Below are 46,296 nucleotides of genomic sequence, written 5' to 3'. Positions count from 1 at the left end.
AGGGATGCAGGCTCATGCCCGACCCGATAGCCTGAAGGAATAAGCTGAGGACAAAATTGCCGGGAGCAATTTTGGACAGCGCCTGCGCTGGCCCTGAAAGGGTGAGCCCCAGGGATGGGGCGAGCAATCCGCGAAGCGGCGATTTACAGCCGGGAGCCCGGGTTGCCGGGGCGGTGGCGATTGAGCCGCCCTGGCACGTTCACAGGCCATGTCGTTACAGAGTAGCAAGAAACATAAAGTGAACGGAATGACCACCAGAGCCATATATTTCCCCTCACCCCAGCCCTCTCCCTCAAGGGAGAGGGTGTCATCAGTGCAGGCATTATTTTATGGGGATCTCTCAACCCCAATGGGGCGAGGAGATGGTTCAATGCTCGCCTCCCTCATCCCGCCCGAGGGAAAGGCTACGCGCCAGGCTCGAGCATCCCGCTCGCGCTGCGTTTCTGGCTGAACTGCCACCACAGGGCAAGGAGCGTCATAAAGCCCACCGCGCCGAGCATCATCCACGGGAGTTCGGGCTGGCTTAACGCTTTTCCGGCATCAAACAACCAGCCGCCACCGGCGTAACCTAATGCGCCGCCAAGCGCCAGCCCCAGCCGGCTGAAACCCATATAGCTGCCGCGCGCACGCGCATCCGCAAGCGAGGCGCTCAGCGTTTCACGGGCAGGCTCGGCGATGATTGAGCCAATATAGAACGTGCAAATCAGCGTAAACAGCTGCTGGAGAGAGTTCACCAGACCGATCGGCATCATGCTCAGCGTCATCAGGAGCAGCCCGGCCATCAGGCGATGCTCCAGACGAAAATGCCGTTCGCTCCAGCGGGCAATCGGATAAAGCAGCGTTAACGACAGGCAGGCTTCGATGGCGTACATCCATTTAACGGCTGCAGGCGTGCCCGCAATGTCGTTAACCATGATCGGCAGCATCAGCATGACCTGCACAGCCAGCATGTAATAGCCCGTCAGGGTCAACACATAGGTGACAAAACGTTTGTCGCGCAGGACGCGGCCAAGCCCTTCCCGGACCGGCGCTTTGACCGTCGACAGTTTCCAGGCGGGCAGGAACAGGCCATTGAACAGCGCGCACAGAATAAAGAGCACCGCCCCAGCCGCGCAGACCAGTCGGAAATCATACTGCAGCAGCCAGCTTCCCAGCAGGGCGCCGATAACCGCCCCAGCACTGTCCTGCATCATCAGAATCGAGAAGAAACGGCCGCGGTGCTGGGGGCGAATAAGCTTTACCACCAGCGCGGTGCGCGGCGGATCGAACAGCGTGCCGCCGATACCGGAGAGGAAACAGGAGAACCAGAGCAGCCAGGGCTCCTGGGCGACGGCCATCGTGGCAAAACCTGCCGCGCGCAGCAGCATACCGGTAACGATCATCGGTTTAGCGCCAAAGCGGTCGGCAATGGCCCCGCCAAAGACGCCCAGGCCCTGCTGGACAAACTGGCGTAACCCCAGGGCAATGCCAACCATTAATGCCGCCCAGCCCATCTGATCGACAAAGCGGATCGATATCAATGGAAAAACGACAAAAAAGCCAAGCACGACCAGCATGTTATCGACGAGCAGGAAATATTTACCCAAGCTCCTGGCCTGTGATACGCGGGACATTTTCCCTCCAGGGAAAATAAGAAGGTGAGCACGCTAACATTCTGCGGTGTCGCCGCGTTTTTTCCCACCCCCAGGGGTGACAATATTTTTTTATCAAAAGGGTGCTTTGATAGAGAGTTCTCATCGAAAATAATGAAAAGAGGGCAAAATGGTATGTCACTGTTTTCACAGACGGCGCAGGCGCAGGTATAGTAAAGCTAATGGGTCAGCAGAAGTGACGGGAAGGAGTGGTATCGATGTTTGGCTATCGCAGTAATGTGCCAAAAGTGCGTCTGACAACGGACAAGCTGGTCGTTCGTCTGGTGCATGAGCGTGATGCCTGGCGTCTGGCGGATTATTACGCCGAGAATCGCCAGTTTTTAAAACCCTGGGAACCCGTTCGGGATGAGAGCCATTGTTACCCTTCCGGCTGGCAGGCGCGCCTCAGCATGATTACGGAATTTCACAAGCAGGGCAGCGCGTTCTATTTCGCGCTGCTGGATCCTGAAGAGAAAGAGATTATCGGGATCGCCAATTTTTCAAACGTGGTGCGCGGGTCGTTTCACGCCTGCTACCTTGGCTACTCCATCGGCCAGAAATGGCAGGGGCAGGGGCTGATGTACGAGGCGTTAACGGTGGCGATCCGCTATATGCAACGCACGCAGCATATCCATCGCATCATGGCGAACTATATGCCGCATAATCAGCGCAGCGGCAATTTGCTGGCGCGCTTAGGGTTCGAGAAAGAGGGTTACGCCAAAGACTATCTGCTGATAGACGGAGAGTGGCGCGACCACGTTCTGACGGCGTTAACCACCCGGGACTGGACCGCAGGTCGTTAAGGAGAAAAGATGAAGTATCAGCTAAACGGTACAGAAGCGCGCGTGATTGGGTGCTTACTCGAAAAACAGGTCACCACGCCGGAGCAGTATCCGCTCTCCGTCAACGCCGTGACCATGGCCTGCAACCAGAAAACCAACCGCGAGCCGGTGATGAACCTCAGCGAGCATGAGGTTCAGGACGTGCTGGATGCGCTGGTAAAACGCCACTATTTGCGCACCGTCAGCGGCTTCGGCAACCGCGTGACCAAATACGAACAGCGCTTCTGTAACTCCGAATTTGGCGACCTGAAGCTGAGCAGTGCGGAAGTGGCGGTCATCACCACGCTGTTGCTGCGCGGAGCGCAGACGCCGGGGGAACTGCGCACGCGCGCTTCCCGCATGCATGAGTTTAGCGATATGCAGGAAGTTGAGCAGACCCTGGAAGGGCTGGCTTCTCGCGAAGACGGCCCATACGTGGTGCGTCTGGCGCGCGAGCCGGGTAAACGTGAAAGCCGCTATATGCACCTGTTCAGCGGCGACGTCGATGTCGCTACCGTTACCGCGGAGAGCGACGCGGGATCCTCAGCAAGCAATGACACTCTTGCCGCGCGCGTAGAGGCGCTGGAAGACGAGGTCGCCGGGCTGAAACAGCGCCTGGATGCATTGCTGGCACATCTGGGAGACTGACGGTGAAAAAATTACGCGTTGGTGTGGTGGGGCTCGGCGGCATCGCGCAAAAAGCCTGGCTGCCTGTATTAGGTGCGGCGACGGACTGGACTCTGCAAGGGGCATGGTCACCCACCCGAGAAAAGGCAGAACGTATCTGCGAAACCTGGCGCATTCCGTATGCCGCCTCCCTGCAGGATCTGGCCCGCGAGTGTGATGCGGTCTTTGTGCATACCTCAACGGCAACCCACTATCAGGTGGTGAGCGAGCTGCTCAATTTGGGGGTTCACGTCTGCGTGGATAAGCCGTTGGCGGAAAATGTTCAGGATGCCGAACGGCTGATTGAGCTGGCCGCGCGCAAAAAACTGACGCTGATGGTGGGCTTCAACCGCCGCTTCGCGCCGCTTTACCAGCAGCTGAAGGCGCAGTCGGACACGCTCGCCTCGCTGCGGATGGATAAACACCGCACCGACAGCATTGGGCCAAACGATCTGCGCTTCACCCTTCTGGATGATTATCTGCACGTGGTGGATACGGCGCTGTGGTTGAGCAACGGCGAAGCGCTGCTGAAAAGCGGCACCCTGGTGACAAACGATCAGGGGCAGATGGTCTATGCGGAGCACCACTTCGGCGTTGAGCATCTTCAGATTACCACCAGCATGCACCGTCGTGCGGGAAGCCAGCGTGAATCCGTGCAGGCGGTGACCGAGGGCGCGCTGTACGACATTACGGACATGCGCGAATGGCGGGAAGAGAAGGGCAACGGCGTGGTGACGCTCCCGGCGCCAGGCTGGCAGAGCACCCTCGAGCAGCGCGGTTTCGCAGGATGCGCCCGCCACTTTATCACCTGCGTGCAAAATCAGACGGTTCCTGAAACGTCCGGCGAGCAGGCCATTCTGGCGCAGCGCATTGTGGAAAGGCTCTGGCGCGATGCCATGAGCGAATAACTCGCTGTAACATCTGCGGATAGTAATTCGTTGAAATCCGGTTAGACTAAGCGCCGCTTGTTGGCTTTGCCGGGTGGCGCTTACGCTAATCCGGCCTACAAATCCGTATGGTTCTGGAAATTCACGTTAATGAACTTATTAAAATCGCTGGCGGCCGTCAGCTCGATGACCATGTTTTCCCGCGTGCTGGGTTTTGCGCGCGACGCCATTGTGGCAAGGGTATTTGGTGCAGGGATGGCCACGGACGCCTTTTTCGTCGCGTTCAAATTGCCAAACCTGCTGCGTCGTATTTTTGCTGAAGGGGCGTTTTCCCAGGCATTCGTGCCTATTCTGGCGGAATATAAAAGCAAGCAGGGCGAAGACGCGACGCGCGTCTTTGTCTCTTATGTCTCCGGGCTGCTGACGCTGGCTTTGGCGGTGGTGACCGTACTCGGGATGCTGGCCGCGCCGTGGGTGATTATGGTGACCGCGCCCGGTTTTGCCGATACGGCCGACAAATTTGCGCTGACCTCGCAGCTGCTGCGCATTACTTTCCCCTATATTCTGCTCATCTCGCTGGCCTCGCTGGTGGGGGCGATCCTGAACACCTGGAACCGCTTCTCTGTCCCGGCGTTTGCGCCGACGTTTCTCAACGTCAGCATGATCGGTTTTGCCCTGTTCGCCGCGCCGCACTTCAACCCGCCGGTGTTGGCGCTGGCCTGGGCGGTTACCGTCGGCGGCGTGCTGCAGCTGGCGTACCAGCTGCCGCATCTGAAAAAAATCGGCATGCTGGTGCTGCCGCGCATCAATCTCAAAGATGCCGGGGCGATGCGCGTGATCAAGCAGATGGGGCCCGCTATTCTCGGCGTCTCCGTCAGCCAGATCTCGCTTATCATCAACACCATTTTTGCCTCTTTCCTCGTGTCCGGCTCGGTTTCCTGGATGTACTACGCCGACCGTCTGATGGAATTCCCGTCCGGGGTGCTGGGCGTGGCGCTGGGGACCATCCTGCTGCCGTCGCTGTCGAAAAGCTTTGCCAGCGGCAATCATGATGAATATTGCCGCCTGATGGACTGGGGTTTACGTCTCTGCTTCCTGCTGGCCCTGCCGAGCGCGGTGGCGCTGGGTATTCTGGCCAAACCGCTGACGGTGTCGCTCTTCCAGTACGGGAAATTCACCGCCTTTGATGCCGCCATGACCCAGCGCGCGCTGATTGCCTACTCGGTCGGCTTGATGGGGCTGATCGTCGTCAAGGTGCTGGCGCCCGGGTTCTATTCGCGTCAGGACATCAAAACGCCGGTGAAAATTGCCATCGTGACGCTGATTATGACCCAGCTGATGAACCTGGCGTTTATTGGTCCGCTGAAGCATGCTGGCCTGTCGCTGTCTATTGGTCTGGCGGCCTGTCTGAATGCCGGGCTGTTGTACTGGCAGTTGCGCAAGCAGGATATCTTTACGCCGCAGCCGGGGTGGGGAAGTTTCCTGGTACGTCTGATCGTTGCGGTACTGGTGATGTCGGCGGCGCTTCTCGGCATGATGTACGTGATGCCGGAGTGGTCCCTCGGCACTATGCCTTATCGTCTGATGCGGCTGATGGCCGTGGTAGGCGTCGGGGTCGTGGCTTACTTTGCCACGCTCGCGGTGCTGGGGTTCAAAGTGAAAGAGTTTGCCCGCCGTACGGCATAAACGCCAAAAGGGGAGTTCACCTTATGGTGCTCCCCGCTGCATGATTTGTCGCCCAGGCGTCAAATCGAAATCTTTTTAACTCCCGCAATACGCGCAGTCGCTGTTTGACCATCCGCACCGTACAGTCCGGTTTCTTTATGCGGTTTCAATACCTCAAGCGCCTGCTGATTACGCTCAATCTGACCTTCCAGTAGCCAGCCGTTGTGCTGGTTAAGGTCGCGCAGGTACTGGGTTTTTTCGGTAATGGTTTGCCAGCGCTCAATAATATCGTCATTGGCGCTACGCTTAGGATCCTGCTCAGCGCGGCGCTGTTGCTCCAGATAATCCAGCGTCGCCAGTAGCGAACTCTTATCTTCAGTAATACGCTGCAGCGCGCTGCCGTTGATGTGACCGGAAGAGAGATGCTGCTGTTCAGCGTCCATTACCGTTTTCAGGTCGTTAAGAACAACCGTCATTTGATCCAGTATTTCTGACAGTCGACTCATACGGTTAGTTACTCTGTAAGAAACTCTGTGCTTCCTGAATCAGGGCATCAGCAATCTTGCTGGTGTCCATTTTCAGCTCACCGTTACGAATAGCCGTTTTCAGCGCTTCAACACGTTCCATATTGATATCGTTGCTGCCTGGCTGCATCAGTTTTGCCTGCGCGTCGCTCAGGGTAACGCTGGTGCTGTTGGACGTTGACGGTTTTTCCAGACGCGTTTTCTGCGCAGGAGCGTCATTCGTTTCGCGAGGTTGTACAGCGCTTACCGGCTTCAGGGCTGATGTACGATCAATGCTCATAGTGTTGTCCTCATCGAGGGTTCGCGGCGTTTGCGCCTGACATCATCATTAGTGGAATATTTATCGGCACGCGCCGCGAAATCTTTAAAAAGATTATAGGTTAATCAGAATATTCCCATCAGAATCGACGGTTCCGCTCACCACCTGGCCTGAGGACATTCTGACGCGGGCGTTTTGCGCCACCGCGGCATTGTTTAACGCTTTCCCTTCACTGTTGATGCTAAAGCCATCTCCGTTGGCCACCACCATCACCTGTTGACCCGCTTTTACCCGCCATGACTGACGCAGCATTGAGAGCTGTATCGGCTGGCCGGGGGCGACATCGCGCAGGCTGACGGCGTCCTGTGCCTGGTTCATTTCCAGCATGGTACGTGGAGGCAGCTGATCCAGACGGCCGCGCTTTAACGTCACGCTGTTCGTCTGCAGCACGCTGCCGCGCGCAATGGGTACGGCGGCGACAACATAATTGCCCGTCGCCTGAACTGCAACCTGTAAATAGCGTTTTTCGTTCGCGCAGCGTGCCAGCACGTTCACATTTCCCCACAGCCGGGTGGTTCCCGTCACGCTGAATGACGGTTGGTCACAGGTCGGGTACAGATTCGGTGGGGTGCGCACGGTAACGTTAACCTCATCGCTAAAGCCCGCCAGCTTTTCAGCAAAAAAAGCCGTCAGCCGATCCTGTAAGCCTTCAGCCTGCACCAGAGGGCTAAACAGCAAGAAAGTTGCCACCAGGCCACGTTTTAACGTTTGCATCGCAAGTTCCACCGTTTCCAGAGTTGAATGAATTCTACCTGCAGTGGTTTTGCATCAACGCAATAAATAGCGACGCATTTTGCGCTTATTCCGTCGATAGGGGAGACCGGGTGAGATTTAAGCTGTGAACTGAAATTTTGCCATCAGCGGAGGAGACATGCTCGATAAACTCGACGCCGCGTTACGTTTTCAGCAGGAAGCGCTCAATTTACGCGCCCAGCGGCAGGAGATTTTAGCCGCCAACATCGCTAACGCCGATACCCCAGGGTTTCAGGCGCGCGATATTGATTTTTCCAGTGAACTCAAAAAGGTGATGGAGCGTGGACGTGCCGAAGGAACGGGTGTTGCACTTGCCATGACATCCTCTCGCCATATTCCTGCTCAGGCGATGACCGCGCCAGCGACCGATTTACTTTATCGCATTCCCGATCAGCCCTCACTCGACGGTAACACCGTGGATATGGACCGGGAGCGTACGCAGTTTGCCGATAACAGCCTGAAATACCAGACGGGCCTGACCGTACTCGGCGGACAAATCAAAGGCATGATGAACGTCCTGCAGGGGGGGAACTGATAGATGGCCTTGTTGAATATTTTTGATATTGCCGGTTCGGCGTTAACCGCGCAGTCCAAACGCCTGAACGTGGCTGCCAGTAACCTGGCGAACGCCGACAGCGTAACCGGACCAGACGGCCAGCCTTATCGTGCCAAACAGGTTGTCTTTCAGGTCGATGCTGCGCCGGGCGCGGCGACGGGCGGCGTGAAGGTGTCTGATGTGGTAGAGAGCCAGGCGCCGGACAGGCTGGTGTATGAGCCGGGTAACCCGCTCGCGGATGCCAGCGGATACGTGAAAATGCCAAACGTGGATGTGGTAGGTGAGATGGTGAACTCCATGTCGGCTTCTCGCAGCTACCAGGCCAACGTTGAAGTGCTGAATACCGTGAAGAGCATGATGCTCAAAACGCTCACTCTCGGCCAGTAAAGGAGACATGCATGTCCATCGCCGTAAATGTGAATGATCCTACGAACTCGGGTGTTAATAACACGAAGAATACGACGGGTTCTAACTCCCTCACCGGGAGCAATGCCGCCGATCTTCAGGGCAGCTTTCTGACGCTGCTGGTGGCGCAGCTTAAGAACCAGGATCCCACCAACCCAATGCAGAACAACGAACTGACCACGCAGCTTGCGCAGATCAGCACCGTTAGCGGCATTGAGAAACTCAACACCACCCTCGGCTCCGTCTCCGGGCAGATTAACAGCGCCCAGTCTCTGCAGGCGGCAAGCCTGATTGGCCACGGGGTGATGATCCCGGGAACCACGATTCTGGCGGGCACCAGCACCACCGAAGGCAACACCACCACGACCACCACGCCGTTTGGCGTTGAGTTGCAGCAGGCGGCGGAGAAAGTTACCGCCACCATTACCGACAGCAACGGCACGGTCGTGCGCACTATTGATATCGGCGAGCTGAAGGCGGGCGTTCACACCTTTACGTGGGATGGCAGCCTGACCGACGGCACTAAAGCACCAAACGGTTCTTACAAAGTAGCGATCAGCGCCAGCAACGGGACGACCCAGCTGGTGGCGCAGCCGCTGCAGTTCGCGCTGGTCCAGGGCGTGATTAAAGGAAGCGACGGCAACAAACTGGATTTGGGAACCTCTGGTTCCACCACACTCGACGAAGTTCGGCAGATTATCTAAGCCTTAACACTTATCAGGAGTAAGTCATGGCCTTTTCTCAAGCGGTCAGCGGCCTGAATGCTGCGGCCACCAACCTGGACGTCATTGGCAACAACATCGCCAACTCCGCGACCTATGGTTTTAAATCCGGTTCTGCTTCATTTGCAGACATGTTTGCCGGTTCCAAAGTCGGCCTGGGCGTGAAAGTTGCGGGCATCACTCAGGACTTTACCGACGGCACCACCACCAACACCGGTCGTGGTCTGGACGTTGCTATCAGCCAGAACGGCTTCTTCCGTATGGTCGATTCCAACGGTTCAGTGTTCTACAGCCGTAACGGCCAGTTCAAGCTGGACGAAAACCGTACGCTGGTTAACATGCAGGGCATGCAGCTGACGGGCTACCCGGCAGCCGGAACGCCTCCAACCGTTCAGACTGGTGCGAACCCTCAGGCGATTACTATCCCGAACACCCTGATGGCGGCGAAATCAACCACCACCGCGACGCAGCAGATCAACCTGAACTCAACCGATCCTGTTCAAACTGCCCCGTTCGATGCGACCAACCCGGACACCTATAACAAAAAAGGGACCGTGACCGTATTCGACAGCCAGGGTAACGCCCACAACATGTACGTCTACTACGTGAAGACGGCCAACAATAAATGGGATCTTTACACTCAGGACGGCAGCGTTGCGGGTTCAACAGCGGCAAAAGCGGCGCAGATGAACTTTGATGCGAACGGTAACCTGGCGGGTGTCTACAACTACGACGCTGCTGGTGTACTGAGCGCAACGCCAAACGCCACGCCGGCCATTAACATCACCACGGGTTCTGTCAGCGGTGCGACGGCGGCGACCTTCTCCCTGAGCTTCCAGAACTCCATGCAGCAGAACACCGGTGCAAACAGCGTTGTGGCAACCAATCAGAACGGCTACAAGCCTGGCGACCTGGTGAGCTACCAGATCAACGACGATGGCACCGTGGTGGGAAGCTACTCTAACGAACAGTCTCAGGTTCTGGGGCAGATCGTGCTGGCAAACTTCGCCAACAACGAAGGCCTGAAATCGGAAGGCGACAACGTCTGGTCTGCCACACAGTCCTCCGGCGTGGCGCTGCTGGGTACCGCAGGCACCGGTAACTTCGGCAAGCTGACCAACGGCGCGCTGGAAGCCTCCAACGTGGATATGAGTAAAGAACTGGTGAATATGATCGTCGCACAGCGTAACTATCAGTCGAACGCGCAGACCATCAAAACCCAGGACCAGATCCTCAATACGCTGGTTAACCTGCGTTAAGCGGCTAACAGGAAAGCGCAATGGATCACGCAATATATACCGCGATGGGCGCGGCAAGTCAGACGCTCAATCAGCAGGCCGTTACCGCCAGCAACCTGGCAAACGCCTCTACGCCGGGCTTTCGCGCGCAGCTTAACGCGCTGCGCGCGGTGCCGGTTGAAGGGCTGTCCCTGCCGACCCGTACGCTGGTGACGGCATCAACCCCTGGCGCAGATATGACGCCAGGGCAGATGGACTACACCTCGCGCCCGCTGGACGTTGCCCTGCAGCAGGACGGCTGGCTGGCGGTGCAAACGGCCGACGGCAGCGAAGGCTATACCCGTAACGGCAATATCCAGGTGAGCGCGACGGGCCAGCTGACGATTCAGGGTCATCCGGTGATGGGGGAAGCGGGTCCGCTGACCGTTCCGGAAGGCTCTGAGCTGACTATCGCCGCGGACGGCACCATTTCGGCGCTGAACCCGGGCGATCCGGCCAACACCGTTGCACCCGTCGGACGTCTGAAGCTGGTTAAAGCGGAAGGCAAAGAGGTGCAGCGCGGCGACGACGGCATGTTTCGTCTGACCCAGGCGGCGCAGGCGACGCGTGGTGCCACATTACAGGCCGATCCGAGCATCCGCGTGATGTCCGGCGTTCTGGAAGGCAGCAACGTCAAGCCGGTAGCCGCCATGAGCGACATGATTGCCAGCGCCCGTCGTTTTGAAATGCAGATGAAGATCATCAGCAGCGTGGATGAAAACGCGGGCAAAGCTAACCAACTTCTGGCTATGAGTTAACAGGACTCCTTATGATCAGTTCTTTATGGATCGCGAAAACTGGCCTGGACGCCCAGCAAACCAATATGGACGTGATTGCCAACAACCTGGCAAACGTGAGCACCAATGGTTTCAAGCGTCAGCGTGCCGTTTTCGAAGATTTGCTTTATCAAACCATCCGTCAGCCGGGCGCGCAGTCTTCTGAACAGACGACGCTGCCGTCGGGCCTGCAGATTGGTACCGGCGTTCGCCCGGTGGCTACCGAGCGTCTGCACAGCCAGGGCAACCTGTCTCAGACCAACAACAGTAAAGACGTGGCAATCAAAGGCCAGGGCTTCTTCCAGGTGCAGCTGCCTGACGGGACCTCTGCCTATACCCGCGACGGTTCGTTCCAGGTCGATCAGAACGGCCAGCTGGTGACGGCGGGCGGTTTCCAGGTTCAGCCTGCGATTACCATCCCGGCGAACGCCCTGAGCATCACCATCGGACGCGACGGTGTGGTCAGCGTGACCCAGCAGGGACAGGCCGCGCCGGTTCAGGTTGGGCAGCTTAACCTGACCACCTTCATGAACGATACCGGTCTGGAAAGCATTGGTGAGAACCTCTACACCGAAACGCAATCCTCCGGTACGCCGAATGAGAGCACCCCGGGCCTGAACGGCGCGGGTCTGCTGTACCAGGGTTATGTTGAAACGTCCAACGTGAACGTGGCGGAAGAGCTGGTGAATATGATCCAGGTCCAGCGCGCGTATGAAATTAACAGTAAAGCAGTGTCGACGACCGACCAGATGCTGCAGAAACTGACGCAACTCTAAGGTGTAGCCCGGTGCGGTAAACGCCGCACCGGCTCCCTGTTTTCGAAGATGAAGGCAATGCAAAAAAACGCGGCGTTTCGTTATCCGATACTGACTGTTCTGGCTGTCACCCTCAGCGGGTGTGCTTTGATCCCGTCTAAACCATTGGTCCAGGGTGCGACGACTGCCCAACCCGTTCCCGGCCCTGCGCCAGTGGTCAACGGCTCCATTTTCCAGACCGCGCAGCCGATTAATTACGGCTATCAGCCGCTGTTTGAAGATCGCCGCCCGCGTAACGTCGGCGATACATTGACCATTGTGCTGCAGGAAAACGTCAGCGCGAGCAAGAGCTCGTCGGCGAACGCCAGCCGCGATGGCAAAACGAATTTTGGCTTCGATACCGTCCCGCGCTACCTGCAGGGACTGTTCGGCAACGCGCGAGCAGATGTCGAGGCCTCTGGCGGCAATACCTTTAACGGTAAAGGCGGCGCGAACGCCAGCAACACCTTCAGCGGTACGCTGACGGTCACGGTTGACCAGGTTCTGGTTAACGGCAACTTGCACGTTGTGGGTGAAAAACAGATCGCCATCAACCAGGGCACTGAATTCATTCGCTTCTCGGGCGTGGTTAACCCTCGCACCATCAGCGGCACCAACACCGTTCCGTCCACCCAGGTGGCGGATGCGCGCATTGAGTACGTCGGTAACGGCTATATCAATGAAGCCCAAAATATGGGTTGGCTGCAGCGCTTCTTCCTTAATTTATCGCCGATGTAAGCGAGGTGACCCATGTTTAAATCGATCTTCGCCGTGGCGCTCGCGCTGGTGACAACATTTGCCCAGGCTGACCGTATTCGCGATCTCACCAGCGTTCAGGGCGTTCGTGAAAACTCCCTGATTGGCTACGGCCTGGTGGTTGGTCTGGATGGTACCGGTGACCAGACGACCCAGACGCCGTTCACCACCCAAAGCCTGAACAACATGCTTTCCCAACTCGGCATTACCGTGCCGGCGGGAACCAACATGCAGCTGAAAAACGTGGCCGCGGTAATGGTCACCGCGTCCTACCCGGCGTTTGCGCGTCAGGGGCAGACCATTGATGTGGTGGTCTCCTCAATGGGTAACGCCAAAAGCCTGCGCGGCGGTACGCTGCTGATGACCCCGCTGAAAGGCGTTGATAGCCAGGTGTATGCGCTGGCGCAGGGGAACATTCTGGTTGGCGGTGCGGGGGCATCCGCAGGCGGAAGCAGCGTGCAGGTGAACCAGCTGAACGGTGGACGTATCACCAACGGTGCAATCATTGAGCGTGAACTGCCGACCCAGTTTGGCGCGGGCAACACCATCAACCTGCAGCTTAATAATGAAGACTTCACGATGGCGCAGCAAATTGCCGATACCATCAACCGCAGCCGCGGCTACGGTAACGCAACGGCACTCGATGCGCGCACCGTGCAGATCCGCACCTCCACCGGCAGCAGCAACCAGGTGCGCATGCTGGCTGATATTCAGAATATGGAAGTTAACGTTCCGGTCCAGGATGCGAAAGTGATCATCAACTCCCGTACCGGCTCGGTGGTGATGAACCGGGAAGTGTCGCTGGACAGCTGTGCCGTGGCGCAGGGTAACCTCTCCGTGACGGTTAACCGCTCCGCGAACGTGAGCCAGCCGAACACGCCATTTGGCGGCGGTCAGACGGTGGTAACACCGCAAACGCAGATTGATATGCGCCAGAGCGGTGGGTCGCTGCAGAGCGTTCGCTCCAGCGCCAACCTGAATAGCGTGGTGCGTGCCCTGAACGCCCTGGGCGCAACGCCGATGGATCTGATGTCCATCCTGCAATCCATGCAAAGCGCGGGCTGCCTGCGCGCCAAACTGGAAATCATCTAATGCTGACCGATAGCAAACTGTTGACCAGTGCAGCCTGGGACGCCCAGTCGCTCAACGAACTGAAAACCAAAGCAGGCAAAGACCCGGCGGCGAACATCCGCCCGGTCGCCCGCCAGGTGGAAGGGATGTTTGTACAGATGATGCTGAAAAGCATGCGCGAAACCCTGCCGAAAGACGGGATGTTCAGCAGTGATTCAACGCGTCTCTACACCAGCATGTATGACCAGCAGATTGCGCAGCAGATGACCGCCGGTAAAGGCCTCGGTCTGGCTGACATGATTGTGAAACAGACCGAAGCCGCGCAGGGCATTCAGCCTCAGGAACAGACGCAGCAGGTGCCGATGAAGTTCGACCTGGAAACGGTGACCAGTTATCAGAACCAGGCTCTGACGCAAATGGTGCGTAAAGCGATGCCAAAAGCCACGGGCAGCGGCGATGAGCCGCTCTCCGGTGACAGCAAAGACTTCCTGGCGCAGCTTTCTCTGCCCGCGCGTCTCGCCAGCGAACAGAGCGGTGTGCCGCATCACCTGATTCTGGCGCAGGCCGCGCTGGAGTCGGGCTGGGGTCAGCGTCAGATCCGCAAGGAAAACGGCGATCCGAGCTTCAACATCTTCGGCGTGAAGGCCACCTCCAGCTGGAAGGGGCCAACAACGGAGATCACGACCACCGAATACGAGAACGGTGCGGCGGTGAAGGTCAAAGCAAAATTCCGCGTCTACAGCTCCTATCTGGAAGCATTGTCCGACTACGTTGGCCTGCTGAGCCGAAATCCGCGTTATACCGCCGTTACGCAGGCGGCGACGGCGGAGCAGGGTGCTCAGGCCTTACAAAACGCGGGCTACGCGACTGACCCGAACTATGCACGCAAGCTCACCAGCATGATCCAGCAGCTGAAATCCATGGGCGAGAAGGTCAGCAAAGCCTATAGCACAGATATTGAAAATCTGTTCTGAAAGTTCTCAAGTCCCGGTGGAGGTTGCCGATAACCTTCATCAGGACTCGTGTCTGAACGTATAAAAGGAACCCCCATGTCCAGTTTGATTAACAGCGCCATGAGTGGCCTCAGTGCCGCGCAGTCGGCACTCAATACCGTCAGTAATAATATTTCAAGCTATAACGTGGCAGGTTACACCCGCCAGACCACGGTGCTGGGCGCATCTAACAGCACGCTGACCGGCGGTGGCTGGGTGGGTAACGGGGTTTATGTCTCCGGTGTCCAGCGTGAGTATGACGCCTTCATCACCAACCAGCTGCGCGCCGCGCAGACGCAGAGCAGCGGTCTGACGACGCGCTATCAGCAGATGTCAAAAATTGACGATGTGCTCTCCGATACCACCAACTCGCTCTCCACCACCCTGCAGGATTTCTTCAAAAGCCTGCAAACCCTGGTGAGCAACGCGGAAGACCCGGCTGCACGTCAGACGGTGCTGGGTAAAGCGAGTGGTCTGGTCAATCAGTTTAAAACCAACGATCAGTATCTCCGTGACCAGGACGCGCAGGTTAATACCGCCATCTCAAGCAGCGTGTCTCAGATCAACAACTACGCGGCACAGATTGCGAATCTTAACGATCAGATCTCCCGTCTGACCGGCGTTGGCGCGGGCGCGTCACCTAACGATCTTTTGGACCAGCGCGATCAGCTCGTGACTGAACTGAACAAAATCGTGGGCGTGGAAGTCTCCGTGCAGGATAGCGGCACGTTTAATATCTCTCTCGGTAACGGTTACAGCCTGGTACAGGGCAGCAAAGCCAGCCAGCTGGCGGCCGTGAAGTCCAGCGCCGATCCGGCTCGTACCACTATCGCCTACGTCGATGACGTGGCGGGCAATATTGAGATCCCGGAGAAATTTATCACCACCGGTTCTTTAGGCGGTTTACTGACCTTCCGCACGGAAGATCTGGATAAAGCCCGTAACAGCCTGAACCAGATGGCGCTGGCCTTTGCCGACGCGATGAACACGCAGCATGAAGCCGGTTTTGATGCGAACGGTGATGCGGGCGGTAAGCTGTTCAACTTTGGTTCTCCGGCGGTCCTGTCCAACAGCAAGAACGGCGGTTCGGCCGTTGTTACGGCGTCTGTGGCGGACAGCAAACAGGTCCAGGCGACAGACTATAAGCTGCAGTTTAACGGCACTGACTGGACGGTCACCCGCTCGTCAGACAAAACCAGCTTTACGATGAGCCCGGATGCCAGCGGCAATCTGTCTTTTGATGGCCTTAACGTCAACGTGAGCGGCACGGCAAATACCAAAGACAGCTTTACCGTGAAGCCTGTTTCCAACGTCATCATGAACATGGATCTCGCGATCAGCGACGAGTCTAAACTGGCGATGGCATCTGTGCAGAACGGCGGCGAAAGTGACAACCGTAACGGCCAGAAACTGCTCGATCTGCAAAACGGCAAAGTGGTGGGTGGAAATAAAACCTTCAACGATGCGTATGCCTCTCTCGTCAGTACCGTCGGTAGCTCAACGGCGTCACTGAAGGTAAGCAGCCAGACGAAAGCCAACGTGGAAACGCAGTTAATCAAGCAGCAGCAGACCATCTCTGGGGTAAACCTCGACGAAGAGTATGGCAATTTGCAGCGTTATCAGCAGTATTACCTGGCCAATGCCCAGGTTCTACAAACTGCCAGTACGCTCTTCGATGCAATTATCAACATTCGTTAAGGTTGAGGTGAACAATGCGTATTAGCACCCAGATGATGTACGAGCAGAACATGCGTGGGATCACCGATTCCCAGAGCAGATGGCTGAGCTACGGTGAGCAGATGTCCACCGGCAAGCGCGTCAATCGTCCTTCGGACGATCCTATCGCCGCGTCGCAGGCCATCGTGCTGTCACAGTCTCAGTCGCAAAACAGCCAGTTCGCGCTCGCGCGTACCTTTGCAACGCAGAAGGTCTCGCTGGAAGATAACGTGTTAACCCAGGTCAACACTGCGATCTCAAGCGTGCGCGAGAAGCTGGTTTACGCCTCAAACGGCACATTAAGCGATGACGACCGTCTTTCTCTGGCGACCGATATTCAGGGGATCCGCGATCAGCTGATGAACCTTGCCAACACGACGGATGGTAATGGCCGCTTTATCTTTGCGGGATACAAAACCGAGAGCGCACCGTTTGATGCCGCGACCGGAGATTACAACGGCGGCGCTGAGGCCATCACGCAGCAGGTTGATACGGCGCGAAATATGACCATCAGCCATACCGGCCAGCAAATTTTCGAAAGCATTACCAGTAATGCGGAACAGCTGCCGGGCGGTGGATATGGCCAGACCAACATGTTCAAAATTCTGGACTCTGCTATTGCCTCGCTGAAGACACCGATTGAGAACGATCCGGCTGCCGCAACGGCGCAAAGCCAGGTGATTGCCAATGCGCAAATCGGCATCAAAAACTCCCAGAACAATATCCTGACGGTCGTTGCGGATGTGGGAACCAAGATGAACGAGCTGGAAAAACTCGATACGCTGGGCGATGACCGCGCGCTGGGTCAGACCAAGCAGATGAGTGACCTGGTTGATGTTGACTGGAACGAAGCGATTTCCTCTTACACCATGCAGCAGGCGGCCCTGCAGGCGTCTTATAAAGCGTTTAGCGATATGCAGGGCATGTCTCTGTTCCAGCTGAACAAATAACATCTTGACCTCTTGGAACATGTCTTGAAACTGGGCATGTTTTACTGCCCAATCCGTCTGGATTGGGCATTTTTTTTATGCAACTTCTGCTGATGCGGAGGTGACTCGTGCGCTTTCTATCAGACGGATTGCCAGCGCAATGACGCCACAGACCGTCGCCAGCGCGACCACGCCCGTCCAGCCGGCCAGCGAGTAAATATTGCTGCCTAACGCGGAACCCAGCGCCATCCCGATAAAGACCACCGTAAAGAGCAGGGCGTTGAGACGGCCCCGCGCCTGCGGTTCAAGGCTATATACCAGGTTCTGGTGAGCGACCAGGCTGGACTGCAGACCCAGGTCGAACCCAACGGCGGAGATGGCGATCAGAATCAGCTGTCCATGAACGCCCAGCGCGGGCATCAGGAACATCAGGGCAAATGAGACGGTCACAAGAACGGCACCAAGCTGCGTGACTTTTCCTGCGCCCAGTTTGTCTGCCAGACCCCCTGCCAGCGGGGCAGCTAACGCGCCGGCGGCACCTGCAATACCAAAACCACCCGCTACGGCACTCCCCAGGTGATAGCGTTCCAGCAGCATGACCGCAAGCGTAGACCAGAAGGCGCTAAAGGCAATCGACAGAAAACCCTGAGCCAGCGCCGCACGGCGCAGCGCCGGATAGCGACGCCAGAGATGTTCCATTGAGCGCATCAGCGCGGGGTAGCTCAGCGTGGAGTGAATGGCAAAACGGGGAAGCACAAACCACATCATCACCCCGATGAACGCAATGCTTGCCGCCGCCAGCTGGTACATGACGCGCCAGCCAAACGCTTCGCCCACCACGCCGCTCACGGTTCTGGATAATAAGATACCCATCAGCAGCCCGGTCATTACCGTGCCCACGGTTTTCCCCTGTTTACCTTCCGGCGCAAGGATGGCTGCGGCAGGGACGATATCCTGTGCCATGGTGGCGGCCATGCCGATGAGCAGGCTTGCCAGCAGCAGAGAGTGGATCTGCCCGGTCAGGCTACAGCCGAGAAGAAACAGCGCCAGCGCCGCACTCTTTATCAGGATTAACGTCCTGCGGTCGTGGCGATCGCCTAGCGGCAGCAGGAACAGGATCCCCAGGGCATATCCCGCCTGGGTGAGCGTCGGGACCAGGCCCATTCCTTCGATACTCAGATGAAGGTCTGCGCCCATCAGCGGCAGCAGAGGCTGGGCATAATAGATTGATGCCACGCTGAAACCTGCACCGATCGCCAGCATTAAGATTACCCAGCGGCTCACTGCATGGGCGGCGGTTGTTGTGTTCATAAGATGTTCCTCATTCGTCGTGTGAGGCTATTTTTTATCAGTACGCCTTGCGACGGTAGCTGGCCCGGTGGTAAAACGCTTATACGTTGAACGTATAAGTGAAAATGCGATGAAAAGAGCTGAGCGTATAGACAGGGTGGAGTTAATGCGGACGTTTGTTCGTATCGTTGAGGCGGGCTCCCTCTCAGCGGCGGCGCGGCAGCTGGCCACTACCCAGGCCACGGTAAGCAGACGGTTACAGTCGCTTGAGACCATGCTGGGCGTGCGCCTGATTTTGCGCACCACCCACACGACGCGGCTGACGGATGACGGCGAGCGCTGCTATCAGCACGCCCGTCGGGTGATTGACAGCTGGCTGGCGCTGGAAGATGAGGTGGGGCAGACGGAAGATGAGCCGGTAGGCGTGCTGCGGGTGCGCGCTCCGCACGCGTTTGGTCAGGACCAGCTTCTGAAACCCGTAACCGAGTTTTTGCAACGCTATCCGCAGCTTTCGATTGAGTGGATGCTCAACGATCGGTCGGCGGACTTTCTCGGCGACAACCTTGACTGTGCGATTCGGGTGGGCGTGGAAGTCGATCCGGCGACCGTGTCCGTGCTGCTGGCCGAAGTGCCGCGCTCGGTAGTGGCTTCACCGGCGCTGCTGGCCCGTTTTCCGACGGTCAACACGCCGGAGGATTTGCAGCAGTTTCCCTGGATAGCGATCAGCTCATTCTACCAGCGCCATGTGGAGCTTTTTCACGATGCATCACCCGCCACCGCGCGAGTGGCGATTACCCCGCGCCTCAGCACCGATAGTCTGTATGTCGCACGCAATACGGCGCTCACCGGGCTTGGCGTGGCGGTGGTATCCAGCTGGACGGTACAGGATGATATTCGGGAAGGGCGGCTGGTGCATTTGCTGCCAGACTGGCAGCCAGCGGCGTTACCGGTGCATCTTGTTTACCCCTGGTCCCGCTATTATCCGGCACGCTTGCGGCGTTTTCTGGAGTTGATGCGGCAGGTCATGCCTGAGGTGACCGGAATGAGAAAGCCCGTGCAGCAGCCATAAAAAAAGCCGACCCGATGGTCGGCTTTTTACTTTCAGCGTCGTTATTCGACAGACTGTGGACGCGTCGCCGGTGCAGTCGCCTGATGCGTTGCACTGTGGCCGCCTGCAGCGCCTTTACCGTCGAAGCTGAACGCCGGGCGTACCCAGTCACTGTGACGCGGGGCTTCAGGCACGTAATCCGGCGCCGGGGCGCGCGTCATTGGTGCTGTCGCCACGTGGGCTGCGGCTGGTGCAGAAACAACCGGCTCAGGTTTCACCTCAGGCGCTTTCGCTTCTTCGACAACCGGTTCAACCTGAATCTCAACGTCCTGAACAACTTCTTCAGTGGTGGTTTCAATCAGGGTTTCGGCGGTGTTTTCCACTGCGGCTACAGGTTCAGCCTCTTCAGCGACTTCCTCAGCCACCACGGCATCTTCTTCGGCGATAAGCTGCGGTGCTGCATCAACCGGCGCGGCAATCACTTCTGGATGGGTGGTTTCTACTTCCACTGCGTGAGGGGCTTCAGCTTCAACAACCTCAGGTTCAACAACCTCAGGTTCAACCACGGTTGCCGCTTCAGTCACGACAGCTTCTACCGCGGCTGCTGGTGCAATCACCTCTTCGGTTACAGGCTGTTCTTCAACAACCTGCTCCGGGCGAGCAACCGGGTAACGGATCCAGACTTTGCCGGACGCCATTTCTGGCGAAGCACAGGCAATAGTCAGCGGCATTGGCGACTGAGTCGGGTAACGCTCGTCACGATAGCGACGACGGCGCTGGCCGCTGACGCGCAGATGACGTGGAGAACGGCGTGAACGGCGCGGCATACCGGCGTTATCACGGTTTTCACCGTTATCATCCTGCTCAACGTTGTTTTCAACGACCGCTGGCAGGTCAACTTTCGCCAGCTGCGTGCCGGTTGTGCTCTCGCTGGTTTCAACCGCGATAGTGCCAGACTCTTCGGTTGCTTCAGAGGCGAAGCGAACTTTCTGAGAAAGCTGGCGCTGCTTACGACGCGGCATTACCTGAGTGCGTTCTTCCTGCTCGCCGTCCTGCTGTTCAACAGGCTCTTCGCGGTTCAGGTTTTTGACTTCCTGCTGTGCCTGACGCTTCTCGTCGTTACGGCGACGGTTGCGTTCACGGCGCGGCTGCTGGTCGTCACGCTGTTTGCTCTTCTCAGACTCATCGCCCGCCTGCTGGCGAATTTCACGATCTTCAACATTCTGCTGCTGTTTCTCGCGACGGTTGCGACGGTTATCTTCGCGTTGCTCACGGCCTTCGTTATTCTCAGAGCGGTTGTCACGGTTGTCACGACGCTCGCTGCGGTCGTTACGATCGCGGCGGTTGTTCTGACGCTTGCGACGGTCCTGCTGACGCTCTGGCTTGGCTGCTTTTGGCTCTTCTTTCGGCTGCTCTGGCTGAACTTCTTCTTCAGCAAACATCTTCTTCAGCGCGCCGAAGAAGCGGCTCAGCAGACCCGGCTGTGCCGGCTGGGCTTTCGCTACCGCTGCTTCTGGTTTCTGCGCTGCAGGTTTGGCAACAGGTTTTTCCAGAGCTGCTTCCGGTGGTGCTTCAGGCATGATGAAGGTCGCTAACGCAGGCTGCTCTGGCAGTTTGCGCTCGGCTGGCTCTTCATCGGAAGGCAGGGACATCTCTTCTTCATGCAGCTTCGGCAGCAGGTAGCTGAGGGTGGTCGTCTCTTCGCCCTTACGCACGCGCAGCACGTGATAGTGTGGGGTCTGCATCTGGTCGTTTGGCACGATGATGCAGCGAACGCCACCCTGACGCGCTTCAATCGCACTTACCGCTGCACGTTTTTCGTTAAGCAGGTAAGAGGCAACGGGCACCGGCACAATGGCGTGAACCTCTTTGGTGTTCTCTTTTAGCGCTTCTTCTTCAATCAGACGCAGAATGGAGAGGGACAGCGATTCGTTATCACGCACGGTACCGGTGCCGGAGCAGCGCGGACAAACGTGATGGCTGGACTCGCCGAGAGACGGGCTCAGACGCTGACGGGACATCTCCAGCAGGCCAAAGCGTGAGATATGGCTAATCTGGATACGCGCCCTGTCTTGACGCACCGCTTCGCGCAGACGGTTTTCAACCGCACGCTGGTGGCGAACAGGGGTCATGTCGATGAAGTCGATAACAATCAGACCACCCAGGTCGCGCAGGCGGAGCTGGCGGGCGATTTCATCAGCGGCTTCGAGGTTAGTGTTGTAGGCGGTCTCTTCGATATCGCCACCGCGCGTTGCACGCGCGGAGTTGATGTCGATAGCGGTCAGCGCTTCAGTGGTATCGATAACGATAGAACCGCCGGATGGCAGACGCACTTCACGCTGGAAGGCGGACTCAATCTGGGATTCGATCTGATAGTGGCTGAACAGCGGGATTTCGCCGGTGTACAGTTTAATTTTGCTGGTGAAATCCGGACGACCCAGCGCGGCGATGTGCTGGCGCGCCAGCTCAAGCACTTTCGGATTATCGATCAGAATCTCACCGATGTCCTGACGCAGGTAATCACGGAAGGCACGCACAATAACGTTGCTTTCCTGGTGGATCAGGAACGGAGCAGGGCGGCTTTCGGCTGCTTTCTGAATGGCTTCCCAGTGCTTCAGACGGAAGCTCAGGTCCCACTGCAGCGCTTCGGCTGATTTGCCAACGCCTGCGGTACGCACGATAAGCCCCATGCCGTCAGGCAGTTCGAGGCTTGCCAGCGCTTCTTTCAGCTCGGTACGGTCATCACCTTCGATACGGCGAGAGATGCCACCCGCACGCGGGTTGTTAGGCATCAGAACCAGATAGCTCCCTGCGAGGCTGATAAAGGTGGTCAGCGCGGCACCTTTGTTGCCACGCTCTTCTTTATCAATCTGAACGATAACTTCCTGACCTTCACGCAGAACATCTTTGATGTTTGGGCGGCCATGGGCGTTGTAGTTTGCGGGGAAATATTCGCGGGCGATTTCTTTCAGAGGGAGGAAACCATGACGCTCAGCACCGTAATCGACAAATGCAGCTTCAAGGCTTGGTTCAATGCGGGTGATTTTACCTTTGTAAATGTTCGCTTTTTTCTGTTCGTGTCCAGGACTTTCGATATCCAGATCGTACAGGCGCTGCCCATCCACAAGGGCGACACGCAACTCTTCTTGCTGAGTTGCGTTGATTAACATTCTTTTCATCGTAACTTACTCGTTATTCTTACATTGACGACAAAGCTGCGGGCAAGGTGACGCTTTCCGGGGTATGAACCGATGGCCTCGTGTCTGTTCACGTCGCCAACCTCACGGTTGTCGCTCGCTTAAGAGGCGCAGAGTGTCGGTTGCCTGTATTTCATACGGAAACACAGCGCAATTATCAGGGGAATTGCCTGGGTAGAACTCTCCAGAGAACAATCCTTATACCGGGAAGTACTGCAACCCGCAGCCCGCTAACTGCCTGAAAGATCAATACGTCTTACGCCATTGCTGCGTGGATGATCGGTCAGACAAAATTGGTCATTCCGTCAACATCCTTACTTAACCAGGATTTAACACGGAAAACAGCCTCATTATTCCACTGCTCGCCGGGTTATAGCAAGATGACTTTTACCAATTATCACCCGGTTACTCACAGTTTCTTCACTTCAGAATGGCGATTGGTTTAATAACCACCAAATCGATTGCGCGAAACGGGGAGCTGGCCGGATAAAAGTAAATATAAGCATAGAAAAATGAGTGGCGCTAATGGCTGACGATATTTAGAATCGCCAACCATGAAAACAGAGACTCCAGCCGTAAAAATGGTTGCCATCGCCGAAGATGACGCGGGGCAACGTATCGATAACTTTTTGCGCACCCAGTTGAAAGGTGTACCAAAGAGCATGATTTACCGCATCCTGCGTAAGGGCGAAGTGCGGGTGAACAAAAAACGCGTGAAGCCCGAGTACAAACTCGAGGCGGGCGATGAAGTGCGTATTCCGCCGGTGCGCGTTGCGGAACGTGAAGAAGAGACCGTTTCACCGAAGCTACAGAAAGTGGCGGCCCTGAGCGATGTGATCCTGTACGAAGATGACCACATTCTGGTGCTCAATAAACCGTCAGGAACAGCTGTTCATGGCGGTAGCGGCCTGAGCTTCGGCGTGATTGAAGGGCTGCGAGCCCTGCGCCCGGAAGCACGCTTCCTTGAACTGGTGCACCGTCTTGACCGTGATACCTCTGGCGTACTGCTGGTGGCGAAAAAGCGTTCTGCGCTGCGTTCGCTGCATGAACAGCTGCGTGAAAAAGGGATGCAGAAAGACTACCTGGCGCTGGTGCGCGGTCAGTGGCAGTCCCATGTAAAAGTAGTGCAGGCGCCGCTGCTGAAGAATATTCTGCAAAGCGGTGAACGTATTGTCCGCGTAAGCCAGGAAGGGAAACCGTCTGAAACGCGCTTTAAGGTTGAAGAGCGCTATGAGTTTGCCACGCTGGTGCGCTGCAGTCCGGTGACAGGTCGTACCCATCAGATCCGCGTGCATACGCAGTTTGCAGGGCACCCAATTGCCTTTGATGACCGCTATGGCGACCGCGAGTTTGATAAGCAGCTGGCGGGGACGGGGCTGTCGCGTCTGTTCCTGCATGCGGCAGCGCTGAAGTTTACCCATCCTAATACGGGGGAAGTCATCCGTATTGAAGCGCCGCTGGACGAGCAGTTGAAACGCTGTCTTAAGGTTCTGCGCGGCTGAGTTTGCGTTCCTCCCTCTCCCTGTGGGAGAGGGGCGGGGTGAGGGCATCAGGCCGCAACCTTCCAGTCACATGGACAGCGGATTACACTCTTCTCGTCTTAACATCTGACACAGGGCAATCAGCGGTAACCCCACCAGCGTGTTGGGATCGCGTCCGTCCAGCTTGTCGAACAGCGCAATCCCCAATCCTTCACTTTTAAAGCTTCCCGCACAGTTCAGCGGACGTTCCCGGCGCACATAATCCACGATCTCTTGCTCGCTGAGATGGCGGAAGTGTACGTCGAACGGCTCGCATTCGGTTTGCAGATGACCGGTGGCGGAGTTATAGAGCGCCAGGCCGGTATAAAAGGTCACGATAGTGCCTCGCGCGCGCAGAAGCTGCTGACAGGCGTTCTCCTCCGTATGGGGCTTGCCGGTGATTTCGCCGCCCAGCACGCAAACCTGGTCTGAGCCTATAATCAAATGTGCGGGGTAACGTGCGGCCAGCGACTGCGCTTTCTCTTTAGCAAGACGCATCACCAGATGACGCGGTGATTCGCCCGGCTGTGGCGTCTCATCCACCTCTGGCGCGGCGCATTCAAACGGGATCCCGAGCTTTTCCAGCAGCGTTCGGCGGTAGGGAGATGTGGAAGCAAGGACGAGATTTGGCATATTTTTATCACCAGATATAGCGTATCGATGCCAGCCATTTTAAACTACAGGCCGCAATGTGTGCGAATAATTGGCAAAAGGCAGCTCTGGTTGCCTTTTTCTTTGACTCTATGACGTTACAAAGTTAATATGCGCGCCCTATGCAAAAGGTAAAATTACCCCTGACTCTTGATCCGGTTCGTACGGCTCAAAAACGTCTCGATTACGAAGGTATCTATACTTCCGATCAGGCTGAGCGTATTGCCGAATCCGTAGTCAGTGTGGACAGTGATGTAGAATGCTCCATGTCGTTCGCTATCGACAACCAGCGTCTCGCCGTTTTAACCGGTGATGCAAAGGTGACGGTAACGCTCGAGTGTCAGCGTTGCGGGAAACCGTTTGTACAGCATGTTCACACAACGTATTGTTTCAGTCCGGTTCGTTCTGACGAACAGGCTGAAGCACTCCCGGAAGCGTATGAGCCGATTGAGGTTAACGAATTCGGTGAAATCGATCTTCTGGCTCTGGTTGAAGATGAAATCATCCTCACCTTGCCAGTGGTTCCGGTGCATGATTCTGAACACTGTGAAGTGTCCGAGGCGGACATGGTCTTTGGGGAACTGCCTGATGAAGCGCAAAAACCAAACCCATTTGCCGTATTAGCCAGCTTAAAGCGTAAGTAATTGAGGAGTAAGGTCCATGGCCGTACAACAGAATAAACCAACCCGTTCCAAACGTGGCATGCGTCGTTCCCATGACGCGCTGACTGCAGTTACCAGCCTGTCTGTAGACAAGACTTCTGGTGAGAAACACCTGCGTCACCACATCACCGCTGACGGTTTCTACCGCGGCCGCAAGGTTATCACTAAGTAATCACGCGCAAGCGTGATTAGGCTTAGTGAGGATTTCCCCGTGCAAACGGGGAATTTACCGAACCAGGCTGCGACGATACCTTGACACGTCTAACCCTGGCGTTAGATGTCATGGGGGGAGATTTTGGCCCTTCCGTGACAGTGCCTGCAGCATTGCAGGCACTGAATTCTAATTCGCAACTCACACTTCTTTTAGTCGGCAATCCCGACACAATCACGCCATTACTCGCAAAAGCTGACTTTGAACAACGTTCGCGTCTGCAGATTATCCCTGCGCAGTCAGTTATTGCCAGTGATGCCCGACCCTCGCAGGCCATTCGCAATAGTCGTGGCAGCTCTATGCGGATAGCGCTGGAGCTGGTGAAAGAAGGACGAGCTCAGGCTTGCGTCAGCGCGGGGAATACCGGCGCGCTGATGGGCCTCTCGAAATTGCTGCTCAAACCTATTGAAGGTATTGAGCGTCCGGCGCTGGTAACGGTGTTACCGCATCAGCAGAAGGGCAAGACGGTAGTGCTCGATTTGGGCGCTAACGTCGACTGTGATAGTACTATGCTGGCTCAGTTTGCCGTGATGGGATCGGTGCTGGCAGAAGAAGTTGTCGGAATCAACACTCCCCGTGTTGCGTTACTGAACATTGGTGAAGAAGAGACCAAAGGCCTGGACAGCATTCGCGAAGCGGCTGAATTGCTCAAACAGGTTCCCTCCATCAACTATATTGGTTATCTCGAAGCCAATGAGTTGTTGACGGGTAAAACGGATGTTCTGGTGTGCGATGGCTTCACCGGAAACGTCACGTTGAAGACCATGGAAGGGGTCGTACGCATGTTTCTTTCTCTGCTGAAATCTCAGGGAGAAGGTAAAAAAAGCGCCTGGTGGCTGATTTTATTGAAGCGTTGGTTACAAAAGAGCCTGACGCGGCGATTCAGTCACCTCAACCCCGACCAGTATAATGGCGCCTGTCTGTTAGGATTGCGCGGCATCGTGATTAAGAGTCATGGCGCCGCCAATCAGCGAGCATTTGCTGTCGCGATTGAACAGGCAGTGCAGGCGGTGCAGCGACAAGTCCCTCAGCGGATTGCCGCTCGCCTGGAATCTGTATTAGCTAAAAGTGACTGAGCGTACATGTATACGAAGATTTTAGGTACCGGCAGCTACCTGCCAAAACAAGTGCGTACCAACGCCGATCTGGAAAAAATGGTAGATACGTCTGACGAGTGGATTGTCACGCGCACAGGTATCCGTGAACGTCGTATTGCCGCGCCAGACGAAACCGTGTCGACCATGGGTTACGAAGCCGCACAGCGTGCTATCGAAATGGCGGGCATTGATAAAGAACAGATTGGTTTGATCGTGGTCGCCACGACGTCTGCCACACATGCTTTCCCAAGCGCGGCATGCCAGGTGCAGAACATGCTCGGTATTAAAGGCTGTCCGGCGTTTGACGTCGCTGCCGCGTGCGCAGGCTTCACCTATGCGCTGAGCGTTGCCGATCAGTACGTGAAATCCGGTGCCGTTAAATATGCGCTGGTGATCGGCGCTGACGTGCTGGCGCGTACCTGCGATCCAACCGATCGTGGAACGATCATTATTTTTGGTGATGGTGCGGGCGCGGTGCTGCTGGGGCAGTCCGAAGAGCCGGGTATCATCTCTACGCATCTGCATGCTGATGGCAGCTACGGCGAACTGTTGACCCTGCCTAACGCCGATCGCGTTAATCCGGACAACTCGATTTACCTGACTATGGCAGGGAACGAGGTGTTCAAGGTGGCGGTAACCGAGCTTGCACATATCGTTGATGAAACGCTGGAAGCGAATAACCTTGAGCGTACCGCGCTCGACTGGCTGGTGCCGCATCAGGCGAACCTGCGTATCATCAGCGCGACCGCGAAAAAGCTGGGCATGTCGATGGATAACGTTGTGGTGACGCTGGATCGTCACGGCAACACCTCTGCGGCGTCGGTACCGTGCGCATTTGATGAAGCGGTACGCGATGGACGAATCAAACGGGGCCAGCTGGTCTTGCTTGAAGCCTTCGGTGGCGGGTTCACCTGGGGTTCCGCGCTGGTTCGTTTCTAGTATAAGGAATAAAAAATGACGCAATTTGCTTTTGTGTTCCCGGGCCAGGGCTCTCAAACCGTTGGGATGTTGTCTGAAATGGCAGCAAACTACCCGGTAATTGAAGAGACTTTCCGTGAAGCTTCTGATGCACTGGGTTATGATTTATGGGCGCTGACCCAGCAGGGTCCGGCCGAAGAACTGAACAAAACCTGGCAGACTCAGCCAGCGCTGTTGACCGCGTCCGTCGCGCTGTGGCGCGTCTGGCAGCAGCAGGGCGGTAAAGCGCCAGCGCTGCTCGCGGGTCATAGCCTGGGTGAATACTCTGCGCTAGTGTGTGCCGGCGTGATCGCGTTTGCTGACGCGGTACGTCTGGTTGAACTGCGCGGTAAATTCATGCAGGAAGCGGTGCCGGAAGGTACGGGTGGCATGTCTGCCATCATCGGTCTGGATGATGCTGCAATTGCAAAAGCGTGTGAAGAATCTGCTGAAGGCCAGGTTGTCTCTCCGGTAAACTTCAACTCGCCGGGCCAGGTGGTTATTGCCGGTCATAAAGAAGCGGTTGAACGCGCGGGTGCGGCCTGTAAAGCAGCGGGTGCTAAGCGTGCGCTGCCACTTCCGGTCAGCGTGCCGTCTCACTGTGCTCTGATGAAGCCTGCCGCCGAGAAGCTGGCGGTTGAGCTGGAAAAAATTACGTTTAACACACCGACGATTTCCGTTGTGAACAACGTCGATGTGAAATGCGAAACCGCACCGGAAGCTATCCGCGACGCGCTGGTTCGCCAGCTCTACAGCCCGGTACAGTGGACCAAAACCGTTGAGTTTATGGCCGCTCAGGGCGTCGAGCATCTGTATGAAGTCGGCCCAGGTAAAGTCCTCACCGGTCTGACAAAACGTATTGTTGACACCCTGACAGCCTCGGCGATTAACGAGCCGGAAGCGATGTCAGCGGCACTCTCGCAATAAAAGAGGAATACCATGAGTTTTGAAGGAAAAATCGCCCTGGTCACTGGCGCAAGCCGCGGTATCGGGCGTGCAATTGCTGAAACACTGGTTGCGCGCGGCGCGAAGGTGATTGGTACAGCAACCAGCGAGAATGGCGCTCAGGCCATCAGCGAGTATCTGGGTGCAAACGGTAAAGGTCTGGTACTGAATGTGACTGAACCTGCATCTATTGAATCTGTTCTGGAAAATATTCGCGCAGAGTTTGGTGAAGTGGATATTCTGGTAAACAATGCCGGGATCACTCGCGATAACCTGTTAATGCGAATGAAAGACGACGAGTGGAACGATATCATCGAAACCAACCTGTCATCTGTATTCCGTCTGTCAAAAGCGGTAATGCGCGCTATGATGAAAAAGCGTCATGGTCGTATTATCACTGTCGGTTCTGTGGTTGGTACCATGGGAAATGCTGGTCAGGCTAACTACGCTGCGGCGAAAGCAGGTCTGATTGGTTTCAGTAAGTCGCTGGCGCGTGAAGTTGCGTCCCGCGGTATTACGGTAAACGTTGTTGCTCCGGGCTTTATTGAAACGGACATGACGCGTGCGCTGACTGATGAGCAGCGTGCGGGTACGCTGGCGGCAGTTCCGGCGGGTCGTCTTGGCGACCCTAAAGAAATCGCCAGTGCGGTTGCATTTTTAGCCTCTGACGAAGCGGGTTACATCACTGGTGAGACCCTCCACGTCAACGGCGGGATGTATATGGTTTAACCACGATGAAAAATATTTGCGTTATTAGGGCGAATGGCCTCAAAATAACGTAAAATCGTGGTACGAACTGCCGGGATTTAGTTGCAAATTTTTCAACATTTTATACACTACGAAAACCATCGCGAAAGCGAGTTTTGATAGGAAATTTAAGAGTATGAGCACTATCGAAGAACGCGTTAAGAAAATTATCGGCGAACAGCTGGGCGTTAAGCAGGAAGAAGTTGTGAACTCCGCTTCCTTCGTTGAAGACCTGGGCGCAGATTCTCTTGACACCGTTGAGCTGGTAATGGCTCTGGAAGAAGAGTTTGATACTGAGATTCCGGACGAAGAAGCTGAGAAGATCACCACCGTTCAGGCTGCCATTGATTACATCAACGGTCACCAGGCGTAAGTGAACATCTCCAGGCGGTCATTCGACCGCCTGAGTTTTATCTTTATTTAGTCCCACGAATCTCTTTTTTTTATCCCTCCCTGGAGGACAAACGTGTCTAAGCGTCGTGTAGTTGTGACCGGACTTGGCATGTTGTCTCCTGTCGGCAATACCGTAGAGTCCACCTGGAAAGCTCTCCTTGCCGGTCAGAGCGGCATCAGCCTAATCGACCATTTCGATACTAGCGCCTATGCAACAAAATTTGCTGGCTTAGTAAAGGATTTTAACTGTGAAGATATCATCTCGCGCAAAGAACAGCGCAAGATGGATGCCTTCATTCAATATGGAATTGTCGCTGGCGTTCAGGCCATGCAGGATTCTGGTCTTGAAATTACGGAAGAGAACGCAACCCGTATCGGCGCCGCTATCGGCTCCGGGATTGGCGGTCTTGGCCTGATCGAGGAAAACCATACATCTCTGATGAATGGCGGCCCGCGTAAGATCAGCCCGTTCTTCGTTCCGTCCACGATTGTTAACATGGTGGCAGGCCACCTGACCATCATGTTCGGCCTGCGTGGGCCAAGCATTTCAATCGCGACTGCCTGTACGTCTGGCGTACATAACATCGGCCAGGCCGCGCGCATTATTGCGTACGGCGATGCAGATGCTATGGTTGCGGGCGGTGCTGAAAAAGCCAGTACCCCACTGGGTGTCGGCGGTTTCGGTGCGGCGCGTGCGCTGTCTACCCGTAATGATAATCCGCAGGCGGCGAGCCGTCCGTGGGATAAAGATCGTGACGGCTTCGTGCTGGGCGACGGGGCGGGCATGATCGTACTGGAAGAATACGAACACGCGAAAAAACGCGGCGCGAAAATTTATGCTGAAATCGTTGGTTTCGGCATGAGCAGCGATGCTTACCACATGACGTCTCCTCCTGAGAACGGCGCGGGTGCTGCGCTGGCGATGGAAAACGCGATTCGTGATGCGGGTATTACCCCAGCACAAATTGGCTACGTGAACGCGCACGGTACTTCTACACCTGCAGGCGATAAAGCTGAAGCTCAGGCGGTTAAGTCTATCTTCGGCGAATCTGCCAGCCGCGTAATGGTGAGCTCCACCAAGTCCATGACCGGTCACCTGCTGGGTGCGGCGGGTGCGGTAGAGTCAATCTATTCCATCCTTGCGCTGCGCGATCAGGCTGTTCCGCCAACCATCAACCTGGATAACCCGGATGAAGGTTGCGATCTGGACTTCGTTCCTCACGAAGCGCGTCAGGTTAGCGGTATGGAGTACACCCTGTGTAACTCCTTCGGCTTCGGCGGCACCAACGGTTCTCTGATCTTCAAAAAGATCTGATCCTGACGTCCCTGTCGCATTTAAAAAGGTCCGCTTGCCGGGCCTTTTTTATTAAGCCTAATCTTCTTGTCGGCTGCATGACATCCTGCCAGACTAATTGCCCACGCATAAGGAGCCACCATGTTTTTAATCAATGGCCTTGAGCAGGACACGCTGCCTGCCAGCGACAGGGCGATACAGTTCGGTGATGGTTGCTTTACGACGGCGCGCATTCTGGACGGTGATGTCTGCCTGCTGGAGGCGCACATTCGACGCCTGCAGCATGGCTGTGAAAAGCTCATGATCCCCTTTACGCACTGGGACACGCTGCGTCAGGAAATGTGCGAGCTGGGAACCGGGAAGGACAGCGGCGTACTCAAAGTCATCATCAGCCGCGGCAGTGGTGGCCGGGGTTACAGCGCTGCATCGTGCCTCAACCCAACGCGTATCCTCTCCGTTTCTGCTTATCCCGCGCATTATTCTCGCTGGCGAGAAGACGGCGTCACGCTGACGCTGAGCCCTGTACGACTGGGACGAAACCCGATGCTGGCCGGGCTTAAGCATCTCAACCGCCTCGAGCAGGTGCTCATTCGTACTCATCTTGAACAGACGGACGCCGATGAGGCGCTGGTTCTTGACAGCGAAGGGTTCATTACGGAATGCTGTGCGGCTAATTTACTCTGGCGGCAGGGGGAAGAGGTGTTCACTCCGTCGCTGGAATACGCTGGCGTAAATGGGTTAATGCGTCAGTTTTGTCTGCAACAGCTGGCACGCTCTGGCTTTCGCGTTGTCGAAGTTAGCGCAGGAGAAGCGGTGCTACGGACCGCAGATGAAGTCATCATCTGCAATGCGCTGATGCCTGTTGTACCCGTCCGTGCGTATGGCCAACAACGCTGGTCTTCGCGCGAGCTGTTTCAGTTTTTAGCCCCGATATGTGAGCAAACCAGATAGTCATGAAAAAAATGTTGCGCTTTGTCCTTATCCTCATCGTTGCGCTGGGCGTCGCCGGCGGAGCGGGCGTATGGAAAGTTCGCCAGCTGGCGAACAGCAAGATCCTGGTTAAAGACGAAACGATCTTTACCCTGAAAGCGGGAACCGGCCGTCAGGCGCTTGGGGAACAGCTCTATGGCGACAAGATTATCAATCGTCCACGGGTATTCCAGTGGCTATTGCGCGTGGAGCCTGAGCTGTCACATTTCAAAGCTGGTACCTATCGCTTTACGCCGGGAATGACCGTCAGAGAGATGCTGCAGCTGCTGGAAAGTGGTAAAGAAGCCCAGTTCCCCCTGCGGTTTGTGGAAGGGATGCGCCTGAGCGATTACCTCAAACAGCTGCGTGACGCGCCGTATATCAAACATACGTTAAAAGACGATAGCTATCAGACGGTGGCAGAAGCGCTGAAGCTTGAACATCCGGAATGGGTGGAAGGCTGGTTCTGGCCAGACACCTGGATGTACACGGCAGGCACGACCGATGTGGCTATCCTGAAGCGGGCGCACAAAAAAATGGTTGCCGCCGTAGATGCCGCCTGGGAAGGGCGGATGGAAGGATTGCCTTACAGCGATCCGAACCAGTTCGTGACCATGGCCTCGATCGTCGAGAAAGAGACTGCCGTCGCTGCTGAGCGCGATCGGGTGGCGTCGGTATTTATCAACCGTCTGCGCATCGGCATGCGCCTGCAAACCGATCCTACCGTTATCTACGGCATGGGCGAGAGCTATATGGGCAAGATTTCCAGAAAAGATCTGGAGACGCCAACGGCGTATAATACCTACGTGATAAGCGGTTTACCGCCAGGCCCGATTGCCACGCCGAGCGAGGCGTCGCTGAAAGCCGCCGCGCATCCGGCTAAAACACCGTATCTCTATTTTGTGGCTGATGGAAAAGGGGGGCATACCTTTAACACCAACCTTGCCAGCCACAATCGCTCTGTTCAGGACTATCTGAAGGCAATTAAGGAAAAAAATGCGCAGTAAATACATTGTCATTGAGGGACTCGAAGGGGCGGGTAAAACCACTGCCCGCAACGTGGTGGTGGATACGCTCAAAGCGCTTGGCGTGGCGGACATGGTATTTACCCGCGAGCCGGGCGGCACGCAGCTGGCTGAAAAGCTGCGCAGCCTGGTACTGGATATCAAATCCGTCGGCGACGAAGTTATCACTGACAAGGCCGAAGTGCTGATGTTCTACGCGGCGCGCGTTCAGCTGGTTGAGACGGTGATCAAACCCGCCCTGGCCGAGGGCAAGTGGGTGATCGGCGACCGTCACGATCTGTCGACTCAGGCGTATCAGGGCGGAGGACGCGGCATCGACCAGACAATGCTCGCAACGCTGCGTAATGCCGTATTGGGTGATTTTCGCCCCGACCTGACGCTCTATCTGGATGTGACCCCGGAAGTGGGCCTCAAGCGTGCCCGCGCGCGCGGCGAGCTGGACCGCATTGAACAAGAGTCGTTTGATTTCTTTAACCGCACCCGCGCGCGCTATCTTGAGCTGGCCGCACAGGACAGCTCAATTTGTACCATTGATGCGACGCAGTCCCTGGACGACGTCACGCGCGACATTCAACACACCATTACGCAGTGGGTGCAGGAGCAGCAGGCATGAAATGGTATCCATGGTTGCGCCCACACTTTGAACAGCTGATCGGCAGCTATCAGGCGGGTCGGGGGCATCATGCGTTACTGATTCAGGCATTGCCAGGGATGGGTGATGATGCGCTGATTTATGCCATCACCCGTTTTCTGATGTGTCAGCAGCCGGAAGGGCACAAGAGCTGTGGTAAATGCCGTGGCTGCCAGCTCATGCAGGCAGGCACGCATCCTGACTACTACACCCTTGAGCCTGAGAAGGGCAAAAGCGCGCTCGGTATTGATGCCGTGCGTGAAGTCAGTGAAAAATTGTATGAGCACGCGCGACTGGGCGGCGCTAAAGTGGTCTGGCTTAAAGACGCCACCTTGCTTACCGAGGCGGCGGCTAACGCCCTGCTTAAAACCCTGGAAGAGCCGCCGGTTAAAACGTGGTTTTTCCTCTCATGCCGTGACCCGGGACGATTACTGGCGACGTTGCGCAGCCGTTGTCGTCTTCATCACCTGGCGGTACCTCAGGAATCGTGGGCGCTGAGCTGGCTTGAACGAGAGGTGACAACGTCACCAGAGGGCGCGCTGTCCGCCTTGCGCCTGAGCAGCGGCGCGCCCGCGGCGGCGCTGGCACTACTGCAGCCTGACGTCTGGTCAGAGCGAGAAACGCTCTGCCGGGCCCTGGATGCCTCACTGAACAGTCAGGACTGGCTAAGTTTACTGCCTGCGCTTAACAGCGATCGGGCCGTTGAGCGTCTGCACTGGCTGGCCTCCTTGCTGTTGGATGCGCTCAAAATCCAGCAGGGGGCTACGCTTCTGACCAACCCGGACGCGTTGCCGCTGGTGAATACACTGGCGAACCGCCTCTCAGTGAAGATTCTTCACGCGATGCTCCATGACATCTGCCAGAGCCGTGAACAGCTTTTAACCGTGACGGGTCTTAATCGCGAGCTTTTACTGACCGACCAGTTACTGCGTATCGAACATTACCTGCAACCGGGCGTCACACCGCCTGTTTCCCATCTCTGAGAGAGACATTATGTTTTTAGTCGACTCACACTGCCATCTTGATGGCCTGGATTATCAGTCCCTGCATAAAAACGTGGATGACGTGCTGGCAAAAGCCGCTGCCCGCGATGTGAAATTCTGTCTTGCGGTGGCGACGACGCTGCCGGGCTACCGCTCCATGCGTGAGCTGGTGGGCGTTCGCGATAACGTAGTGTTCTCCTGCGGCGTGCATCCGTTGAATCAGGACGAGGCGTACGACGTTGAGGATCTGCGCCGACTGGCAGCCGAAGAGGGCGTGGTGGCGATGGGCGAGACCGGGCTGGACTATTTTTACACGCCGGAAACCAAACCGCGCCAGCAGGAGTCCTTCCGCAACCATATTCGCATTGGTCGGGAACTGAACAAGCCGGTGATCGTCCACACCCGCGATGCGCGCGCGGATACCCTGGCTATCCTCCGGGAAGAAAAGGTGACGGATTGCGGTGGCGTACTACACTGTTTCACAGAAGACAGAGAAACGGCGGGGAAGCTGCTTGATTTGGGGTTTTATATCTCGTTTTCGGGGATCGTGACGTTCCGTAACGCTGAGCAGTTGCGTGATGCTGCACGTTATGTTCCGCTCGATCGTATTCTGGTGGAGACGGATTCTCCGTACCTGGCACCGGTACCGCATCGCGGTAAAGAGAACCAGCCCGCTATGACGAGAGATGTGGCTGAGTACATGGCCGTACTGAAGGGCGTCAGCATCGATGAGCTGGCCCGCGTGACGACGGAAAACTTCTCCACGCTGTTCCATATCGACCCCGCCCGCCTGCAATCTGTCTGATACACCTGTTTTTTTTAGGCTCGTAATTAATAAGTAAAGCGAGTAAAGTTCACCGCCTCATTTGGGGCGGTGAGTGTGTATTTAGACACATCCGGACATGCTTTTTGTAAATAACTGAAAGTTTTTCGACCGCCTTAAGCTGAAACGTGATAGCCGTCAAACAAACTCAGAGGGAATTATTTTACTCTGTGTAATAAATAAAGGGCGCTTAGATGTCCTGTCCACGGCACGGTACTCCCCCCGGGCCAATGCGTGAAAGCGTAAAAAAAGCACAAATACTCAGGAGCACTCTCAATTATGTTTAAGAATGCATTTGCTAACCTGCAAAAGGTCGGTAAATCGCTGATGCTGCCAGTATCCGTACTGCCTATCGCAGGTATCCTGCTGGGTGTCGGTTCTGCTAACTTCAGCTGGCTGCCAGCCGTAGTGTCCCACGTGATGGCCGAAGCAGGCGGTTCTGTCTTTGCTAACATGCCACTGATCTTCGCGATCGGTGTGGCTCTGGGCTTCACCAATAACGACGGCGTTTCTGCGCTGGCTGCAGTGGTTGCCTACGGCATCATGGTGAAAACCATGGCTGTGGTTGCGCCGCTGGTTCTGCATTTACCGGCAGAAGAGATCGCCGCGAAACACCTGGCGGACACCGGTGTTCTGGGCGGTATCATCTCCGGTGCGATTGCAGCGTATATGTTTAACCGCTTCTATCGCATCAAGCTGCCTGAGTATCTGGGCTTCTTCGCGGGCAAGCGTTTCGTTCCGATCATCTCTGGTCTGGCAGCGATTTTCACTGGCGTGATCCTGTCCTTCATCTGGCCACCAATCGGCTCTGCTATCCAGACCTTCTCTCAGTGGGCTGCTTACCAGAACCCGGTTGTGGCGTTTGGTATCTACGGCTTCATCGAGCGTTGCCTGGTGCCATTCGGTCTGCACCACATCTGGAACGTTCCATTCCAGATGCAGATTGGTGAATTCACCAACGCAGCAGGCCAGGTATTCCACGGCGATATCCCACGTTATATGGCGGGCGACCCAACTGCAGGTAAACTGTCTGGTGGCTTCCTGTTCAAAATGTACGGTCTGCCAGCCGCGGCGATTGCTATCTGGCACTCTGCTAAGCCAGAGAACCGTGCAAAAGTGGGCGGTATCATGATCTCCGCAGCGCTGACCTCGTTCCTGACCGGTATCACCGAGCCGATCGAGTTCTCCTTCATGTTCGTTGCGCCGATCCTGTACGTTATCCACGCGATTCTGGCGGGCCTGGCGTTCCCAATCTGTATCCTGCTGGGTATGCGTGACGGTACGTCCTTCTCTCACGGTCTGATCGACTTCATCGTTCTGTCCGGTAACAGCAGCAAACTGTGGCTGTTCCCAATCGTGGGTGCGTGCTATGCCGTTGTTTACTACACTATCTTCCGCGTGCTGATTAAAGCACTAGACCTGAAAACTCCGGGTCGTGAAGATGCGACAGAAGACAGCAAAGCTGGCGCTACCAGCGAAATGGCTCCGGCACTGGTCGCAGCGTTCGGCGGTAAAGAGAACATCACTAACCTGGACGCGTGCATCACTCGTCTGCGTGTGAGCGTTGCCGACGTCGCGAAAGTAGACCAGCCGGGTCTGAAAAAACTGGGCGCAGCGGGCGTAGTTGTTGCAGGTTCTGGTGTACAGGCAATCTTCGGTACCAAATCCGATAACCTGAAAACCGAAATGGATGAGTACATCCGCAGCAACTAAGTTGTGACCTGGGGAGACTAAGGCAGCCGAATGGCTGCCTTTTTTATTTGTGTCTTAAAAAACGCCACTGAGACGCGAGAGCGGTCACTCTTCAGTCAGCTGATGAACATTCAGGAAAGAAATCGAGGGAGGAGGTTGAAAGGACAGGAGAAACTCGCTCATACTCTTGGATTGTGTCACACACCGATTCCGGGAGTGTGTTTACAGCGGACGCATTGCGCCAGATTAAACAAAAAAGGAAAAGGTCATGGCTGAAGAAACGATTTTCAGTAAAATTATCCGCCGCGAAATTCCGTCAGATATCGTCTATCAGGATGAACTGGTGACGGCTTTCCGGGACATTTCCCCTCAGGCTCCGACGCACATCCTTATCATTCCCAATATTCTGATTCCGACTGTAAACGACGTAAAAACCGAGCATGAAGTGGCGTTAGGTCGTATGCTGACGGTGGCTGCCAAAATCGCTGAACAGGAAGGGATTGCAGAAGACGGTTACCGTCTGATCATGAACTGCAACCGCCATGGTGGCCAGGAAGTTTATCATATTCACATGCATCTGCTGGGTGGACGTCCTCTGGGGCCGATGCTGGCACATAAAGGTCTTTGACATGCTGAAAGGGCGTATTGCAGCGCTGGTAATGGCGATGATGATTGTGGGGTGCAGCTCGCGTCCGGCGATCCCCGTGAATGATGAACAGACGCTGGTCATGGAATCTTCCGTGCTTGCCGCGGGCATCACGGCGCAACAGCCCGCGTTGACTATCAGTGAAATCAACTCATCTGCCTCCTCTACGCTCTTTAATGAAAGACATGAACCAGTGACGGTCCACTACCGTTTTTTCTGGTATGACGTAAGAGGTCTTGAAATGCATCCGCTGGAGGCGCCGCGCAGCGTCACCATTCCGGCCAGGTCGTCGGTAACGCTCTATGGCAGCGCCAACTATCTGGGTGCGCATAAGGTGAGACTTTATCTTTATCTCTGAGGGGTGAACCTTGATTAAAAATTTGAGCCGCTATGCGCTCGTGACAGCTTTCGCTCTGTTTCTCGCAGGGTGTGTGACCCGAACTGAACAGCCTGCGCCTGTGGAAGAGGCTAAACCGGGTACTGAACAGCCGACGCCGCCAACGCAGCAGCAGCCAACCGTGCCGTCTGTACCGTCTATTCCGGCGCAGCCAGGCCCGATTGAACATCCGGACCAGACGTCACAGCCCACGCCGCGCGTGCGCCATTACGACTGGAACGGGGCAATGCAGCCGATGGTAGGCAAAATGCTGCAGGCGCAGGGCGTGACGGCGGGCAGCGTGTTGCTGGTCGACAGCGTCAACAACCGTACCAACGGTTCGCTGAACGCGGGTGAAGCCACGGAAACCCTGCGCAATGCTTTGGCTAACAACGGCAAGTTTACGCTGGTCTCGGCTCAGCAGCTCGCCGTCGCCAAACAGCAGCTGGGCCTGTCGCCGCAGGATAGCCTCGGCACCCGCAGCAAGGCGATCGGCATTGCCCGTAACGTTGGTGCACAGTATGTGCTGTACTCTAACGCCACCGGTAACGTGAACACCCCAGCCCTGCAGATGCAGCTGATGCTGGTTCAGACAGGCGAAATTATCTGGTCAGGTAAAGGTGCGGTTACGCAACAATGACAGCACGCGTGAAGAGATTCTGACGCGCTATTTTCCTCAGTACCGCCTTATCGCGCCGCAGGCCCATTCCGGGCTTGGCGGCGCGAGTTGCATTATAGAGCAGGGCGAACGACGTCTGGTCTTGCGGCAAAATCACGACCCCTCTGCTCCTGCCTCTCATTTTCGTCGTCAGTTTCGTGCCCTGAGACGTCTTCCGGCGGATCTCGTACCTGCCCCTCGTTTTTTCAGACAGGGCTGGATGGCCGTGGACTATCTGGAAGGTGAAGTTAAAAGCGCGCTGCCGGACACGCCGGAGCTTGCGGCGATACTGTATCATCTGCACCGGCAGCCACGCCTGGGGTGGCGAACGACGTTATTCCCTCTACTGGAACAATACTGGCAGCAAGCCCTGCCAGACAGACGTACTCCAGTGTGGCTGGCACGTCTTAAGCGGCTGCGTAAAACGGGCGAGCCGCAGCCGATTCGGCTCGCGCCGTTGCATATGGATGTTCATGCCGGGAATATTGTTCATACCCCAGCGGGCATCAGGCTGATCGACTGGGAGTATGCCGGAGATGGCGATGTGGCGCTGGAGCTGGCGGCAGTCTGGACAGAGAGTGAAGCCGCGCGGCAGATGCTCATCAGGGGCTACGCCCGGATGGCACATATTGACCCCGACGCGCTGAGGCGTCAGGTCAAACGCTGGCGGCCCTGGGTCGTCATGTTAATGGCTGGCTGGTTTGAAATGCGCTATCGGCAGTCCAGAGACAAACAATTTATTGCGCTGGCAGACGATGCCTGGCGTCAGTTACAAACTAAAGGATAAGAGAGGTGGATGTGGGTCCAGTCATGTTGGATGTAGAAGGGTTTGAGCTGGATGCGGAGGAGCGTGAAATTCTGGCGCATCCGCTGGTGGGTGGACTGATCCTGTTTACCCGCAACTATCACGATCCGGCGCAGCTGCGTGAGCTGGTGCGTCAGATCCGCGCCGCATCGCGCAATCATCTGGTGGTGGCCGTCGATCAGGAAGGCGGGCGCGTGCAGCGTTTTCGCGACGGTTTTACCCGTCTCCCGGCAGCCCAGTCATTTGCCGCGCTGCTCGGCACAGAAGAGGGGGGAAAACTGGCGCAGGAGGCCGGCTGGCTGATGGCCAGCGAAATGATTGCCATGGATATCGACATCAGCTTTGCCCCGGTGCTGGATGTAGGGCATATCAGCGCTGCCATTGGCGAGCGCTCATACCATGAAGACCCGCGTATTGCGCTGGCAATGGCGACCCGGTTCATCGACGGCATGCACGATGCCGGGATGAAAACCACCGGGAAACACTTCCCGGGTCACGGGGCGGTGACGGCGGATTCTCACAAAGAGACCCCGCGCGATCCGCGCCCGGAAGCGGAGATTCGCGCCAAAGATATGTCGGTTTTCCAGTCGCTTATCACCGATAACAAGCTGGATGCCATTATGCCCGCGCACGTGATTTACAGCGACGTCGACCCGCGTCCTGCCAGCGGTTCTCCGCACTGGCTGAAAACCGTTCTGCGCCAGGAACTGGGCTTCAACGGCGTGATTTTCTCTGACGATTTGTCGATGGAAGGGGCCGCGATCATGGGCAGCTACGCTGAACGCGGTCAGGCATCTCTGGATGCAGGTTGCGATATGATCCTGGTCTGCAATAATCGTAAAGGTGCCGTTAGCGTGCTGGATAACCTGTCGCCGATCAATGCAGAGCGTGTTACACAATTGTATCATAAAGGTTCATTTAGCCGTCAGGAGCTGATGGATTCGGCGCGCTGGAAGACGGTCAACGCCCGGCTTGAAGACCTGAATGAGCGCTGGCAGGCACATAAAGCCAGCCTGTAAACCCTCCCGGAAGGCGTAGCGTGGTGAGAAAACGATGATCATCTATTTACACGGTTTTGACTCAAACAGTCCTGGTAATCATGAGAAGGTGCTGCAGCTGCAGTTTATCGATCCGGATGTACGGTTGATCAGCTACAGCACGCGCCATCCGAAGCATGATATGCAGCATCTGCTCAAAGAGGTGGACAAGATGCTGCAGCTCAACGTCGACGATCGCCCGTTGATTTGCGGCGTGGGGCTGGGCGGCTACTGGGCGGAGCGGATTGGCTTCCTGTGCGACATTCGCCAGGTGGTGTTCAATCCTAATCTGTTCCCGAACGAGAACATGGAAGGCAAAATTGACCGCCCGGAAGAGTATGTCGATATTGCGACCAAGTGCGTGAGCAACTTCCGTGAGAAAAACCGCGACCGCTGCCTGGTGATCCTTTCGCGTAATGATGAAGCGCTCAACAGCCATCGTGCAGCAGAGCTCCTGCATCATTACTATGAGATCGTCTGGGACGAAGAACAGACCCACAAGTTCAAAAACATCTCTCCGCATCTGCAGCGTATCAAAGCGTTTAAAACGCTGGGTTAATCAATTACCCGCATGCATCAAAGCCCGGCCGCGAAAGCGTACCGGGCTTTCTTTTTGACCAGAATTGCCTACTTTTAAGCCATCAAAACTTGATGCATATCAATTTTGGTATGACCAATGCGCCTGACGTGGTATTCTCAATGCACCTGAATGGTTTCAGTGCTGTAACCTGTTGTTAATTAAGGGTTATTTTTATAACTTTTAATTAACAATTGGTTAATAATTTGAGGGGGTCACGTTGACTACGCCATTGAAAAAGATAGTGATTGTAGGCGGTGGTGCTGGCGGGCTGGAGCTGGCTACACAGCTGGGCAAGAAGCTGGGTCGCGGTAAAAAAGCCAAAATTACGCTGGTGGATCGTAACCACAGCCACCTGTGGAAACCGCTGCTGCACGAAGTGGCGACCGGTTCTCTGGATGAGGGCGTGGACGCGCTCAGCTATCTGGCGCACGCGCGCAACCATCATTTCCAGTTCCAGCTGGGCTCGGTGGTGGACATCAACCGTGAAAGCAAAACCATCACCCTGGCAGAGTTGCGCGATGATAAAGGGGATCTGCTGGTTCCCGAGCGTAAACTGGCGTACGACACGCTGGTCATGGCGCTGGGCAGTACCTCCAACGACTTCAACACGCCGGGGGTGAAAGAGCACTGTATCTTCCTCGATAACCCGCACCAGGCGCGTCGTTTCCATCAGGAAATGCTGAACCTGTTCCTGAAGTACACCAGCAATATGGGTGCGAACGGTAAGGTGAATATCGCTATTGTCGGCGGCGGCGCGACGGGCGTTGAGCTGTCAGCGGAGCTGCACAATGCGGTGAAACAGCTGCACAGCTACGGTTATAAAGGGTTAACTAACGAAGCGCTGAACGTCACGCTGGTTGAAGCCGGTGAACGCATCCTGCCTGCGCTGCCTCCGCGTATTTCCGGTGCGGCGCACAATGAGCTCACCAAATTGGACGTGCGGGTGCTGACGCAGACCATGGTGACCAGCGCCGACGAAGGCGGCCTGCATACCAAAGACGGCGAGTATATCAAAGCGGATCTGATGGTCTGGGCGGCAGGTATCAAAGCGCCTGACTTTATGAAAGAGATCGGCGGTCTGGAAACCAACCGCATTAACCAGCTGGTAACCGAGCCAACGCTGCAAACCACGCGTGACCCTGAAATCTTTGCCATCGGTGACTGTGCCTCCTGTGCGCGTCCTGAAGGTGGATTCGTGCCGCCGCGCGCGCAGGCCGCTCACCAGATGGCAAGCCTGGTGCTGCACAACATTCTGGCGCAGTACAAAGGCAAGCCAATGAAAGCCTATGTCTACAAAGACCACGGTTCACTGGTGTCGCTGTCAAACTTCTCTACCGTCGGCAGCCTGATGGGCAACCTGATGCGCGGCTCAATGATGGTAGAAGGGCGCATTGCCCGCTTCGTGTATATCTCCCTGTACCGCATGCACCAGATTGCGCTGCACGGCTACTTCAAAACCGGGCTGATGATGCTGGTGGGCAGAATCAACCGCGTGATCCGTCCGCGTCTGAAGCTGCACTAATCTTTCACTCCCTCCGGGCCCTCCGGAGGGAGTTTTTAGCATTTCATGCTGTAGATCACAGTTTGACTGCTTAAGAGTTCTCCTAAATACAATATATCTCCTCTCAACGCTCCTTTTTTGATCCTTTATCTTATTGGCGAAGCCGTGCCTCCATTGCAAAATTGTTACCAATAGCAACAAAGGAGGAAGTCCCGTGAATAAATCAATGTTGGCGGGTATAGGGATTGGCGTCGCGGCTGCGTTAGGTGTGGCTGCCGTTGCCAGTCTCAACGTATTAGATCGCGGCCCGCAGTATGCACAGGTGGTTTCTGCTACACCGATTAAAGAAACCGTAAAAACCCCTCGTCAGGAGTGCCGCAACGTTTCCGTGACGCACCGTCGTCCGGTGCAGGATGAAAACCGCATTGCCGGTTCTGTTCTGGGTGCGGTAGCGGGTGGCGTAATTGGTCACCAGTTTGGCGGCGGCCGGGGTAAAGACGTAGCGACCGTGGTCGGCGCGCTGGGTGGCGGCTATGCCGGTAACCAGGTGCAGGGCGCGATGCAGGATAATGATACCTACACCACGACTCAGCAACGCTGCAAAACCGTCTATGATAAGTCGGAAAAAATGCTGGGCTATGACGTGACGTACAAAATTGGCGATCAACAGGGAAAAATCCGCATGGATAAAGACCCGGGCACGCAAATTCCACTGGATGGAAACGGCCAGCTGGTTCTGAATAACAAAGTGTAAAAAAGATGTTCTCTGAATTTAGCTCCTCATGCGCTCAGGCTGAGGAGCTTTTTTTTGCTTTAGATTTTGAGTAGCTCAGGCCACAGCCGCAGCGTGGTTTCGCTAATATTCTGAAGTTTTTCCAGCGTGGCCCCTTCACGGGCGCTGATCGACATCCCCTGCAAAATACAGCTCAGATATTGTGCCAGCAGCTGAGGGTTGCATTGCGCGGGGAGTTCACCGCGCTGCTGGCGCTGAGCCAGAAAGGCGCTGAGGGTCTCCTCCTGCATCGCATGCCGCGATTTCACCGTATTGGCAATCTCTTTGGAGGACGCCGCAAGGGTGGCAGAAGTGTTAATCATAAAGCAGCCCGCAGGCGTCTCTTTACTGGTAAAGCAGGTCGCGACGGCGGTGAAATAGTCGCGAAGCGCCTGTTCAACGCTTTTCTCTTCGCAGAACAGCTGGGCTTCGTGTTTCGCCGCAAAACGCGAAATGTATCTGTCCAGCACCGCCCTGAACAGTCCCTCTTTATTGGTAAATTCGGCATACAGCGTCGGCGCTTTGGCTCCGGTGGCTTCTACCAGATCGGAAAGCGAGGTTGCTTCATACCCATGTTGCCAGAAGAGAGTCATGGCCTTATCAAGCGCTGCATCCCTGTCAAACACTTTTGGTCGGCCACGGCTTTTCTTCGCACAACTCGTGACATCGGTTGTCATTTGCCGTTGGTCCTCTGTTGGTTTGGTGAATGACCATTATAAAAATAAACGCAACCCACCACCAGTGCAGAATGCTTAAAAATAAATTAATCATATATGTATGAAAAATAACAATTTTAAAATTAAGTTAATGGTCGTTATAAAATTATGTTGACGCGTGACCTGGATCACGTTTATGATTTACATATCGATCGTTAACTAAATGATTAACGACCTCCAAATTCATCTGCTAAAGGTAAACATCATGAAAAACGTAAAAACCCTCATCGCTGCTGCTGTTCTGAGTTCACTCTCTTTCGCAAGCTTTGCTGCTGTACAAGTGCAATCCACCCCTGCTGGCCAGCATAAAGTCGGGACAATCTCAGCGTCTGCCGGTACTAACCTGGGTTCACTGGAAGATCAGCTGGCACAAAAAGCGCAAGAGATGGGTGCTAAATCTTACCGCATCACCTCTGTGACCGGTCCTAACACCCTGCACGGCACTGCAGTCATCTACAAATAAGCCGGGCATAAACCCTCATTTATGCCATTGCAATAAAAAACGCCCTGCTCAGCAGGGCGTTTTTTTATTTCTGATTTACATCGACTGCTGGACGACGTCGTGATGCCGGGTGACATCGGTCGGCATGCCTGACCGGGCTTCCATCGCGCGCTCCATCACCACGCTGTTGGTATTCGCATTCGTTTTGAAGCTTACCATCGCGGCATTCAGGTTAATGGGCAGCGTCTGCGGATCGTCGCCAATATTTTTCGATAACGGCTGATGAATCTCAACCAGCCGCACGCCGCCGGGCTCCTCTGAAACCTTAATCGGCGTATTGATAATATTCACTTTGGTTCCAGGCGTAACGACGTTAAACAGCGTTTTGATATCGTCATCGCGCAGACGAATACAGCCGGAGCTGACGCGCATGCCGATGCCAAAGTCTGCATTCGTTCCGTGCAGCAGGTAGACGCCGCCGTATGCCGCGAGGCGTATCGCGTGATGCCCCATCGGGTTATCCGGACCAGCCGGCACCACGGCAGGAAGATCGATCCCCTGGGCCTTATAGCGGGCACGAATGTTGGCCGTCGGGGTCCAGGTTGGATTCGCGCGTTTATCCGAGACGGTGGTGACCATCGTCGGCGTCAGGGTGTCGCCGCCCAGCTGACCAATACCGATAGGGTAGACGGTGACTTCATTTTTACCCGGCGGATAATAGTACAGACGCAGCTCGGCCAGGTTTATCACGATCCCCTCGCGCGGGGCGTCCGGCAGGATAGTCTGTAACGGGATGGTCAGTACGCTGCCCGCGCGCGGGACGTACGGATCGACGCCGGGGTTCGCCTGCAGCAGGGCCAGAAAACCGACGTTATATTTTTTGGCAATCGCTTCCAGCGAACCACCATTGTTTTCAACCACATGAAAGCGGTTTTCGCCCACGACATTGCTGCCGGGAGGGGGAAGGGGCCAGGTGTTTGCCCGAGCGGGAAGCGCAACCGCGACGGTGGCTGCCAGCGCAAACAGGGTTATCCAGCGAGTAAAACGCGAAAAGGTCATCATCACCATAATCCATGCAAATGATAAGGTTATTGTTTTATAAAGCGTTAATGATAATTATGGCGAATGGGTGTGTCGGGAAGATCGGGTGAAGTGCAAAGAGTTTGTAAATTGTCCCCCGTAGCGCTGGGCTAACAGGGGAAGGGATCCCCATAAAATAATGCCTGCACGGACGACCCCCTCTCCCTTGAGGGAGAGGGCTGGGGTGTGGGGGAACATACGACTCTGGTGGTCATTCCGTTCACTTTATGTTCCTTAGTACTCTGTAACGACATGACCTGTGAACGTGCCAGGGTGGCTCAGTCGCCA

At 55.9% G+C, this 46,296-nt stretch carries 49 protein-coding genes; 40 read left to right on the top strand and 9 right to left on the bottom strand.

Annotation, left to right across the window (positions count from 1 at the left end; translation table 11 throughout):
- Window positions 1-404 precede the first annotated feature (404 nt).
- The gene (mdtH, locus tag ADJ24_RS10105) at window positions 405-1,613 is read right to left on the bottom strand and encodes a multidrug efflux MFS transporter MdtH (RefSeq protein ID WP_023311127.1); all 1,209 of its coding nucleotides are present in this window, start codon (window positions 1,611-1,613) and stop codon (window positions 405-407) included.
- Window positions 1,614-1,849: 236 nt separating this feature from the next.
- Here mdtH and rimJ point away from each other — a divergent pair, with 236 nt between their 5' ends.
- From rimJ to murJ, 4 genes are all read left to right on the top strand, one after another.
- Window positions 1,850-2,434 carry a ribosomal protein S5-alanine N-acetyltransferase gene (gene rimJ / locus ADJ24_RS10100; protein WP_023311128.1) on the top strand — a complete coding sequence of 195 codons (585 nt, stop codon included), beginning with the start codon at window positions 1,850-1,852 and terminating at the stop codon, window positions 2,432-2,434.
- A 9-nt stretch (window positions 2,435-2,443) separates the two neighbouring features.
- Complete coding sequence (locus ADJ24_RS10095; protein ID WP_023311129.1) at window positions 2,444-3,100, top strand: YceH family protein; 657 nt, start codon at window positions 2,444-2,446, stop codon at window positions 3,098-3,100.
- 2 nt (window positions 3,101-3,102) lie between these two features.
- Window positions 3,103-4,026 (top strand): Gfo/Idh/MocA family protein, encoded by a 924-nt coding sequence (locus ADJ24_RS10090; RefSeq protein WP_023311130.1) that lies wholly within the window; start codon window positions 3,103-3,105, stop codon window positions 4,024-4,026.
- A 129-nt stretch (window positions 4,027-4,155) separates the two neighbouring features.
- Complete coding sequence (gene murJ / locus ADJ24_RS10085) at window positions 4,156-5,691, top strand: murein biosynthesis integral membrane protein MurJ (protein WP_023311131.1); 1,536 nt, start codon at window positions 4,156-4,158, stop codon at window positions 5,689-5,691.
- A 59-nt stretch (window positions 5,692-5,750) separates the two neighbouring features.
- Here the strand turns inward: murJ and flgN are convergent, their stop codons facing one another.
- The 3 genes from flgN to flgA form a co-directional block, all read right to left on the bottom strand.
- Window positions 5,751-6,176 (bottom strand): flagella biosynthesis chaperone FlgN, encoded by a 426-nt coding sequence (gene flgN / locus ADJ24_RS10080; RefSeq protein WP_023311132.1) that lies wholly within the window; start codon window positions 6,174-6,176, stop codon window positions 5,751-5,753.
- 4 nt (window positions 6,177-6,180) lie between these two features.
- The gene (gene flgM, locus ADJ24_RS10075) at window positions 6,181-6,474 is read right to left on the bottom strand and encodes a flagellar biosynthesis anti-sigma factor FlgM (protein WP_023311133.1); all 294 of its coding nucleotides are present in this window, start codon (window positions 6,472-6,474) and stop codon (window positions 6,181-6,183) included.
- Window positions 6,475-6,567: 93 nt separating this feature from the next.
- Window positions 6,568-7,227 (bottom strand): flagellar basal body P-ring formation chaperone FlgA, encoded by a 660-nt coding sequence (flgA, locus tag ADJ24_RS10070; RefSeq protein ID WP_023311134.1) that lies wholly within the window; start codon window positions 7,225-7,227, stop codon window positions 6,568-6,570.
- 157 nt (window positions 7,228-7,384) lie between these two features.
- Here flgA and flgB point away from each other — a divergent pair, with 157 nt between their 5' ends.
- The 11 genes from flgB to flgL all read left to right on the top strand — a co-directional run bounded on the left by flgB (window position 7,385) and on the right by flgL (window position 17,281).
- Entirely contained in the window at window positions 7,385-7,801 is a 417-nt protein-coding gene (gene flgB, locus ADJ24_RS10065; protein ID WP_023311135.1) for a flagellar basal body rod protein FlgB, read from the top strand.
- Window positions 7,802-7,804: 3 nt separating this feature from the next.
- Window positions 7,805-8,209 carry a flagellar basal body rod protein FlgC gene (gene flgC, locus ADJ24_RS10060; RefSeq protein ID WP_008500814.1) on the top strand — a complete coding sequence of 135 codons (405 nt, stop codon included), beginning with the start codon at window positions 7,805-7,807 and terminating at the stop codon, window positions 8,207-8,209.
- A gap of 11 nt (window positions 8,210-8,220) precedes the next feature.
- A complete protein-coding gene (gene flgD / locus ADJ24_RS10055; protein ID WP_023311136.1) occupies window positions 8,221-8,931 on the top strand; it encodes a flagellar hook assembly protein FlgD in 711 nt (236 codons plus the stop codon).
- A 26-nt stretch (window positions 8,932-8,957) separates the two neighbouring features.
- Window positions 8,958-10,208 carry a flagellar hook protein FlgE gene (gene flgE, locus ADJ24_RS10050; RefSeq protein WP_023311137.1) on the top strand — a complete coding sequence of 417 codons (1,251 nt, stop codon included), beginning with the start codon at window positions 8,958-8,960 and terminating at the stop codon, window positions 10,206-10,208.
- A 20-nt stretch (window positions 10,209-10,228) separates the two neighbouring features.
- Entirely contained in the window at window positions 10,229-10,984 is a 756-nt protein-coding gene (locus ADJ24_RS10045; RefSeq protein WP_023311138.1) for a flagellar basal body rod protein FlgF, read from the top strand.
- 11 nt (window positions 10,985-10,995) lie between these two features.
- Window positions 10,996-11,778 carry a flagellar basal-body rod protein FlgG gene (gene flgG, locus ADJ24_RS10040; RefSeq protein ID WP_008500810.1) on the top strand — a complete coding sequence of 261 codons (783 nt, stop codon included), beginning with the start codon at window positions 10,996-10,998 and terminating at the stop codon, window positions 11,776-11,778.
- A gap of 57 nt (window positions 11,779-11,835) precedes the next feature.
- Window positions 11,836-12,534, top strand: a complete 699-nt coding sequence (gene flgH / locus ADJ24_RS10035; protein ID WP_023311139.1) for a flagellar basal body L-ring protein FlgH — start codon at window positions 11,836-11,838, stop codon at window positions 12,532-12,534.
- Window positions 12,535-12,546: 12 nt separating this feature from the next.
- A complete protein-coding gene (locus ADJ24_RS10030; RefSeq protein WP_023311140.1) occupies window positions 12,547-13,644 on the top strand; it encodes a flagellar basal body P-ring protein FlgI in 1,098 nt (365 codons plus the stop codon).
- Complete coding sequence (gene flgJ / locus ADJ24_RS10025; RefSeq protein ID WP_023311141.1) at window positions 13,644-14,597, top strand: flagellar assembly peptidoglycan hydrolase FlgJ; 954 nt, start codon at window positions 13,644-13,646, stop codon at window positions 14,595-14,597. The genes ADJ24_RS10030 and flgJ overlap by 1 nt, the downstream gene beginning before the upstream one ends.
- 75 nt (window positions 14,598-14,672) lie before the next feature.
- Window positions 14,673-16,313, top strand: a complete 1,641-nt coding sequence (gene flgK / locus ADJ24_RS10020; protein ID WP_023311142.1) for a flagellar hook-associated protein FlgK — start codon at window positions 14,673-14,675, stop codon at window positions 16,311-16,313.
- A gap of 14 nt (window positions 16,314-16,327) precedes the next feature.
- Entirely contained in the window at window positions 16,328-17,281 is a 954-nt protein-coding gene (gene flgL, locus ADJ24_RS10015; RefSeq protein ID WP_023311143.1) for a flagellar hook-associated protein FlgL, read from the top strand.
- 75 nt (window positions 17,282-17,356) lie between these two features.
- Here flgL and ADJ24_RS10010 read toward each other — a convergent pair whose 3' ends face one another.
- A complete protein-coding gene (locus ADJ24_RS10010) occupies window positions 17,357-18,571 on the bottom strand; it encodes an MFS transporter (RefSeq protein ID WP_023311144.1) in 1,215 nt (404 codons plus the stop codon).
- Window positions 18,572-18,716: 145 nt separating this feature from the next.
- On the opposite strand from ADJ24_RS10010, the gene ADJ24_RS10005 reads away from it, so the two are divergent.
- Window positions 18,717-19,619 carry a LysR family transcriptional regulator gene (locus ADJ24_RS10005; protein ID WP_023311145.1) on the top strand — a complete coding sequence of 301 codons (903 nt, stop codon included), beginning with the start codon at window positions 18,717-18,719 and terminating at the stop codon, window positions 19,617-19,619.
- Between the two features lie 41 nt (window positions 19,620-19,660).
- Here the strand turns inward: ADJ24_RS10005 and rne are convergent, their stop codons facing one another.
- Window positions 19,661-22,777: a ribonuclease E gene (gene rne, locus ADJ24_RS10000; RefSeq protein WP_023311146.1), complete on the bottom strand. Its 3,117-nt coding sequence runs from the start codon at window positions 22,775-22,777 to the stop codon at window positions 19,661-19,663.
- 572 nt (window positions 22,778-23,349) lie between these two features.
- Here rne and rluC point away from each other — a divergent pair.
- Complete coding sequence (gene rluC, locus ADJ24_RS09995; RefSeq protein WP_024909023.1) at window positions 23,350-24,297, top strand: 23S rRNA pseudouridine(955/2504/2580) synthase RluC; 948 nt, start codon at window positions 23,350-23,352, stop codon at window positions 24,295-24,297.
- 66 nt (window positions 24,298-24,363) lie between these two features.
- Here the strand turns inward: rluC and ADJ24_RS09990 are convergent, their stop codons facing one another.
- Window positions 24,364-24,948 carry a Maf family protein gene (locus ADJ24_RS09990; RefSeq protein WP_023311148.1) on the bottom strand — a complete coding sequence of 195 codons (585 nt, stop codon included), beginning with the start codon at window positions 24,946-24,948 and terminating at the stop codon, window positions 24,364-24,366.
- A 140-nt stretch (window positions 24,949-25,088) separates the two neighbouring features.
- Here ADJ24_RS09990 and yceD point away from each other — a divergent pair, with 140 nt between their 5' ends.
- The 22 genes from yceD to ADJ24_RS09880 all read left to right on the top strand — a co-directional run bounded on the left by yceD (window position 25,089) and on the right by ADJ24_RS09880 (window position 43,752).
- Window positions 25,089-25,610: a 23S rRNA accumulation protein YceD gene (yceD, locus tag ADJ24_RS09985; protein ID WP_014883375.1), complete on the top strand. Its 522-nt coding sequence runs from the start codon at window positions 25,089-25,091 to the stop codon at window positions 25,608-25,610.
- 16 nt (window positions 25,611-25,626) lie between these two features.
- Window positions 25,627-25,800, top strand: a complete 174-nt coding sequence (gene rpmF / locus ADJ24_RS09980; RefSeq protein WP_003857964.1) for a 50S ribosomal protein L32 — start codon at window positions 25,627-25,629, stop codon at window positions 25,798-25,800.
- Between the two features lie 80 nt (window positions 25,801-25,880).
- Complete coding sequence (gene plsX, locus ADJ24_RS09975; protein WP_059290957.1) at window positions 25,881-26,915, top strand: phosphate acyltransferase PlsX; 1,035 nt, start codon at window positions 25,881-25,883, stop codon at window positions 26,913-26,915.
- A gap of 6 nt (window positions 26,916-26,921) precedes the next feature.
- Window positions 26,922-27,875: a beta-ketoacyl-ACP synthase III gene (locus tag ADJ24_RS09970; RefSeq protein WP_023311150.1), complete on the top strand. Its 954-nt coding sequence runs from the start codon at window positions 26,922-26,924 to the stop codon at window positions 27,873-27,875.
- A gap of 15 nt (window positions 27,876-27,890) precedes the next feature.
- On the top strand, window positions 27,891-28,820 hold the full coding sequence (fabD, locus tag ADJ24_RS09965) for an ACP S-malonyltransferase (protein WP_023311151.1): 930 nt from the start codon (window positions 27,891-27,893) through the stop codon (window positions 28,818-28,820).
- 12 nt (window positions 28,821-28,832) lie between these two features.
- On the top strand, window positions 28,833-29,567 hold the full coding sequence (gene fabG / locus ADJ24_RS09960) for a 3-oxoacyl-ACP reductase FabG (RefSeq protein ID WP_008500795.1): 735 nt from the start codon (window positions 28,833-28,835) through the stop codon (window positions 29,565-29,567).
- Window positions 29,568-29,721: 154 nt separating this feature from the next.
- The gene (gene acpP, locus ADJ24_RS09955; protein WP_003857954.1) at window positions 29,722-29,958 is read left to right on the top strand and encodes an acyl carrier protein; all 237 of its coding nucleotides are present in this window, start codon (window positions 29,722-29,724) and stop codon (window positions 29,956-29,958) included.
- A 93-nt stretch (window positions 29,959-30,051) separates the two neighbouring features.
- The gene (fabF, locus tag ADJ24_RS09950; protein WP_023311152.1) at window positions 30,052-31,293 is read left to right on the top strand and encodes a beta-ketoacyl-ACP synthase II; all 1,242 of its coding nucleotides are present in this window, start codon (window positions 30,052-30,054) and stop codon (window positions 31,291-31,293) included.
- 120 nt (window positions 31,294-31,413) lie between these two features.
- Complete coding sequence (gene pabC / locus ADJ24_RS09945) at window positions 31,414-32,223, top strand: aminodeoxychorismate lyase (protein WP_023311153.1); 810 nt, start codon at window positions 31,414-31,416, stop codon at window positions 32,221-32,223.
- A 2-nt stretch (window positions 32,224-32,225) separates the two neighbouring features.
- The gene (yceG, locus tag ADJ24_RS09940) at window positions 32,226-33,248 is read left to right on the top strand and encodes a cell division protein YceG (RefSeq protein ID WP_048702317.1); all 1,023 of its coding nucleotides are present in this window, start codon (window positions 32,226-32,228) and stop codon (window positions 33,246-33,248) included.
- On the top strand, window positions 33,238-33,879 hold the full coding sequence (gene tmk / locus ADJ24_RS09935) for a dTMP kinase (RefSeq protein WP_023311155.1): 642 nt from the start codon (window positions 33,238-33,240) through the stop codon (window positions 33,877-33,879). The genes yceG and tmk overlap by 11 nt, the downstream gene beginning before the upstream one ends.
- Window positions 33,876-34,880, top strand: a complete 1,005-nt coding sequence (gene holB / locus ADJ24_RS09930) for a DNA polymerase III subunit delta' (protein ID WP_023311156.1) — start codon at window positions 33,876-33,878, stop codon at window positions 34,878-34,880. The genes tmk and holB overlap by 4 nt, the downstream gene beginning before the upstream one ends.
- A gap of 10 nt (window positions 34,881-34,890) precedes the next feature.
- The gene (locus tag ADJ24_RS09925) at window positions 34,891-35,685 is read left to right on the top strand and encodes a metal-dependent hydrolase (protein ID WP_023311157.1); all 795 of its coding nucleotides are present in this window, start codon (window positions 34,891-34,893) and stop codon (window positions 35,683-35,685) included.
- A 297-nt stretch (window positions 35,686-35,982) separates the two neighbouring features.
- Window positions 35,983-37,416: a PTS glucose transporter subunit IIBC gene (gene ptsG, locus ADJ24_RS09920; RefSeq protein WP_023311158.1), complete on the top strand. Its 1,434-nt coding sequence runs from the start codon at window positions 35,983-35,985 to the stop codon at window positions 37,414-37,416.
- A gap of 247 nt (window positions 37,417-37,663) precedes the next feature.
- Window positions 37,664-38,023, top strand: coding sequence for a purine nucleoside phosphoramidase (hinT, locus tag ADJ24_RS09915; RefSeq protein WP_006809243.1), 360 nt, complete (start codon window positions 37,664-37,666; stop codon window positions 38,021-38,023).
- 1 nt (window position 38,024) lies between these two features.
- Window positions 38,025-38,399, top strand: coding sequence for a YcfL family protein (locus tag ADJ24_RS09910; RefSeq protein WP_023311159.1), 375 nt, complete (start codon window positions 38,025-38,027; stop codon window positions 38,397-38,399).
- Window positions 38,400-38,409: 10 nt separating this feature from the next.
- Complete coding sequence (gene lpoB, locus ADJ24_RS09905) at window positions 38,410-39,057, top strand: penicillin-binding protein activator LpoB (RefSeq protein WP_023311160.1); 648 nt, start codon at window positions 38,410-38,412, stop codon at window positions 39,055-39,057.
- A complete protein-coding gene (thiK, locus tag ADJ24_RS09900; RefSeq protein WP_023311161.1) occupies window positions 39,038-39,862 on the top strand; it encodes a thiamine kinase in 825 nt (274 codons plus the stop codon). The genes lpoB and thiK overlap by 20 nt, the downstream gene beginning before the upstream one ends.
- Window positions 39,863-39,873: 11 nt before the next feature.
- Window positions 39,874-40,899 (top strand): beta-N-acetylhexosaminidase, encoded by a 1,026-nt coding sequence (gene nagZ, locus ADJ24_RS09895; RefSeq protein ID WP_023311162.1) that lies wholly within the window; start codon window positions 39,874-39,876, stop codon window positions 40,897-40,899.
- 34 nt (window positions 40,900-40,933) lie between these two features.
- The gene (gene ycfP, locus ADJ24_RS09890; RefSeq protein ID WP_008500781.1) at window positions 40,934-41,476 is read left to right on the top strand and encodes an alpha/beta hydrolase YcfP; all 543 of its coding nucleotides are present in this window, start codon (window positions 40,934-40,936) and stop codon (window positions 41,474-41,476) included.
- 238 nt (window positions 41,477-41,714) lie between these two features.
- Window positions 41,715-43,019, top strand: a complete 1,305-nt coding sequence (locus ADJ24_RS09885) for an NAD(P)/FAD-dependent oxidoreductase (RefSeq protein ID WP_048702316.1) — start codon at window positions 41,715-41,717, stop codon at window positions 43,017-43,019.
- A gap of 193 nt (window positions 43,020-43,212) precedes the next feature.
- Window positions 43,213-43,752 carry a glycine zipper 2TM domain-containing protein gene (locus tag ADJ24_RS09880; RefSeq protein ID WP_008500779.1) on the top strand — a complete coding sequence of 180 codons (540 nt, stop codon included), beginning with the start codon at window positions 43,213-43,215 and terminating at the stop codon, window positions 43,750-43,752.
- A 59-nt stretch (window positions 43,753-43,811) separates the two neighbouring features.
- Here the strand turns inward: ADJ24_RS09880 and ADJ24_RS09875 are convergent, their stop codons facing one another.
- Window positions 43,812-44,447 (bottom strand): TetR/AcrR family transcriptional regulator, encoded by a 636-nt coding sequence (locus tag ADJ24_RS09875; RefSeq protein ID WP_023311164.1) that lies wholly within the window; start codon window positions 44,445-44,447, stop codon window positions 43,812-43,814.
- Window positions 44,448-44,691: 244 nt separating this feature from the next.
- Between ADJ24_RS09875 and bhsA the strand changes: the two genes are divergently transcribed.
- On the top strand, window positions 44,692-44,949 hold the full coding sequence (bhsA, locus tag ADJ24_RS09870; protein ID WP_032668336.1) for a multiple stress resistance protein BhsA: 258 nt from the start codon (window positions 44,692-44,694) through the stop codon (window positions 44,947-44,949).
- Between the two features lie 75 nt (window positions 44,950-45,024).
- Here bhsA and ldtC read toward each other — a convergent pair whose 3' ends face one another.
- A complete protein-coding gene (gene ldtC / locus ADJ24_RS09865; RefSeq protein WP_023311166.1) occupies window positions 45,025-45,990 on the bottom strand; it encodes a L,D-transpeptidase LdtC in 966 nt (321 codons plus the stop codon).
- Window positions 45,991-46,296 lie beyond the last annotated feature (306 nt).

The organism is Enterobacter sp. 940_PEND (genome assembly GCF_001059415.1).
In the GTDB taxonomy this organism is placed as follows: Bacteria; Pseudomonadota; Gammaproteobacteria; order Enterobacterales; family Enterobacteriaceae; genus Enterobacter; species Enterobacter cloacae_M.
This window is presented reverse-complemented; position numbering and strand designations above follow the sequence as displayed.

Bases quoted from the DNA above. Each gene is read 5' to 3' on its own strand.
- mdtH (WP_023311127.1), bottom strand. From the start codon at position 1,613: ATGTCCCGCGTATCACAGGCCAGGAGCTTGGGTAAATATTTCCTGCTC.
- flgA (WP_023311134.1), bottom strand. From the start codon at position 7,227: ATGCAAACGTTAAAACGTGGCCTGGTGGCAACTTTCTTGCTGTTTAGC.
- rpmF (WP_003857964.1), top strand. From the start codon at position 25,627: ATGGCCGTACAACAGAATAAACCAACCCGTTCCAAACGTGGCATGCGT.
- ADJ24_RS09990 (WP_023311148.1), bottom strand. From the start codon at position 24,948: ATGCCAAATCTCGTCCTTGCTTCCACATCTCCCTACCGCCGAACGCTG.
- ADJ24_RS09970 (WP_023311150.1), top strand. From the start codon at position 26,922: ATGTATACGAAGATTTTAGGTACCGGCAGCTACCTGCCAAAACAAGTG.
- fabD (WP_023311151.1), top strand. From the start codon at position 27,891: ATGACGCAATTTGCTTTTGTGTTCCCGGGCCAGGGCTCTCAAACCGTT.
- flgM (WP_023311133.1), bottom strand. From the start codon at position 6,474: ATGAGCATTGATCGTACATCAGCCCTGAAGCCGGTAAGCGCTGTACAA.
- flgK (WP_023311142.1), top strand. From the start codon at position 14,673: ATGTCCAGTTTGATTAACAGCGCCATGAGTGGCCTCAGTGCCGCGCAG.
- ADJ24_RS09910 (WP_023311159.1), top strand. From the start codon at position 38,025: ATGCTGAAAGGGCGTATTGCAGCGCTGGTAATGGCGATGATGATTGTG.
- flgN (WP_023311132.1), bottom strand. From the start codon at position 6,176: ATGAGTCGACTGTCAGAAATACTGGATCAAATGACGGTTGTTCTTAAC.
- ADJ24_RS09875 (WP_023311164.1), bottom strand. From the start codon at position 44,447: ATGACAACCGATGTCACGAGTTGTGCGAAGAAAAGCCGTGGCCGACCA.
- yceD (WP_014883375.1), top strand. From the start codon at position 25,089: ATGCAAAAGGTAAAATTACCCCTGACTCTTGATCCGGTTCGTACGGCT.
- fabG (WP_008500795.1), top strand. From the start codon at position 28,833: ATGAGTTTTGAAGGAAAAATCGCCCTGGTCACTGGCGCAAGCCGCGGT.
- ADJ24_RS10095 (WP_023311129.1), top strand. From the start codon at position 2,444: ATGAAGTATCAGCTAAACGGTACAGAAGCGCGCGTGATTGGGTGCTTA.
- flgE (WP_023311137.1), top strand. From the start codon at position 8,958: ATGGCCTTTTCTCAAGCGGTCAGCGGCCTGAATGCTGCGGCCACCAAC.
- acpP (WP_003857954.1), top strand. From the start codon at position 29,722: ATGAGCACTATCGAAGAACGCGTTAAGAAAATTATCGGCGAACAGCTG.
- flgJ (WP_023311141.1), top strand. From the start codon at position 13,644: ATGCTGACCGATAGCAAACTGTTGACCAGTGCAGCCTGGGACGCCCAG.
- ptsG (WP_023311158.1), top strand. From the start codon at position 35,983: ATGTTTAAGAATGCATTTGCTAACCTGCAAAAGGTCGGTAAATCGCTG.
- holB (WP_023311156.1), top strand. From the start codon at position 33,876: ATGAAATGGTATCCATGGTTGCGCCCACACTTTGAACAGCTGATCGGC.
- murJ (WP_023311131.1), top strand. From the start codon at position 4,156: ATGAACTTATTAAAATCGCTGGCGGCCGTCAGCTCGATGACCATGTTT.
- hinT (WP_006809243.1), top strand. From the start codon at position 37,664: ATGGCTGAAGAAACGATTTTCAGTAAAATTATCCGCCGCGAAATTCCG.
- flgL (WP_023311143.1), top strand. From the start codon at position 16,328: ATGCGTATTAGCACCCAGATGATGTACGAGCAGAACATGCGTGGGATC.
- ADJ24_RS10045 (WP_023311138.1), top strand. From the start codon at position 10,229: ATGGATCACGCAATATATACCGCGATGGGCGCGGCAAGTCAGACGCTC.
- bhsA (WP_032668336.1), top strand. From the start codon at position 44,692: ATGAAAAACGTAAAAACCCTCATCGCTGCTGCTGTTCTGAGTTCACTC.
- rimJ (WP_023311128.1), top strand. From the start codon at position 1,850: ATGTTTGGCTATCGCAGTAATGTGCCAAAAGTGCGTCTGACAACGGAC.
- rluC (WP_024909023.1), top strand. From the start codon at position 23,350: ATGAAAACAGAGACTCCAGCCGTAAAAATGGTTGCCATCGCCGAAGAT.
- flgB (WP_023311135.1), top strand. From the start codon at position 7,385: ATGCTCGATAAACTCGACGCCGCGTTACGTTTTCAGCAGGAAGCGCTC.
- ADJ24_RS10030 (WP_023311140.1), top strand. From the start codon at position 12,547: ATGTTTAAATCGATCTTCGCCGTGGCGCTCGCGCTGGTGACAACATTT.
- ycfP (WP_008500781.1), top strand. From the start codon at position 40,934: ATGATCATCTATTTACACGGTTTTGACTCAAACAGTCCTGGTAATCAT.
- ldtC (WP_023311166.1), bottom strand. From the start codon at position 45,990: ATGATGACCTTTTCGCGTTTTACTCGCTGGATAACCCTGTTTGCGCTG.
- rne (WP_023311146.1), bottom strand. From the start codon at position 22,777: ATGAAAAGAATGTTAATCAACGCAACTCAGCAAGAAGAGTTGCGTGTC.
- ADJ24_RS09925 (WP_023311157.1), top strand. From the start codon at position 34,891: ATGTTTTTAGTCGACTCACACTGCCATCTTGATGGCCTGGATTATCAG.
- flgC (WP_008500814.1), top strand. From the start codon at position 7,805: ATGGCCTTGTTGAATATTTTTGATATTGCCGGTTCGGCGTTAACCGCG.
- flgD (WP_023311136.1), top strand. From the start codon at position 8,221: ATGTCCATCGCCGTAAATGTGAATGATCCTACGAACTCGGGTGTTAAT.
- ADJ24_RS10010 (WP_023311144.1), bottom strand. From the start codon at position 18,571: ATGAACACAACAACCGCCGCCCATGCAGTGAGCCGCTGGGTAATCTTA.
- flgG (WP_008500810.1), top strand. From the start codon at position 10,996: ATGATCAGTTCTTTATGGATCGCGAAAACTGGCCTGGACGCCCAGCAA.
- yceG (WP_048702317.1), top strand. From the start codon at position 32,226: ATGAAAAAAATGTTGCGCTTTGTCCTTATCCTCATCGTTGCGCTGGGC.
- pabC (WP_023311153.1), top strand. From the start codon at position 31,414: ATGTTTTTAATCAATGGCCTTGAGCAGGACACGCTGCCTGCCAGCGAC.
- tmk (WP_023311155.1), top strand. From the start codon at position 33,238: ATGCGCAGTAAATACATTGTCATTGAGGGACTCGAAGGGGCGGGTAAA.
- ADJ24_RS10005 (WP_023311145.1), top strand. From the start codon at position 18,717: ATGCGGACGTTTGTTCGTATCGTTGAGGCGGGCTCCCTCTCAGCGGCG.
- flgH (WP_023311139.1), top strand. From the start codon at position 11,836: ATGCAAAAAAACGCGGCGTTTCGTTATCCGATACTGACTGTTCTGGCT.